Genomic DNA, 53651 nt, shown 5'->3' on the forward strand with positions numbered 1-53651 from the left:
CGGGCGTGGTTCCTGGCGTCCAGGTGGAGCGCGCCACTGTACGAACGACCTGGACGCCAGGGGCCGCGTCTGCTCGGCTCTGCCTGGGTCGACGGCAGACGGGATGGGAGCTCCCCCGCGCACACCACAAACGGCCGGCACTCGCGAACGGCGCCCCCGCCATCTCGGAGCCTGAGCGCCCCCGCCGGAGGCGTGTCCTTGACCCGCGGGTGACTTCCTCGCATCTGCCCGCATGCACGTAGCGCGCCGCCGGGCGCGGCCAGCCGGGGCGGAGACAGGAGGCAGGCCGCGCCGCAGAGGCGGCGCGCGCCCGCGCCGTGCGCGGGCCTTGATGATGTAGAGAAAGTCTTACCGCGCTAGTGACCTGGCATTGAGGAATCGATCATGCAGCCCGGCTCTTCGGCTGCTCGCCATGTTCCAGGTACACCGGAGTAGAGCTGGCCCTGGCCTCGACAGCCGCCCGGATGCGTCGGGCCAGTCGTGGGATCGTCCGCTCGGCCAGCTGGTCCGCAGAAACGAAGGCAAAGCTCTTAAGCTCGTCCGGCTGGAGCTTGATGCTTGCCAACCGGTCCTGGCTGAGTTGGCCGCCGTCGAACAGGTACAGCACCTTGTCGCCCTCGGCCTCGTTGGGGGCCCAGTCGACCGCGAGTAGGCGTCCGATGGGCGGGGTGATGCCCAGCTCCTCCTGGACCTCACGGATGGCGGCGTGCAGCGGGGACTCGCCGATTTCGACGTACCCGCCGGGGATCTCCCAGTAGTCCTTGTAGGAGGGCTCCACCATGAGGACCCGTTCGGCGGCATCAAAGAAGAGCACACCCGCTGCCATGCGCGGGTGCGCCATCTTCGCTTCGTGTGCATTCGGCGCCATGCAGCCGAGGGTACCCAGGTCAGACCACACGCAGCCTGTCGGCCAGGTCCGCCAGGTTCCGGCTCGGCCGGCCGCGCTGCCCTCGCACCCAGGTGAGCACCAGCTCCCGTGCCAGGTAGTGGCTCCGCACCTGCTCCGGCGCCCAGCTCTCTGCTTCGAGGACCTTGGCGAGCGCGTCGTCCATTCGGTTGTGGGCGCTCAGGGCCCGGGCTACTTCGAGGTTGTGCCGTGTACGGCGTTCCGTCGGCAGTCCTGTCGTGTCGATCTGCGGGCCGAGGTCGACCGCGACCTGCATGTCGCCCAGCTCGGCCGCCGTGGCTACTCGGTGAATGGCGACGTTCGTCGGCCCGAAGGCGGTCCAGACGTGGTTGGCGTCGGTGCCGAGTCGGTCGGCTGCCCGTTTCGCCTCGTCCAGGAAAGTCCGCGTCGTGGCCCGGTCGTCCGCACGGGCTGAGGCCATGGACCCCGCCAGGAACAGGGTTCCGTAGATGGACAGGAACTCGGGCGTCGGCTCCTGGAGACCAGGCCGGAGGTACTCGCCCGCGTCCCCGACCAGCTGCACGGCTGCGTCGAACCGGCCGTTGGACAGCAGGCAGTGCGCGACGGACCGGAAGAGAGAACCGGTCACGACCGGGTTGCCGGACTGCTGCGCTGCTGCCAATCCGCGGTCGGCTGCGATCCATGCCAGGTCGGTCTCACCGAGCTTGGCGAGCACCATGGCCGCGCCCTGGTACGTCATGGCCGTCAGCTCGTGTGCCCGTTCTCGCTCCCGGCCCTGGTACGCCTGGGTGGCGATCAGTGCGTCGGCCAGCAGCAGCGGCAGGCGCCGGGTCGCGAAGCCGTAGCGCGATTCCTGGTAGGCGTCCCAGACCTCTGCGACATTGCGGCTCAGCTCGTCGAGCGACGTCGGTTCGCCTTCGGTGGCGATGCCCAGCAGGGGTGTCAGCTGGCGGTAGTTCATGAGGGCTGAGCGAAGTGCCGGCACCGTGCGGGTGCCGCTGTCGGGCGTCCATTCCAGGAGGGTGGGTTCGGCCAGCAGGTCGCCGAGCGTCACGTCCAGGGCGTCGGCCAGCGACTTGATGACCGAGAGCCGGTCCAGCTCGATCCGGTTGTTCTCCGCCTTGCTCAGCCAGTCGACCGTGCGGCCCACGAGTCCGGCCAGGACCTCTTGGGAGATCCCCCGCCTGCGGCGGTACCAAGCGACTCGTTCACCGATCGTCAGGTTCGTCGTCATTCCTCGCATGGCTAGAGCGTCTTCCCATCTCCCTATGGGACCCCGGAGGAATTTTCCGGGGTAGTGCGCCGCCTCGCCCCTAGCGTCGTAGCTACCCCGAGAGGTCGCTAGGCCGAACACGCGACGAAGGAGCCACGATGCCGCTGACGCCGGCCGAAGTGGTGGAGCTGACCCGAGAAGTGAAGGAGCTGGCCGAGGAGGTGAACGTCATCGCACGCCGTGCCGACGAGCTGGTCAGCCGTCTTGCGGCTGCTTACGCACCAGTTGCTCAAGCTGATCCATCCGCTCCGCGAGCCGACGTACCTCGCGCCGTACGTCGGACAGATAGCCGGCGATCTCCTCGAACTCCGGGCTGTGCTTCGTCTGGCGGGGCTCCTCGGGAAGGGTGACGAAGCTGCCCTTCCCCTGATGGGAGATCGCGTAGCCGTCTTCACGGAGCCGTGAGATCGCCTGGCGGGCCACGGTCCGCGAGACGTCATGCTCGATCATCAACTCGGTCTCGGACGGCAGCTTGGTGCCGGGTTCCAGCTCTCCCTGCCGGATGCGCCTCTTGAAGTCGTCGGCGATCTCCAGGTACTTCGCCCGCCCGGTGAACTCGGCCATAGCCCCTCTCAGTGCTTGAAGCACTAAGTGCAGCACATCCAACCGACACCCGTCGAGAAGCACTTGACGCACTAAGTGTGTCAGGTGCACTCTCGTGACAGGCCGACGTACTAAGTACGTCAAGTTCACCCCTTGAGGAGCGCGCTCATGCGTCAGATCCCCGTCGACACCTCCGCCGCGACCGTGATGGTTGCCAAGCCCCCGCAGCCCAAGGTGAAGGACCGCCGTACCGGCGAGATCGCCACCGACGTCGAGACCGGCGCGAAGCTGATGACCGTCGACGTGATGTTCGCGGCCAACGACGAGGTGGAGATCCTGTCCATCACCGTCCCCGAGCCGGGCATCTCCGGTGAGCTGACCATGGGCACCCCGGTCGCGCTCACGGGTCTGATCGCCCGGCCGTGGGAGAACGACTTCAACGGCCAGAAGCGGCACGGCATCGCCTTCCGCGCCGTCGCGGTCACGTCCCTGGTCGCCGCTGCCGCGAACTCCAAGGCGGCCTGATCATGACCGCGTTCACGGTCGCTCTGGTGCTGGTCGTCGCCGCTGCGGGTCTCCTGCGGTGGCGGCGCCCCGCCTGGTACTGGATGACCTTCGGCGTCACCCTGGCAAGCCTGCGGGTCCTGATCCGCTACGCCTCCGTCATGGACGCCTGCGGGCTCACCGTCCCGCCCTCACGCTGGCGACTGGCCTTAGCCCGGATGACCAACCGGCCGGTCCCCGAGTCCCGCCCACCACGCATCATGCGATTCCGCCCAACCCGTACCGGCCTGGTCCTGCGGCTGGGCCTGCGCCCCGGCCAGGACGCCTTCGACGTCGCCGCCGCCTCGGACCGGCTCCGGCACTCCTTCTCGATGTACGGCGTCACCTCGCGTGAGCTGCGCTCGGGTGTCGTGGAAGTGCGGATGACCGGCTACGACGTCCTCAAGCGGGTGCAGATGCCCGCCAAGGTCGACAGGCGGCCGATGCGGGTCCCGGTGGCCCTGCGCGAGGACGGCTCGGTGCACTACCGCGACTACCGTGCCGTCCCGCACGCCCTCACCCTCGGCGCCACCGAGTCGGGTAAGTCCGTCTACCTGCGCAACTTGGTTGCCGGGCTCGCTCCGATGGACGTAGCCCTGGTCGGCATCGACTGCAAACAGGGTGTTGAGCTGTTCCCGCTGGCCCGCCGGTTCTCCGCCCTCGCCGACAACCCCGACACCGCCGCCGAGCTGCTTGACGCGCTCGTGTCCCGCATGGAAGGGATCTACCAACTCATCCGGGCTGAGCAGCGCATCACCGCCGCGGTCCCGGACGCCGAGATAGCCGCCGACATCTGGGACCTGCCCGACCATCTGCGACCGGTGCCGGTCGTGGTCCTGGTCGATGAGGTCGCCGAGCTGGCCCTGTTCGCCAGCAAGGAGGAGGAGAAGCGGCGCGACCGCATCATCACCGCGCTGGCGCGCCTCGCACAGCTCGGCCGCGCGGCCGGCATCTACCTGGAGATCTGCGGGCAGCGCTTCGGCTCCGAACTCGGCAAGGGCATCACCATGCTTCGCGCCCAGCTCACCGGCCGCACCGCGCACCGCGTCAACGACGAGACCAGCGCGAACATGGCCTTCGGTGACATCTCCCCGGACGCCGTCCTCGCCGCCATTCAGATCCCCGCAGAACTGCGCGGCCTTGCCATCGCCGGGGACTCCACCGGCGGCTGGCACCGCATCCGTGCCCCGCATACCTCCCTCCGCCAGGCCGTCAACACCTGCAACCGGCATGCCGACCGCACTCCGGACTTGCCCGAGCTGGCCCCCTTCCGGCCCGAGTCGACCGCCACCGCTGCCACTGCAGTGCCGCTGTCCAAGACGGCTCCTGCCACGGCGTAACCACTCCACTCCCCGGTCGGCGCGACCGCCTTCGTGCCAGGTCCCTATCCCTGCCATGCCTGTTGAAGGGAGAACCCCCGTCATGTGCCCCGACTGCGAGGACTTCGCCCGCACCGTCCTGCTCCTGGGCCAGCTCGCCCTCTACGCCGACACCACCGGTGCCGACCTCGACTTCGTGGACGCCGTCAGCCCTTCCCTGGCCGCCTCGCTCCCGCAGCCGCCGACCGGTGAGGAGTCCTGATGGCCACCCGTCACGCCCTGCGCGTGGATGCCGTCCTCGTCCAGGCCGTCATCGCCGGAGCCTTGTCCTTCGCCCACCTGCACGACCTGGCCGCCGCTGCCGGACAGGACGGCTGGAAGGCCTGGGCCTACCCCGTCTCCGTCGACCTGCTCCTGGTCGCCGCCTGGCGACGGCTCCGCAGCGAAGGCCCCTCCCGCCTGGCCTGGTGCTGGTTCCTCATCGCCCTGTTCGCCTCGCTGGGCGCCAACGTCGCCACCGCCGGATTCCTCGACCTGACCGACCCGCCCGCCCTGCTCCGCCTCGGCATCGCCGGATGGCCCGCCCTGGCCTTCCTCGGCGGCACCCTTCTCGCCCACTCCGCCAAGCAACCGACGACCGAACCGCCGGCACCCGCCCCGGCCCCGGACCCCGAGATCGCGGACGGCCGCAAACCGGCCCCCGAACCCGCCCCGGACCCGGAGTCCGCCCCGGCCCCGGTGGAGGAACCGGCGGCCCTTCCGCCCGCCGACCCGGCGCCCGCGGTTCCCGCCGTTCTCATCGACCACGCCCGCAAGGTCGCCGCCGACTACCGCGACCGCACCGGCGCCCCCATCGACACCGACACCCTGCGCGCTCGCCTCGGCGTGCCGCCCCACCTCGCCGACGCCATCGCCGCCCAGCTCGCCTGACCCGGAAGGAGAACCAGCCGCCATGCCCGCCCGCGACAACTTCCACTCCGTGATGCGGATCGGCCCCGTGCAGATCGGCACCCACCGCGACCGCAACGGCCGGACCAAGTACGCCGCCGTGTGCACCGCCGACCGCTGCGGCTGGTCCGCCGACTACTCCAGCCAGACCGCCGCCCAGCTCGCCGCCCGCACCCACCGCTGCCGCGTCCGCTAGGAGACACCGTCATGCAGGTCCCGCTCTGGTTCGCCCTGGCCGTCGTCGGCTACCTCGGCGTCAAGTTCCTCCGCCCGCCCTGGTGGCTCGTCGCCGTCCTCCTCCTCGGCGGCTACCTCCTCGCCGACAGCGTCCTCGCCCCCGCCATCGACACCGCCCTCACCAAGTAGCGAAGGGAGAACCGCCATGCTCCGCCCGAAGGTCCCGACCATGCCCGCCCCGACCGGACTCGTTTCCCCGCCCGCCGTCATCGAGCCGACCACTGTGGTCCAGCACCACCCGGCGCCCGCCCCGGTCCCGGCCGTCCAGGTCCCCTCCCGGCCCACCGTCCAGCTCACCCCGGGCGCCGTCCTCGCCCTCGTCGGCGGCGGTACGGCCGTGGTCCTGGTCGTCGGCGCCGTCCTGGTCTCGATGCTCCTGGCCGTCGCCGTCACCGGCGCGTCCGTCGCCGTCTGCGCCGTGGTCATCCGCTCGCTCATCACCTCGCAGCACCGCCGCTGAACGGCCCCAGGGGCGACGCACAAGCCGCCAAGCACGCCGCCGCTCCTGGGACCGGGTTCCGCCAAGCCAACCGCCATCGCCAAGGGACACAGACATGGACCTGCAGATAGCCGCGAGCATCGTGCCGTTACTCGGCTGGGCCGTGCACGGCGGCATCCTCACCCGCCGCCTCGTCTCCGCCCGCCGCGACCCGCTCACCGGCCTCCTCACCCGCGCCGGATGGACCGCCCGCGCCGAACACTGCATCCGCCGGCACCCGAGTGGAGCCGTCCTCCTGGTCGACCTCGACCACTTCAAGACCCTCAACGACACCCACGGCCACGCCGCCGGGGACGCTGCCCTGGTGGAGATCGCCGCCCGGCTGCGCGCCTGGTGCGGACGCAACGGCACCGCCGGCCGTCTGGGCGGGGACGAGTTCGTCGCCGTGATCCGGGACCTGGCCGCCGCCGACCTCGACGCGCTGACCAGCGCACTTAACCGGCCGCTGCCCTACGCCGGGACGCTCCTCCCGCTGGCCGCTTCGGTCGGCGTCTGCCCCGTCGCCGAGCTGGCCGTGCCGCTCCTCACGGACGCGCTCGCCGCCGCCGACGCGGCTATGTACGCGACCAAGGGCCGCACCCGCCGGGGCTCCCGCACCACTCGCTGAAAGGCCACCGGGTGGCGCACAAGCCGCCAAGCACGCCGCCACCCGGGGCCGTTCCTTCCAACCGCAATCGAAAGGAACCACCATCATGGCCCACCACACCCCGCCGCGGGCGAGGATCTGCCCGGCCTGCGACGGCTTCGCCTCCGTCGCCGTCACCCTCGGCGGCCGCGACCACCGTGGCCACCTGCGCACCGTCACCGCCCACTGCCCGGCCTGCCACGGCACCGGCACCGCCCGCCCCGCCCACCGGCAGGGGGTGAACGCCTGATGCCCCGCCGCTGGAGCCTCGGAGTCGACCGCATCCTGTCCGACGGACTGGACGGCGACTACGACCGCCTGAAGAAGACCGCCAAAGCCCACCAGTTGCACGACACCGACCGGGCCGCCAAGCCCGAGCGCCACGGCCGCTCCTCCAACGCCGCCGCGAGCGAAGACGCCAACACCCCGCAGAAGCGAGGTTGGCGCCGTTGACCCCGAAAGCCCTGCTCGACCCGACCACCCTCGGCGACCTGCTGAGGGTGGCTTCGGCCCCCGAGTACCCCCGCTGGGAAGACCAGATCCGCCGCACCGGCGGCTGCGCCGACCCCATCCACCTGACCGGCTGGGTCCTGCACAAGGACAAGACCACCGGCGAGCCCCTGCACCACTACTCCACCGAGACCGAGCCGGGCGGACGCCTCCGCCTCGCCTGCGGAAACCGCCGCGCCTCCCGCTGCCCCGCCTGCGCCTGGACCTACGCGGGCGACACCTATCACCTGATCCGTGCGGGCCTGGCCGGAGACGACCGCCGCGACATCCCCGCCACCGTCCGCGACCACCCGCGCGTCTTCGCCACCCTCACCGCCCCGTCCTTCGGCCCGGTCCACAACCGTCCAGACCGGGGCGTCTGCCGTTGCGGCACCCGCCACGGCGCCGACGATCCCGCCCTTGGCACCGCCCTCGACCCGGCGACCTACGACTACGCGGGCGCCGTCCTGTTCAACAACCACGCCGGACAGCTCTGGCAGCGCTTCACCAACCGGCTCCGCCGCGAGATCGCCGCCCGTGCGGGCATCACCCAGCGGGAGCTGAAGGAGTGCGCCCGGCTCTCTTACGGCAAGGTCGCCGAGTTCCAGAAACGCGGCGCCGTGCACTTCCACGCCGTCATCCGCCTCGACGGTCCCGACGGGCCGGACACCCCTCCCCCGGCCTGGGCCACAGTCGGCCTCCTCACCGACGCGATCCGTGCCGCCGCCACGCACTCCTACACCTCGGTCTCCGTCCCGGCCGCCGAGGACCAACCCGCCCGGACCTTCCGCTGGGGCACCCAGCTCGACGTCCGGCCAGTGAAGGCCTTCGGAGACGGCTCCGACATCACCGAACAGGCCGTCGCCTCCTACGTCGCCAAGTACGCCACCAAAGCCGCCGAGAACACCGGCACCCTCGACCGCCGCATCGGCGAACTCTCCGAACTCGACCGACACCAGGTCCCCGACCACACCCGCCGCCTCATCACGGCCTGCAAGCAACTCGACCCGCTCTACCCCGACCGCCGCCTCTGGGCCTGGGCGCACATGCTCGGCTTCCGCGGTCACTTCAGCTCCAAGTCGCGCTGCTACTCGACCACCCTCGGCGCCCTCCGCCAGGAACGCGCCGACTACCGCGCCGCCCAGGAGCGCGAAGTCCTCGGGCTGGACGACGCCGAGCCGGACACCGTCCTGGTCCTGGCCGACTGGCAGTACGCCGGCCACGGCCACACCCCCGGCGAATCAGTCCTCGCCGCCACCATCGCCCGCGACCTCCAGCTCAACCGCGAGACCGCCCGCGAAGCCCTACGCGACCAACTGGCCCTGGAAGGAGCCGCCGCATGACGACCGCAACCGCCCAGTTGTTGACCGTGCCGGAAGTCATGGCCCGGCTCAAGATCGGCCGCTCGAAGGTGTATGACCTGATCCGTTCGCGCCGCCTGGCCTCGATCAAAATCGATGGCGCTCGCCGCATTCCCGCCGACGCCGTCCGGGACTTCATCCTCGGCCAGATCGAGGAGACCGCCTGATGGCCGGCGAGCGCAAGCGCAACCCGAACGGCGCCGGCACCATCACCAAGCGCAAGGACGGCCGCTACCAGTGCGCGGTGTACGTGCTCCAGCCGGACGGCACCCGCGCCCGCAAGTTCGCCTACGGCAAGACCTGGGCCGAGTGCGACACCAAGCGCCGGGAACTGCTCGCCAAGGTCGACCAGGGCGTGCCCGTCCCCACCCGGTCGGCCAAGCTCGCCGAGTGGCTGCCGTACTGGTTGGAGCACTTCATCAAGCCCAACCGGAAGCGGACGACGTACAGCAAGTACGCGATGCACGTGCGCCTCTACCTCGTACCGCTGCTCGGCTCCAAGAGCCTGGAGGCACTGGGGCCCCGCCACGTGCGCACGTTCGTCGCCGACGTGTCGCGTCGAGCCTCCCCGGCCACAGCCAAGGAGGCACACCGCGTCCTGAGGACCGCCCTCACCGCGGCCTGCCGTGAGGAGCTGGTGACGCGGAACGCCGCCTCACTCGTGGAGGCCCCGAAGGTGCCGCGCCGGGAGCTGAGTCCGTGGACGCTGGACGAGACGCTGACGTTCCTGGAGCACGCCCGCCGCGATCCGCTGTACGCCGCCTTCGTCCTGGCGGTCTCCATGGGCCTGCGGCGCGGCGAGATCCTTGGGCTCCGCTGGTCGGACGTCGATCTCGAACATCGCGTCTTGCGGGTCAGCAAGCAGGTGCAGCGCGTCGGCGGGGAGCTTTACGAGGACACCACCAAGGGCGGCCGGGCGCGTCCCGTACCCCTGCCCCTGATCTGCCTGGCAGCGCTTCGCTGGCACCGGATGCGGCAGACCGAGGCTGCGCGGCTCAAGGGCGTCGAGCTGTCCCCGTCCTCGTACGTGTTCACCACCCGCAGCGGCCGCCCGATCGACCCGCAGAACGTCAACCGGTCGTTCTTCCGCATCACCGCCGCCGCCGGCCTTCGGCGCATCCGTCTGCATGACGCCCGGCACGGCTGCGCCACGCTCCTCACCGCCGCCGGTGTCGCGCCCCGCGTCGTGATGGAGATCCTTGGGCACAGCCAGATCAGCATCACGATGGACGTCTACACGCACGTGACGTCGGACACCCAACGGGAGGCCATCAGCCACATGGATCGCCTGCTCAGGCGCCGTGTCGACCGTGAGTGACCGCCCCCGTTGATGTCACCCGTGGATGTCGAACGCCCCGGACCGATCATCGGCCGGGGCGTTCGTGCTGCTCGGAATGAGAGCCCCCTGTCGGATTCGAACCGACGACCTTCGCTTTACAAGAGCGGCGCTCTGACCAGCTGAGCTAAGGAGGCGTGCACCTGGGTGCTCGTGCAGTGTACCTAGCTCCGGCGGGAGGCCCGCCGGTGATTTCCGTCGAAGTTCACAACGGCCCGGGTACTGACAGAGCGCGTGGACGCCAGGTACCGTCTCGACCCAGTTCACTCCGGTGGACCACACCGACCACCTTCCTACAACGGATCGTCCGGCACGTTCCTGCCGGTAGAAGGGGGCCCATCACCATGGCCACTGTCACGTTCGACAAGGCGACCCGGATCTACCCGGGTTCCACCAAGCCCGCCGTCGACCAGCTCGACATCGCGATCGAGGACGGCGAGTTCCTCGTCCTGGTCGGCCCGTCCGGCTGCGGCAAGTCCACCTCGCTGCGGATGCTCGCCGGCCTGGAGGACGTCAACGGCGGCGCCATCCGCATCGGCGACCGCGACGTCACGCACCTGCCGCCCAAGGACCGGGACATCGCCATGGTGTTCCAGAACTACGCCCTCTATCCGCACATGACGGTCGCGGACAACATGGGCTTCGCGCTGAAGATCGCCGGCGTCAACAAGGCGGAGATCCGGCAGAAGGTCGAGGAGGCCGCGAAGATCCTCGACCTCACGGAGTACCTGGACCGCAAGCCGAAGGCGCTCTCCGGCGGTCAGCGCCAGCGGGTCGCGATGGGCCGCGCGATCGTCCGGGAGCCGCAGGTCTTCCTCATGGACGAGCCGCTGTCCAACCTGGACGCCAAGCTCCGCGTCTCCACCCGTACGCAGATCGCGTCGCTGCAGCGCCGCCTGGGCATCACCACCGTCTACGTCACCCACGACCAGGTCGAGGCCATGACGATGGGCGACCGGGTGGCGGTCCTCAAGGACGGTCTGCTCCAGCAGGTCGACTCGCCGCGCAACATGTACGACAAGCCCGCGAACCTCTTCGTCGCCGGGTTCATCGGCTCCCCGGCCATGAACCTGGTCGAGGTGCCGATCACCGACGGCGGTGTGAAGTTCGGCAACAGCGTGGTGCCGGTCAACCGGGACGCGCTGAAGGCCGCCGCCGACAAGGGCGACCGCACGGTGACCGTCGGCGTCCGCCCCGAGCACTTCGACGTGGTCGAGCTGGGCGGCGCCGTCGCCGCGTCGCTGTCCAAGGACGCCGCGGACGCGCCGGCGGGCCTCGCCGTCTCCGTGAACGTCGTCGAGGAACTGGGCGCCGACGGCTACGTGTACGGCACCGCCGAGGTCGGCGGCCAGGCGCAGGACCTGGTGGTCCGGGTCAACGGGCGCCAGGTGCCGGAGAAGGGCTCCACGCTGCACGTGGTGCCGCGGCCGGGCGAGACCCACGTGTTCTCCACCTCCACCGGCGAGCGGCTGTCCGACTGACGCCCCCGGCCGGCGACCCACGGCCCACGGCCCGGCGAAGGGCCCCGCGCGCGGCGTGCGGGGCCCTTCGCCGTGCGGGCGGGCGTCCGGGCCCTTCGCCGGGGGGCGGAGCGCCGGGGCGGCGGGCGGGTCGGGGCGGCGGGCGGGTCGGGGCGGCGGGCGGGCCGGGGCGGCGGGCGGGCCGGGGCGGCGGGCGTCAACCCCTTACCCAGAAAGAAGCGGGTTCTCATCCCCCGTAAGGGTGACTCAACGTCTCCGTGTCATCACCGCGCGCTACCCTCACACGCGTGAAGCACTCCACCACCCCACAGACGCGACGCGGCCACCGGGGCGGTCCTGCCCGCCGGATCGGCCGCACCCTCGCCCTCGTCCTGCCCGTCGTCCTGGTGCTCTCCGGGACCCTCGCGGTCACCCGGGTCAACTGGACGGGAAGCCCCTCCGGCTCGGTGCTGGCCGCCTCCGACGTCTCCGCGGCGGGGCTCCCCGCCGAAAAGGCCGCCCGGGCCCCGCAGGACGTGCTCCGCGACCGGCTGATGACCGAACTGCGGGAGGAGAACCCGGGGGTGGTCCTGACCCACCTCCAGCAGGCCGTCAACGGACACCCCAGGCTGGCCCGGCACTGCTCCTCGATCGCCCGCGCCCTCGGCCGGGCCGCGGTGCGCATCTACGGCGCCCCCCGCGCCCAGTCGTACGCCCGCCCGGTGTGCGACACGGCCTTCGCCTCGGGCGTCCTGGCCGCGCGCGGCTGACGCCCGCGGGGAGCCGGACGACGGCTCCCGAAGGAGCGTGCCCGCGTCGGCACGCAGCGGTGGGGCGCCGCGTACAGTGCGGTCATGACCCATCCGAACGCCGCGACGCGCCCCACGCAAGCCGTGGTCCTGGCCGGTGGCCAGGGCTCACGGCTGCGTCCGTACACCGACGACCGGCCCAAGCCGATGGTCGAGATCCCCGGCACGGGCACTCCGATCATCGGCCACCAGCTCGCCTGGCTCGCCGAGGAAGGTGTGACGGACGTGGTGGTCTCCTGCGGCCACCTCGCCGAGGTCCTGCAGAAGTGGCTGGACTCGGCCGATCTGCCGGTCGACGTCACCACCGTCGTGGAGACGGAGCCGCTCGGCCGGGGCGGCGGCCTCAAGTACGCCGCCGCGCGTCTCCCCCACCCCGAGCGGCCCTGGTACGCCACGAACGGGGACATCTGGACGCGGTTCTCCCTGCGGGACATGGCCGACTTCCACACCGAGCGGGACGCGGTGGCCACGCTGGCCCTGGCGCGTCCGCGGATCCCGTGGGGCGCGGTGAAGACCGACGGGTTCGGGCACATCACCGACTTCATCGAGGCACCGCCGTCCACGTTCGAGATCAACGCGGGTGTGTACGTGTTCTCGCCCGAGTTCACCGAGCTGCTCCCGGAGCGGGGGGACCACGAGCGGACCACGTTCCCCCGGCTGGCGAGGGAGAAGAAGCTCGCCGGTTTCCCCCTTCCGCAGGGCGCGTACTGGCGGGCCATCGACACGGCCAAGGACCTGACCGAGGCGGCCAAGGAACTGGCCGCCCTGGGGCGGTAGCCGCCCGTCGCGGGAGCCGCCCGCTCGCGGGAGCGTCCGCGGTACGGGGAAGGGCCCCCTCGCCCGCGTGGGCGAAGGGGCCCTTCCCCGTACCGTGCCGTCTTGCGCCGGCCCGTCTCCGTCAGCCCAGCAGGCCGCCCACCAGGCCCGGCCGGCCGGAGGTGGAGCTGCCGCCGGAGGTGCCGGTGCCGCCCGTCGCCGTGCCGCCGCCGGTCGTGGAGCCGCCGGTGCCGGTGCCGCCGATGCTGGTCGGGCCCGCCGTGGTGCTGGGGACTTCGCCGCCCGTCGGAGGGGTCCGGCGGGGCGGGACCTGACCGGTGGTGCCCCGGGTCCGGCTGGGGGCCGCGGTCGCCCCGCCGGTGACGCGGCTGGTGCCCGGGGTCGTCGCCGCGCCGGAGGGGCTGGTGCCGGCCGTGGCGCCGCTGGTGGGGGAGGTGGAGGCCGCCGGGGCCTTCCTGTGCCGCTTGCCGGGCTTCTCCGGGAGCGGGGAGCCGGGCAGGTGGTTGCGGGGCGCCTCGCCGGGGCCGGGGACGACCACGCGGCCGGCGTCGCGGACCGCGCCGCCCAGCAGGGAGCCGCCGAGGAGGGTCAGGCCGACGGTGACGGCCGTGATCAGCGCGCCGCGGCGCAGGACGTAGCGGCGCAGGTTCCAGATGTCGGCGCGGGGGCCGAGCCGCCGCCAGGCGCCGCCGGCGAGGCGGCCGTCGATGGAGTAGACCGGGGCGCCGGCGATGACCAGCGGGGACCAGGCGGCGAGGTAGATGATGTCCGGGGCGTCGTAGGCCGGGACGGTCTTCCAGCTGACGGTGACGATCAGGGCGGCGGAGAGCAGCGCGCCGACGACCGCGGCCACGCGCTGCCAGCAGCCCAGGATGGTCAGGACGCCGACGACGACCTGGAGGAAGGCGATGACCAGGCCCGAGCCGACCGGGTGGTGGAGGGCGAACTGGCGCAGCGGCTCGGCGACGTCCCACGGGTGCAGGGTGTTGAGCCACTTGACCATGGAGCCGCGTTTGCCGCCGTCGAAGTAGACGGGGTCGCACAGCTTGCCCATGCCGGCGTAGACGGAGATGAACCCGAGGAAGACGCGCAGCGGGAGGATGACGACGCCGAGGTTCAGCCGGCGGCCGGGGTAGTAGGCGTGCCGGGCCGGGTCGTCGCCCTGGCGCCTGCCGGAGCGCGCGGCGCCGTCCGGACCGTCGGTGTCGTCGTCCGGGTGGGTGTCGTACGGCTCGTGGCCGGCGTCCGGGTCGTCCGGGCCGGCCGGGTCGTCGTAGGCGCCGGTCACCGGGCGCATGTGCGGCAGGAGCCGGGTGCCGGCGGCGTCGGGGGCGCTCCGCTGGCGGCCGACGACGGGCGTCTCGACGGTCCGGTCGAGCGTGTCGCGGGCGTCGCCGTAGCCGGTGCGGACGCGCGGCAGGAGCCGGGTGGCGCCGGCCTCCGGCTCGTCGCTGTGGCGGACGCTGCTGCCCCGCACGGCCTGGAGGAGCCGGTGGGCGCCGGTGTCGTCGGGCGCGGACCTGCCGCTCCACACGACGGGGCGGCGGCGGCCGGCGGCGTCCGCCCGGCCCGCCGTGCCGACGACGGGCATCCGGGCGGGGTCCTGGCCGGCGCTCAGGTGCCGGGCGATCCGCGGGGACCGGGTGCGCGCCGACGCCCCCAGCTGCACGCGGAAGCTGGCGTGATTGACGATGACCTGCGCCGGATCGCTCGGCACCTTCACCATGCTCAGCGCGGGAGCGTCGTCGAATCCCGACGAGCGGTCCCCCGTGGGTGTGCGGGGTGTTCTGGTGTCCACACGCATCTAACCGAGTGACGTGGCGTTAGGACACTGCCGTGACGGGCCGGATGTGTCCGGACCCCGTCAAAGCAGCGCCCGACGCCGCGTGGACGCCGTAATCCGCCCGTCCCGGTGACGGTTCGGACGGGTGTTCAGCCGCGCCTGCGGGCCGCCTCGTACAGCACGATGCCCGCGGCGACACCGGCGTTGAGCGACTCGGCGCCGCCCGGCATCGGGATGCGGACCCGGGCGTCGCAGGTCTCGCCGACCAGCCGGGACAGGCCCTTGCCCTCGCTGCCGACCACGATGACGACCGGGCCGTCCAGGGCCTGGAGGTCGCCGAGCTCCAGCTCGCCGTCCGCCGCGAGGCCGACCACGGTGACGCCGGCCTTCTTGTACGCCTCCAGCGTCCGGGTGAGGTTGGTGGCGCGGGCGACCGGCGTGCGGGCGGCCGTGCCCGCGGAGGTCTTCCAGGCGCCGGCCGTCATGCCGGCCGAGCGGCGCTCGGGGACGACCACGCCGTGCCCGCCGAAGGCGGAGACGGAGCGGACGACCGCGCCGAGGTTGCGCGGGTCGGTGACGCCGTCCAGGGCGACGATCAGCGGGTCCTCGCCGTCGTCGGCGGCGGCCTCGAGCAGGTCCTCCGGGTGCGCGTACTCGTACGGCGGGACCTGCAGGACCAGGCCCTGGTGGTTGAGGCCGTTCGTCATGCGGTCCAGCTCGGGGCGCGGGGCCTCCATGAGGTTGATGCCGCCGCGCTCGGCGGCGAGCTGGAGGGCCTCGCGGACGCGCTCGTCGTTGTCGATGAACTGCTGGACGTACAGCGTCGTGGCGGGGACGCCCTCGCGGAGCGCCTCGACCACCGGGTTGCGGCCGACGACCAGTTCGGAGGCCGACCTGCCGCCCCGGCCCCGGGCCGCGGGGCGGCGCGCGGCCTGCTTGGCCCTGGCGGTGGCGATGCGGTTCTTCTTGTGGCCCTTGCGCATCTCGGCCGGCGGGGTCGGCCCCCGGCCCTCCAGGCCCTTGCGCCGCTGGCCGCCACTGCCGACCTGCGCGCCCTTCTTGCCGGACATGCGACGGTTGTTCGCGGCCATGACCTACCTGTCTTCGTGATGCGTTCGGATACGTACGTGTGTGCAGTGTGCCGCCCGGACGGCCGGACGGCACAATCGATCACCGGCCGGGCGGCCGGTGACCACCGGCTGGTGCTCAGCGCGGACCGAGGCTCCAGCGCGGCCCCTGGGGGCCGTCCTCGATGACGAGCCCGGACTGGCCCAGCCGGTCGCGGATGGCGTCGGCGGTGGCCCAGTCCTTGCGGGCACGGGCGGACTCGCGCTGGTCGAGGACGAGCCGGACGAGGCTGTCGACCACGCCGTGCAGGTCCTCGCCCCGGTCGCCGGTGCCGCCGGCCCAGTGCGGGTCCAGCGGGTCGAGACCGAGGACGCCGAGCATGGCCCTCACCTCGGCGAGCCGGGCGACGGCGGCCTCCTTGTCGTCGGCGGCCAGCGCGCTGTTGCCCTGCCGGACGGTGGTGTGCACGACGGCGAGGGCCTGCGGGACGCCCAGGTCGTCGTCCATCGCCTCGGCGAAGGCGGGCGGCACGTCGGCGGCGGGCTCGACGGTCTTGCCGGCCAGCTCGGTGACCCGCTGCACGAATCCCTCGATCCGCGCGAACGCGGACTCGGCCTCGCGCAGCGACTCCTCGCTGTACTCGATCATCGAGCGGTAGTGCGGGGTGCCCAGGTAGTAGCGCAGGACGATGGGCCGCCACCGCTTGACCATCTCCGACACCAGGACGGAGTTCCCCAGCGACTTGGACATCTTGTCCCCGGCCATGGTGACCCAGGCGTTGTGCACCCAGAACCGGGCGAAGTCGTCGCCGTAGGCCTTGGCCTGGGCGATCTCGTTCTCGTGGTGCGGGAAGATCAGGTCCAGGCCGCCGCCGTGGATGTCGAAGGCGGAGCCCAGGTACTTGTGGGCCATCGCCGAGCACTCCAGGTGCCAGCCGGGGCGGCCGGGGCCCCACGGGGTCGGCCAGGTCGGCTCGCCCGGCTTGGCCGCCTTCCACAGGGCGAAGTCGCGCGGGTCCCGCTTGCCGGTCTCGCCCTCGCCGGACGGCTGGAGCAGGTTGTCCAGGTCCTGCCGGGACAGCTCCAGGTAGGCCGGGAAGGACCGCACGTCGAAGTAGACGTTGCCGTCGGCCGCGTAGGCGTGCCCGCGCTCGATGAGGCCCCGCATCATCTCGATCATCTCGGGCACGTGGCCGGTGGCGCGCGGCTCGTAGGTCGGCGGGAGGCACCCGAGCGCGGTGTACCCGTCGTTGAAGGCGCGCTCGTTCTCGTACCCGATCGACCACCAGGGCCGGTTCTGCTCGTGGCTCTTGGCGATGATCTTGTCGTCGATGTCGGTGACGTTGCGGACGAACGTCACCTCGTAGCCGCGGTACGCGAACCAGCGGCGCATGATGTCGAAGTTGAGGCCCGAGCGGATGTGCCCGATGTGGGGTGCCGCCTGCACGGTGGCGCCACACAGGTAGATCGAGACACAACCCGGCTTGAGCGGGGTGAAGTCACGGATCTGCCGGGCGCTGGTGTCGTACAGGCGAATAGTCACCACTCCAGGGTAGTGGGCGCCGGACAGTGCCATGCGCCCCCTGTGGAAACGCCGCGTCTCAGTGCATCCCGACGACCTTGCGCGCCGTGATCCGCACGACGACCCGCTCGGCGTCCCGGACCGAGGCCGGGTTGAAGTCCGCGTAGTCCTTGCCGGTGTACTTCCGGCTCAGTTCGTCGATGAGCTCCCGGCCGCCCTCCGTGGTCATCTCGGCGGTGCCGCGGATCTCGGCGTACTCGTACGGCTGCTCGGGGTTCATGACGACGACCGTCACCCGGGGGTCGCGCCGCAGGTTCTCGTACTTGCGGCGGTCGACCGTCGTGGAGAAGAGGATGGCGTCGCCGTCGCGCTTCACCCAGACCGGTGACATCTGCGGGCTGCCGTCGGGCTGGACGGTGCCGACGACGATGAACACCTTGTCGTCGAGCAGGGACTTGACGCGGTCGGACAGTACGGCGGACATGGCCACCCTCCGGAGTCCAGGGATCACTGGTCGCCGTGAGAGTACCCCTCGTACGCGCTCAGCTCACCCGCACCACGAGAGCGGTCGCCACCGCCATGAGGCCCTCCCCGCGGCCGGGGAAGCCGAGCCCGTCGGTCGTCGCGCCGGAGACGGAGACGGGAGCGCCGGCCGCCTCCGAGAGGATCCTCTGGGCCTCCTCCCGCCGCTTGCCGATCTTCGGGCGGGGGCCGACCACCTGGACGGCGACGTTGCCGACGGCGAAGCCCGCCTCGCGCACGATCCGCGCGGCCTCGGCCAGCAGGGTGACCCCGGAGGCGCCGGACCACTCGGGGCGGCCGGTGCCGAAGTGCTGCCCCAGGTCGCCGAGCCCGGCCGCGGAGAAGAGGGCGTTGCACGCGGCGTGCGCGACGACGTCGGCGTCGGAGTGCCCGGCCAGGCCCGGCCCCTCGCCCTCCCACTTCAGGCCGGCGCACCACAGCTCGCGGCCCTCCTCGAAGGCGTGGATGTCGGTGCCGATGCCGACCTGCGGCAGGAGCGGAAGCTGTTCAGAAGCCATCGTTGAGCCTCCTGCGGGCCAGGACCGCCTCGGCGAGGACCAGGTCGAGGGGCCGGGTGACCTTGAAGGCCTCCTCGTGACCGGGGACGGTCACGACCGTCAGGCCCAGCCGCTCGACCATGCTCGCGTCGTCGGTGACGTCACCGGTGACGGTCTCGTGGGCGCGGACCAGGGTGGCGCGGTCGAAGCCCTGCGGCGTCTGGACGGCGCGCAGCCGGGCGCGGTCCGGGGTGGCGAGGACCGGTTCGGGGTCGCCGGGGGCGGCCGCGGGCTCGACCTCCTTCACGGTGTCGGCCAGCGGGAGGGCGGGCACGACGGCGGGGGCGCCGTCGCGCACGGCCTCGACGACCGCGTCGACCGTGTCGACGGGGACGAGCGGGCGGGCCGCGTCGTGGACGAGGACGACGCCGTACTCCGGCGGCAGCGCCGCCAGGCCGAGCCGGACCGATTCCTGCCGCGTCTCACCGCCGGGCACGACGAGGAAGTCGGTGCTCCCCCGGCCGCCTCCGGGGGCGCCTCCGGGCAGCGCGTACGCGTCGAGCAGCGACTTCACCTCGGCGACGCCCTCCGGCGGGGCCACGACGATCACCAGGCCGACGTGACGCGACACGGCGAGGGCGCGGATCGCGTGGATGAGCATGGGCGTGCCGTTCAGCGCGCGGAGTGCCTTGGGGGCGCCCGGACCGAGGCGCACGCCCCGGCCGGCGGCCGGAATCACGGCGGCGACGGGGGTCTGCGCGGGCGTGGGACGCGATTCGTCAGACATCGGATCCTGTCAGGTTTGTGTGCTCGACCTACGTGGGTATGGCCTGGAGGAGTGCCGGGCGCGACGCCTTGACCGGACCCTTTCCGTGACCCTGGTCGAGCCGTCCGCCGGGCCCGGCACGACAAGTATCGGGGGATCTTCCTCGGGGGTGTGCGGCAGGCGATCACGGCGTCCGGTCGGGCTGCCGCTGTGCGGGGACGAACATGCCGCAGCGCCCGGCGACAGGATCAGTGTCATCGGGCACCGCGGCATTTACTGTGCTGAGCGTGCCGGAAGCGAGGGTTCGCTGCCGCTGCGCGTCAGGAGGCGAGCACCTCGTCGAGCAGGGCCTCGGCCTTGTCCTCGTTCGTGTTCTCCGCGAGAGCCAGCTCGCTCACCAGGATCTGGCGGGCCTTGGCGAGCATGCGCTTCTCACCGGCTGACAGTCCGCGCTCGCGCTCGCGGCGCCACAGGTCGCGCACGACCTCCGCGACCTTGATGACATCGCCGGAGGCGAGCTTCTCCAGGTTTGCCTTGTAGCGACGGGACCAGTTCGTGGGCTCCTCGGCGTACGGCGCGCGCAGCACCTCGAAGACCCGGTCCAGCCCGTCCTGACCGACCACATCACGCACGCCGACGAACTCCGCATTGTCCGCTGGCACACGCACCGTCAGGTCACCCTGGGCGACCTTCAGCACCAAGTAGGTCTTGTCCACGCCTTTGATCTGGCGAGTTTCGATGGCCTCGATCAGCGCGGCCCCGTGATGGGGATAGACCACGGTGTCGCCAACCTTGAACGTCATGTGACAGGTACCCCTTCCGTGGCTATCCAGGGTAACACGGATACGGCGTCTTCTGAATGGCGTTTTCGCAGGTCAGGGCATATCTCGGGGCTTGACAACAGCAACCGGAACGTGCTGCGAGGAGTCTGCGGAAGCAGGTATTCGCAGGTCGGAGGCGCTCTCCGGGGGGAGCGAAACACGTACGTCACACACCCCGGGGGGCCACCTCAAGTGGCCGAAAGTCCCGTTTTGTCCGGTTCCAAGCGTACGACTTCCGCTACTCCGTTCGGTGACCAGGGGTGGATGTGAGACGAATCCGGAATTGATCAACGACTCCCGGAGGGGTCCTCCGTGATCAATTCCGGGGCGGTGGCGCATTCCTCCGCGGAAATTTCCCGGGCCGTGTCGCCGGGTGTTGCGCGCGTTGCCGGGAGGGCTTGCCGCCGCGTTATGCGAATGACCGGCGAGCGCCCCCGCAAAGTCACCCGGGGGCCGCTCGCGGTCACCCGGGAGCCGCTCGCGCCGGCGCGCCGCCCCCGCCCGGACGGAAGGACCGCGCCCGCGGGGAGGGTCGGGTGCGGCCGCCCGGGGGCGGCTCGGTAACCTAAGGCCGCTGACAAGCCCCTTAGGGCGGCTTTACAAGGAGGCCGCCCGCGCGTTCAAGGAGTTGCCGCCGCCGTGAGCAGCAGCCTTCGACGCGGCGCCCTCGCCGCCTCCGCCATCGTCGTCTCGATCGCCTCGCTCGCCGCCTGCGGCGCCGGAAACAACGCCCAGACCCTGGAGATCAAGCCGGACAACGCCGCGATCAGCGTCGGCGACATCAAGATCCAGAACGCTGTGGTCATCACCCAGCCCGACCTGAAGGCCACGGGCCCGGCGGTGATCTCCGCGACCCTCTTCAACGGCGGGAACACCGACCAGACCCTCGAGTCGGTGACGCTGGAGGGCAGCGGCACGTCCGCCGAGCTGAAGCCCGCCAAGGGGCAGCGCCTGACCGTGCCGGCCGGCGGCTCGCTGATCCTCGGCGGCAAGGACAACGCCTCCGCGGTGCTGCCCAGCGGCCGCGAGGCCGTCCAGGACGGCAACGCCCAGAAGGTCACCTTCACCTTCAGCAGGACCGGCAAGGTGACCCTGCGCGCCCTGGTGGTCCCGGCCACCGGCTACTTCGAGAAGTGGGGCCCGTCCCAGCTCCCGTCCGCCTCGGCCGCCGCCTCCGGCGCCCCCGGCGCCACGGCCTCCGGCAGCGCCGGCGCCTCCAGCAGCGGCAAGCCGGAGAAGGGCGACAAGGAGACCCCGTCGTCCGGCGCCGGCGAGACGAGCGCCGTCCCGAGCGACTCCGCCTCCCAGTCGGCCGCGGGTCACTGAGCCACCGCCCGGCGTGGCGCCGGGGGCGCCGGCCGGGCGCGCTGCGGAACAGGTCGGCGCGCATCGCGGGGAACGGGGTCTGCGGGCACCGCTGCGGAACGGCTCACCGGGCGCGGCCCGAGCGGTTGCGCCTCGCCGGTCCGGGCCGGCCGCCGAGGAGCGCGGCCGGACGACCGCGCCTCGTCCGCCCGCAGCACCGTGGCCCGTCCGGAGCGGACGCGGCTCCCCCGTCCACGCCCTGCGGTCGCACGGCAGCGGCTTGCCGGTCCGGGGGCCGAGTCCGGGCGGCCGGGCGGTCGCGCCGCGCCCGGCCGCGCCGTCCGCGCCGGCCGCCGAGAGGCACGCGCACGCACGGGCCGAGAGGCACGCGCACGCACAGGCCGAGAGGCACGCGCACGCACAGGCCGGGAAGCACGCGCACGCACAGGCCGAGAGGCACGCGCACGCACAGGCCGGGAAGCACGCGCACGCACAGGCCGGGAAGCACGCGCACGCACAGGCCGGGAAGCACGCGCACGCACGAGGGCGGCGCCCCGCACGGGGCGCCGCCCTTCGCCGTCGTACGGGCGCCGGGCCGTCTACGGCTCGAACTTGTAGCCCAGGCCGCGCACCGTCACCAGGTACCGCGGCGCGCCCGGGTCCGGCTCGATCTTGGCGCGCAGCCGCTTGACGTGGACGTCCAGCGTCTTGGTGTCGCCCACGTAGTCGGCGCCCCAGACCCGGTCGATGAGCTGCATGCGGGTCAGCACGCGGCCCGCGTTGCGCAGCAGCATCTCCAGCAGGTCGAACTCCTTCAGCGGCAGGTCGACCTTGGAGCCGGCGACGGTCACCACGTGCCGGTCCACGTCCATGCGGACCGGGCCCGCCTCCAGCGCGGCCGGGGCGACCTCCTCCGGCTCGCCGCGGCGGCGCAGCACCGCGCGGATGCGGGCGACGAGCTCCCGCGAGGAGAACGGCTTGGTGACGTAGTCGTCGGCTCCTATCTCCAGACCGACGACCTTGTCGATCTCGCTGTCCTTCGCGGTCACCATGATCACCGGAACGTTGGAGCGGCCGCGCAGCTGACGGCACACCTCCGTGCCGGGCAGTCCCGGCAGCATCAGGTCGAGGAGGACCAGGTCGGCGCCGTTGCGCTCGAACTCGTCCAGCCCGTCGGGACCGGTGGCCGCGACGGCGACCTCGAAGCCCTCCTTGCGGAGCATGTACGACAGGGCGTCGGAGAAGGACTCCTCGTCCTCAACGACGAGCACTCGGGTCACGGAAGGACCTCCGGGGCGGGAAGCGGTTCGTACGGGGGTGTGTCTGCGGCGCCGGCCTCGCCGTCGAGGCCGGGGTGCTGCTGTGCGCGGTCGCGGGCCGCGCCCGCCTCCGGCAGCCTGAGGGTGAAGGTGGAGCCCTGGCCTTCGGCGCTCCAGACCGTGACCTCCCCGCCGTGCGAGGCGGCCACGTGCTTGACGATGGCGAGCCCCAGACCGGTGCCGCCGGTGGCCCGGGAGCGGGCCGGGTCGACGCGGTAGAAGCGCTCGAAGATGCGCTCCTTGTCCTTGTCGGAGATGCCGATGCCCTGGTCGGTCACGGCGATCTCGATCAGGTCGCCGCCGGCCGCGGCCACCCGGCGCGCGGCGATGCCGACGCGGGTGCGGGCCGGGGAGTAGTTGACGGCGTTCTCGACCAGGTTGCCGAGGGCGGCGGCGAGCTGGCCGCGGTTGCCCCAGACGTGCAGGTCGGCGGTGCCGCCGGCGGCAATGGTGATCTGCTTCGTACCGGCCTGGTGGCGGCAGCGGTCGATGGCCTCGGCGACCAGCTCCTCCACGCGGACCGGCTCGGCGTCCTCCAGCGGGTCGTCGTTCTGCACCCGGGAGAGGTCGATCAGCTCCTGCACCAGATTGGTCAGCCGGGTCGCCTCGATCTGCATGCGGCCCGCGAACCGCTGCACGGCCTCGGGATCGTCGGAGGCGTCCATCACGGCCTCGGACAGCAGGGAGAGCGCGCCGACGGGCGTCTTCAGCTCGTGGCTGACGTTGGCCACGAAGTCACGCCGCACCGCCTCGATCCTGCGGGCCTCGGTCAGGTCCTCGACCAGCAGCAGCACCAGACGGGAGCCCAGCGGGGCCACGCGCGCGGAGACGGCGAGTGCCTCGCCGCGGCCGGTGCCGCGCCGCGGCAGGTCCAGCTCGACCTGGCGTATCTCCCCGTCTCTGCGCGTGTCCCGGGCCATCTGGAGCATCGGCTCCACGGCCAGCTTGCCGCCGCGGACCAGCCCGAGGGCGTAGGCGGCGGAGCTGGCCTTGACCACGGCGTCGGCCTCGTCGAGGACGACGGCGGAGGAGCGCAGCACCGACAGCACGGTGTCCACGCCGGGCGGGAGTACGGCATCGGTGTGCAAGGAAGTCCTGGTGGGTCGCTTCTGGTCGCGTTCACTCCAACGGAACGCCAGCATGGCGATGACACCGGTGAGCGCCCCGGCGATCGCTGCCGCTGCGGCGACCGCCGCGTTCACGTCCATGCCCCCAGGTTAGGCATGGGGTACGACGAGACCCCAGCCGTCGGGGTGGGACCTCGGACACTCGTCGCCCAGAGTTCACCTGGGGGCCGGGGTTGGTTCATTTGGGGTGGCGGAAACAGACGCGTACGGGGCGGAACGTGGGAGCGTGGGGTTCGGCGCCGCCGTTCTCCGCCGCCGCCGTTCTCCGCCGCGGGGCGCGCGCCGGCGGCCACGACCCGGAACCCCGGCATCCGAAGCCGGGTTCTCGAACCCCCGGACCCCCGACGACACGCACGAGAGGGAAGCCTGATGCGGGACGCGTACCACGAGGAACTGGACTCGATCGGCGACGGACTGGTGGAGATGGCCCGGCTGGTCGGGTCGGCGATCGGGCGCGCCACGACCGCCATCCTGGACGCCGACCTGAAGCTGGCCGAGAGCGTCATCGAGGCCGACCAGAAGGTCGACGAACTCCAGCACGACCTGGAGGCCCGGGCCATAGCACTGCTGGCCCGGCAGCAGCCGGTGGCGACGGACCTGCGGATCGTCGTCACGTCCCTGCGCATGTCCGCCGATCTGGAGCGCTCCGGTGACCTCGCCCAGCACGTGGCGAAGCTGGCCCGCCTGCGCTTCCCGCAGCGGGCGGTTCCGCACGACCTGCACGCCACGATCCTGGAGATGGGCCAGCTCGCGCAGCGGCTGATGGCGAAGGCCGCCGAGGTGATCGTCACGAAGGACGTCGACCTGGCGCTGCAGCTGGAGCAGGACGACGACGAGATGGACCTGCTGCACCGGACGCTGTTCCAGCACCTGATCGACGAGCGGTGGAAGCACGGCATCGAGACGGCGGTGGACGTGACCCTGCTGGGCCGCTACTACGAGCGGTACGCCGACCACGCCGTGGCCGTCGCCAAGCGCGTCGTCTACCTCGTCACCGGCGAGCACGCGGACGAGCTGCAGGCGGACATCCAGCCGGTCGCGGGGGTCGAGGGGGCGTGACCCATCCGGGGAACCGGGCCCCGCGCCCCGGCCGGCCGGGGCGGGCACGGCTGGGGGGTGGGTCCCCTGTGGCTCGGGGTCCCGTCTGGCTCGGGGGTTCCGTGCGGCTCGGGGTCCCGTGCGGCTCGGGGGGCCCGGGTGGCTCGGGGACCGGTGCCCGTAGGACTCGGGTGCGGGGGCGCTCGCGGCCGATGTCTGTGCGGCGCGGGGTGCGGCTCGGGGGCGGGGGGCTCGCGGTTGCCGGGGCGGGCGCGCGGACGCCTCAGTGCGCCGTTGATGCGCCCAGAGCGGCGGGCGTCCAATGGGCGAGGGCATGCCTGCCCCAGCGTCTAGGAGGGACCCATGGCCGAATCCGCCAGCACCACCCCCGACCCCACGCAGGAGCGCGAGACCGAGCAGCCCGCCGAGATCAGGAGCCTGCCGCTGTTCGGCGCGTGCGGCTGCGGCTCGGGATGCGGCTGCGGGTGCCAGTCGGGCAACCCCTGCCAGTGCGGCTGAACGACGTCCGGGGCCGGTGCGAGCACGCCTCGCACCGGCCCTTCGCCGTACCGGGTGCCCGTACCGGCACGCGGCCCGCGCCCTGCGTGAGCGGGTGGGAAGGGGGAAGAGGCCGTGCCCGTCGAGTGCGCCTGGGCCGCCCTGAACTCCGGCGTCGTCCACTGCCTCCCTGAGGCCCCCTCGGCCGAAACGCCGAGGCCGTCCAGCGCATCCACGAACGCGCCGGCCACCGCGCCGACGAGGTGCCGTCCTTGGGTTGAGAACGGCGCCCCGTGCACTGCTCGCGTCAGGCCGCCCCTCCTTGCGAACCACGGGCGCTACGGTCGCTGAGGGCATGTGGGCTGGTAGCGGGGTCGTTCGCGGTTTACGTCGGTCGCCTGCGGTTGATGCGGTAGCTGTGCCCCACTGCTGTGCAGCAACCGGTTTGGCCGGGCCTCATCCGCTACTGGAACGGCGGACCAGCAACCTAGCTGGCGCGGCGGAGCGGCTCACTTGCCGAGTAGCAGGCATCAAGCCACTTCGCTTCCGTGCTGTCGAGGATGACACCACCGCACATGGGCGTGTTGAACAATCCCCCGCCGGGGTTGACCTTGGCCAACGCCTCCTTCTGCTCCGGAGTCGCCACATCAGCCATCGTCTTCGTGGGACCGTCCACGGGCTTCGGTTCCCAGTCCATGTCCGAATGGAGCAGCGTTCCAGACTTCTCGCCTCGCTTCTGGACGAAGATCACCCGCTCCCCACTGTCGTTGATGAAGTAAGACACGTAGTCCTTGTCGCCAATCGGGAAGCCACTCATCTGAGCGAGCAGCGCTTTCAGTTCGATACCGGGATCAGATGCCATGCCGGGAAGCTATCAATGATCATGGAGACGGGTACAAGCTTTCTTCGCTTCTGGTGCACGCGGCGGTAGCGGTGCCAGCCAAGGTCGGCGGAACGACTTTGGCCACGAGCTGCTTCGGCGCGAGTGATCATGGCCCCGTACGCTTCCGGCGCGTCGGGCAGTCTGTGGACCTGCCCGGTAAAGCGCGACGTTGGGGCCATGGTCTTCGAGGCTCGCCCCAAAGTGGCTGGCTGAAGTCGTGGAGCCGACCGCCCTAGCCAGGACGTGTTCTGACCTCATGCCCGTGTGCCTGCCTCTTGGGCGGGAGCGGGCGGCCGGCGGTGCCGAGCGAGGCGGATACATGAGCGCGGGCGCCGCCGGTCGCCCGCGCCCGCCCGGAGGAGCGGAGCGACGACGGGTACTTGAACCAGTAGAGGAAGTTGTAACTCCGTCTGTGGCGTGGGGCTTGAAGGTGTAGGCGCAGGCTGGGAGTTGGCTGCCCTGTCGGTGTGCGAGCGGCAGAAAGAGGACGGTACGGACCGTCCAGGTCACGCGCATGCCGGCCTGGGTGATGGTCACCGTGCAAGGCTCGGCTCGCAGCAGGGCTCGCCGGGTGTCGATCCGGCCGTCGTACAGGCACGTCCATGCCTCGTCGGAGGCGTCGGAGTCGAGTGCGGGGGACAGCGTGCGCGGAGCCACTGCGATCCACCGATCGGCTTGGGCCGCCGAGTAGGCGTCGAAGGATGCCCACAGCATCCCCATCCGTCCACCGGTGAGGTCTTCGGCCCGGCACTCGCACCAGTAGCCGCGCGCGGGTTCCTTCACGGGGCGGCTCCCGGCGGGTAGGCGACGAGGACGTAGTGGGTGTCCTCGTCGTGGAGGGTGAGCTGGTAGGCCGTGCCCGTGACCAGGTAGGCGAAAACGCGTTCGTGCTCCTGGTCGTCGGTGAGCCAGTGGCGGCCCGGCCCGGCGTGGGCGGGGTCGAGCTGGTCGGTGATGTGGCTGGTGCCCAGGGGGTATGCGGCGGCCAGGCAGCCGTAGGTCGCGCACCGTGCGCCGATCCCTGAAACGTGCAGGGCTCGTGTCGCCAGCATGGATGGCCTCCCGGCCGGCTGCCCGCGAGGAGTTCCGCGGTGATGGTGTAGCCACCGTGGGTGCCGTGGATGACGACCCGGTGGGCGAGGGCGCTGACCATGCCCAGTCCGCGGCTGTGCACCGCGTCCGCGGCCGGCTGCTCGATCCTCGGGGCCGTGCCCGCTCCGCCCTCGTCGGTGACCGACGCAGCGACCACCCGCGGGGAGACGGCCAGGATCGGATGGAAGCTGCCTGCCTTGTGGCCGCTGGCGGTGTGCAGGACGGCGTTCGCGCTCAGCTCGCTCACGATCAGCACGGCGTCGTCGGCCGGAGGCGAGCCGCGCAGGGCGGCAAGCTCCGGGACGTGCCGCTCCCTGGGCCGGTCGCCGATGCGCTCCGGGCCCGCATGAAGCGGTTCCCGCCGGTCGAGATCACCTTGCCGTGGAAGGTGGCGGACGGGCCTCCGGTGACCAAGCGGCTCATCTTCTCCGGGCCGCGCGGCGGGCACGTCTGGCGTACGTCGCTCAATGAGGAGGCGTGGGAACCGGCGCTCGCCGCGGCCGGCGTCATTCCCGTGCCTGAGCGGGGACGGCCGTACGCGGACACCGTGAACGGCATGCACGCACTGCGGCACTTCTACTCGTCGGTGCTTCTTGACGCTGGAGAGAACATCAAGGCTCGCGCCGAATATCTGGGGCACTCGGATCCGGGACTGACGCTTCGCGTATACGCGCATCCCATGCCGTCCAGCCAGGAGCGTACGCGGAAGGCGATCGCAAGTACTCACGAGAATCGTATTCCGATCGCGGAACAAACAAGAAGGGGGGAACGCGTAATTCGGAAAACGTAATCTCTGACCGAATCCCCTTCCCTTATAGGGGATAAGATATTTCGCTGGCTAGCGACAACGGTGACGCCTCGGAGGGCAGGGCGGCGCGAGGTGGCAAGAACGTCACCTGACAGCATGAGGCGCCGCGTGAGGTGACACCGGGCGGCACAGGGTGACACGAGGTGACTTCTGGAAAGATTGGAAGAACTTAGATACCTTCCAGAGAAGTGGGAAGGCTTTGACTGTCCACGATCGTGGACAATCCGTCTACGCGAACGCACAGGGCGGCATTTAGCTGCACGCTTGCCTGGTGCGTGATGACTATGGGAAAGTTCCTGCGGTATGCGAATGCCGCCCGGCCAGGGGCGGCATTCGCTTCCGTTGCCACGCCCAAGAATTCACGATGCCAAGTGAACCGAGCACAGCTGGAGGACCCTATGGTCCCACGCGTCGGCGTGACCGTCGACATTCACCCCCGCGATCTGCCGACCGCACTCATCGGCATGGCCGGCGGTGCACTTGCCCTCTGGGCCGACGCCCCCGCCGAGGTCGTCATCCCCACGGCCCTGCTGATCGTCCTCGACATCCGCATCCGCCGCTGGTCTCGTCGCATCTGACGGCTCAGAGACGGCCCCAGGGCAGCAAAAGCCCCCTACCCGCAGGCAAACCACAGGTAGGGGGCTTACTTGTGCGGGCTTACTTCTTCTTGCCCTGGTTCTTCACTGCTTCGATCGCTGCCGCCGCGGCCTCCGGGTCGAGGTACTTGCCGCCGGGGGTGGTCGGCTTGAAGTCGGCGTCGAGCTCGTAGTACAGCGGGATGCCCGTGGGGATGTTCAGGCCCGCGATGTCGGTGTCGGAGATGCCGTCCAGGTGCTTGACCAGGGCGCGGAGCGAGTTGCCGTGGGCGGCGACGAGGACCGTGCGGCCGGTCAGCAGGTCGGGGACGATCGCGTCGTACCAGTACGGGAGCATCCGGAAGACGACGTCCTTCAGGCACTCCGTGCGCGGGCGCAGCTCCGGCGGGATCGTCGCGTAGCGCGGGTCGTGGGCCTGGGAGAACTCGGAGTCGTCCGACAGCGGCGGGGGCGGGGTGTCGTACGAGCGGCGCCAGAGCATGAACTGCTCCTCGCCGAACTCGGCCAGCGTGGCCGCCTTGTCCTTGCCCTGGAGGGCGCCGTAGTGGCGCTCGTTCAGGCGCCAGGAGCGGTGGACCGGGATCCAGTGGCGGTCGGCGGCCTCCAGCGCGAGCTGGGCCGTGCGGATGGCGCGCTTCTGGAGGGACGTGTGGACCACGTCGGGCAGCAGGCCGGCGTCCTTGAGCAGCTCACCGCCGCGGACTGCCTCCTTCTCGCCCTTCTCGTTCAGGTTGACGTCCACCCAGCCGGTGAACAGGTTCTTCGCGTTCCACTCGCTCTCGCCGTGGCGGAGGAGGATCAGCTTGTACGGTGCGTCGGCCATGGCCCTGAGCCTACCCAAGGGGGCCGGGGGCCGTGCCGGGCGCTCAGGTGGTGGGACGCGGGGCGGGGCAGGGCGCCCAGGGCACGCGGCGCGGGCCGGGGGTCCCGGGGCCGCGGGGGTTCGGCGGGGGTCGGGCACCGGTGCGCGGCGGTAAATGAGTGGCGGCGGCGAAGCGGGGCTTTGTAAGGTGTGGCCGCCGCTTGAGACGCTTACCAACGTGGGGGATGCTCGATGTCGTCAGCCGGTGTGAGGCGTGCCGTCCGGGAGTCCGTCTCCGGGCTCCCCCGGGCGTTCTGGTGGCTGTGGACCAGCACGCTCGTCAACCGGCTCGGCGCCTTCGTGGCCACGTTCATGGCGCTCTACCTCACCCTCGACCGCGGCTACTCCGCCTCGTACGCCGGTCTCGTCGCCTCCCTGCACGGGCTCGGCGGGGTGGTCTCCTCGCTGGCCGGCGGGGTGATGGCCGACCGGCTCGGCAGGCGGCCCACCCTGCTCCTCGCCCAGACCGCGACCGCCGCCTCCGTCGCCCTGCTCGGCTTCGTGACCGACCCGGTCGCCATCGCCGCCGTCGCCTTCCTCGTCGGCATGGCCTCCAACGCCTCCCGGCCGGCGGTGCAGGCGATGATGGCCGACATCGTCCGTCCCGAGGACCGGGTGCGGGCCTTCTCCCTCAACTACTGGGCCATCAACCTCGGCTTCGCCGTCTCCTCCATGGCCGCCGGGTTCATCGCCGAGGTCAGCTATCGCGCCGGGTTCCTGATCGAGGCCGGGATGACGCTGGCCTGCGCGGTCGTGGTCTTCGCCAAGCTGCCCGAGTCCCGGCCCACCCCCGCGGCCCGGCGGGCGGAGGCGCACGTCGGCCTCGGCACGGTGCTGCGGGACGGGCGGTACATGGCGGTCGTGGGGCTGTCCTTCCTCGTCGCCCTGGTCTTCCAGCAGGGCTCGGCCGGGCTGCCCGTGGCCATGGGGCGGGCCGGGTTCTCCCCCGCCGACTACGGCCTGGCCGTCGCCGTCAACGGCGTCCTGATCGTCGCCCTGCAGATCCCCGTCACCCGGTTCATCGAGCACCGCGACCCGCGCACCCTCCTGGTCGCCTCCTCCCTCCTCGCCGGGTACGGCTTCGGGCTCACCGCCTTCGCCGGGTCGGTCGGCGCCTTCATGCTCACCGTCTGCGTGTGGACCCTGGCCGAGATCGTCAGCGCCCCCACGCAGACCGGCCTCGTCGTCCGCCTCTCCCCCGTCCACGGGCGCGGCCGCTACCAGGGCGTGTACACCCTCTCCTGGTCCGTCGCCGCCCTGGTCGCCCCGCTGATGTCCGGTGTGGTCATCGACCGCCTCGGCGCGGGGTGGCTGTGGGGGATGTGCGCGGTGGTGGGTACGGCGGCCGGGCTCGGGTACGGCGCGCTCATGCGCCGGCTCCCGGCGGAGCGGCCGGCGCCCGCCCCGGCCCGGGCGGACACCGACGCGGCGGTGGATCCCGGGGAGGGAAGGGAGAAGGGGCCGCGGACGCGTACGGCCTGAGGGCGCGGCCGGGCGGGCGGCGCAGCCCGGTGACGCAGGTCACATGCACGCATGTCACATCCCGGCGGCCGCTCCCGTCAACGAGGTGGAAGCAGCGACAACCACCCAGGAGCACACCATGGACGCTCGGCTCAACCTCTTCGCCGACCCGCTCGCCGCCAAGCTCATCAAGCACTTCAACGCGGCGGGCAAGGCGATCGCGGACTCGGCGCTGCCGGCCGCCACCCAGGAGCTGGTGAAGATCCGCGCCAGCCAGATCAACGGGTGCGGGTTCTGCACCGACATGCACACCAAGGACGCCACCGCGGCCGGCGAGAGCGCCGTCCGGCTCCACCTGGTCGCCGCCTGGCGCGAGGCCACGGTGTTCACCGAGGCCGAGCGGGCCGCCCTGGAGCTGGCCGAGCAGGGCACCCGGATCGCCGACGCGGCCGGCGGGGTCACGGACGAGGCGTGGGCGAACGCGGCCGAGCACTACGACGAGGAGCAGCTCGCCGCCCTGGTCGGCCTCATCGCCCTGATCAACGCGTACAACCGCGTCAACGTCGCCGTCCGGCAGCCCGCCGGCGACTACGTGCCCGGCATGTTCGGATGACCGGGCGCGCCCGGCAGGTCCGGACGACCGGGCGCGCGGCCGGCAGGTCCGGACGACCGGGCGCGTTGCGGGTCACGGGTCACGGGTGCATCCGCGATCCCTTCAGCACCTTGTCGACCCCGTTCCGCGGGCCGTACACCGCGAGTCCCACCACGTCCAGCTCGGCCGTCGGGACGGCGCGGACCGCGGCGCGGTTGTCGCGGTCGTTGCCCGTGGAGAACAGGTCGGCCGTGAACACCGCACGCGGCAGGGCCCGGGTCAGCGCCCTGCCGTGGGCGGCCTTCAGGGTCTCCTTCGAGCCCTCGAAGACCAGTACCGGCTGCCGGAACATCGGCAGGTAGGGCACGCCGTCGGCGTCCTCGTACGGCTCCCCGATCACCTCGGGGACCGCGGTGCCCAGGCCGCTGACCAGGAAGGCGGTGACGTTCAGGCGCTGCCACGGCTCCAGGTCCTCGCGCAGCAGCAGGGCGATCTTCGTGTCGAAACGGATGGGTGCGTCGTTCATGGCACGAGACTGCCGATCGGCGTGCGCCGCCGTCTTGTACGTTGTTTGCATGGCCGCCCGGCAGACAGTCACCGCGTGGCGTCCGCAGGTCCCGGGCGTGATGGAGGTCTTCCACGCCCACTTCACCGAGTACGCCTATCCGATGCACGTCCATGACGCGTGGACGCTGCTCATCGTGGACGACGGGGCCGTGCGGTACGACCTCGACCGGCACGAGCACGGCACCCCGCACGACACCGTCTCGCTGCTGCCCCCGCACGTCCCGCACAACGGTTCCCCGGCCACCCCGGACGGCTTCCGCAAGCGGGTGGTGTACCTCGACGGCAGCCACCTGGGCGAGGAGCTGATCGGGGCGGCCGTGGACGGGCCGGATCTGCGGGACCCGGTGCTGCGGTCGCGCGTCGGGCAGCTGCACTCCGCGCTGGCCCGGCCCGGCGACGAACTGGAGGCGGAGAGCAGGCTGACCCTCGTCGGGGAGCGGCTGCGCGACCACCTGCGGCGCCGGGTGCGGCCGCCGGCGGTGCGCCGGGACCCGGTGCTCGCCCGCCGGTTGCGGGAGCTGCTGGACGCCCGGCTGGTCGAGGGGGTGTCGCTGAAGCAGGCCGCACGGCTGCTGCAGGCGCACCCCGCCCATCTGGTACGGGCGTTCAGCGGCGCGTACGGCATCGCCCCGCACCAGTACCTGATGTCGCGCCGGGTCGGCCGGGCCCGGCGGCTGCTGCTGGACGGGGTGGCGCCGGGCGAGGTGGCGCCGGTGGCCGGCTTCTACGACCAGGCCCATCTCACCCGGCACTTCCGGAAGCTGGTCGGGGTGACGCCGGGGCGCTACCGCGGGAGCGCGCGCTGAGCCTCGCGGACGTGCCGGAGGTCAGTCGGCCGCCGGGCGCTCGATCAGGTGCTTGAACGCCTCCAGGTTCCGGGTGGACTCGCCGCGGGACACCCGCCAGGCGTACTCCTTGCGGATCGAGGAGGCGAAGCCCAGCTCCAGCAGGGTGTCGAAGGCGCCGTCGGCCGCTTCCAGGACCTGGCCGAGGAGGCGGTCGATCTCGTCGGGGGTGACGCAGGCGAGGGGGAGGCGGGCGGTGACGTAGACGTCGCCGAGGCGGTCCACGGCGTAACTCACGCCGTACAGCTTGAGGTTGCGCTCCAGGAGCCAGCGGTGGACGCCGCCCTCGTTCTCGTCGGGGTGGCGGACGACGAAGGCGTTGAGGGAGAGGGAGTGCCGGCCCACGAGGAAGGAGACCGTCGTGGAGAGCTTGTGGGCGCCGGGGAGCGTGACGACCCAGTTCCCGGGCTCGGGGCTCTCCCACTCCAGGTCCGCGTCCGTGAAGACGGCTTCCAGGACCTGCCCGGCCTTCTCGACGTCACCCATGGTGGGAGCGTACGCGACGGCGGTGCGACTGGGTGGCGGCGGTGTAGACGTCGGCCGTGGCGGCGGCCGCCGTGTCCCAGCCGAAGGACTGGGCGTGCCGGGCGGCGGCCTCGCCCAGGCGGGCGGAGAGGGCCGGTTCGTCAGCGAAGCGGCGCAGCACCCGCGCGTAGTCGGCCGGGTTGTGGCCCTTGACCAGGAAGCCGGTCTCCCCGTCGCGCACCGCCACCGGCAGACCGCCGACCGCGGCCGCGAGCACCGGGGTCCCGGCCGCCTGCGCCTCTATCGCGACCAGTCCGAAGGACTCGCTGTAGGAGGGCATGACGAGGACGGACGCGGCCCGGAACCAGTCCGCCAGCTCCTCCTGGCCGACCGGCGGGCGGAACCGTACGACGTCCGCGATGCCCAGCCGGGCGGCGAGCTTCTGCAGGCCCTCCGGTTTGGCGAGACCGCTGCCGCTGGGTCCGCCGACGACCGGGACGAGGATGCGGGAGCGCAGCTCGGGCCGCTCCTCCAGCAGGACGGCCACGGCGCGCAGCAGCACGTCCGGGGCCTTCAGGGGTTGTATGCGGCCGGCGAAGACCGGGATCAGGGCGTCCTGGGGCAGGCCGAGGCGGGCGCGGGCGGCGGCGCGGCCGTCGGCGGGGCGGAACCGCTGCAGGTTCACGCCGGGGTGGACCACGGCGACCTTGGCGGGGTCGGCCCCGTAGTGCCTGCGCAGCTCGCCGGCCTCCTCGGCGGTGTTGGCGATCAGCCGGTCGGCGGCGGAGACGATCTGGGTCTCGCCGATGACCCGGGCGGCGGGCTCGGGGGTGTCGCCGGCGGCCAGGTTGGCGTTCTTGACCTTGGCCATGGTGTGCATGGCGTGCACCAGGGGGACGCCCCAGCGCTGGGCGGCGAGCCAGCCGACGTGGCCGGAGAGCCAGTAGTGGGAGTGGACCAGGTCGTAGTGGCCGGGGCGGTGGCCGGCCCACGCCTGCATCACCCCGTGCGTGAAGGCGCAGAGCTGGGCCGGCAGGTCCTCCTTGGCGAGGCCCTCGTAGGGGCCGGCGTCCACGTGCCGGACGAGGACGCCCGGGGCCAGCTCGACGACGGGGGGCAGTCCGCCGGCCGTGGCCCGGGTGAAGATCTCGACCTCGATGCTGATCGCGGCGAGCCGCTGGGCCAGCTCCACGATGTAGACGTTCATGCCGCCGGCGTCGCCGGTGCCGGGCTGGTGGAGCGGGGACGTGTGCACGGAGAGCATGGCGACCCGGCGGGGGCGGCGGTGCAGCCGCAGCCGGGGGGCGGCCGGCGGAGTGCGTCGCCCGAGCCTGCTGACGTAGTGGCTCACGTGGCGTCTCCTCCTAGCTGCGGGCATGCCTGCCGGGGGCCCACCGAGCCCTCCACGGGAGGACAACAGCGACAAGGGCGACCCTCATTCCCATGCGATGCCTTTTGCCGAATCGTTACCCATCTTCGCTCAACCGTTCGCACCGCCGTGCGCGTACGCCGCCCGGGCGGCGCCGGGGGCGATGCCGCGTCGGCGGCGGCCGGGTGCGGCTGCGCGCCGACCACGGCGGCGCCGATGCCGTGCCGACGGCGGTGGCGGTGCGGATACCGGTGCCGACGGCGGGCCGTTGCCGGCGTCGGTGGCGCCACTGCCGACACCGACCAGGCGGCGACCCGCTGCCGGTGCCGGCGGCCATGGCGCAGGTGTCGGTGCCCACGACCGTGGCGCCCCGCCGGGGCCGGCGGTGGTGGTCGAGGCGCAGGCACTGATGCCGATGCCGGTGGCCGTAGCCCCCCACCGTGCCGGCGGCCGTGGCGCGGCTGCCGGTGCCGACGACGGCGGCAACCGCTGCCCGTGCCGACGCCGACCACGGCGGCGCCGCTGCCGTGCCGACGGCGGTGGCGGTGCGGATACCGGTGCCGACGGCGGGCCGGCCGCGGGGCGGATGCCGTGCAAGCGGCCGCGGGGCGGATGCCAGTGCTGACGACGGCGGCGACCGCTACCGGTGCCGGTGGCCGTAGCCCCCCCACCGTGCCGGCGGCCGTGGCGCGGATGCCGGTGCCGACGACGGCGGCAACCGCTGCCCGTGCCGACGCCGACCACGGCGGCGCCGATGCCGTGCCGGAACGCGGGGACCGCTACCGGTGCCGACCACGGCGGCGCGGCTGGTGGCCCGGCGCCGCCCGCGCGGGCCAACCGTCGCGGTCCCGCCCCGGACCACCGTCGCCCCGCACATCCACGCGGCGGGGTGCCTGCGCCGGGGCCGGGCGTCGGGGGAGGGCGGCAGGGGGCGTGGTGTCGGGGGGCGCCTAGCCTTGGGGGTATGACAGCCCGCGTGACGACCCGCCCCGTGGGAACGGTGACGCGCGGGACGACCAACCCGAACCGGCTGCGCCGCATGGACCGCTGGATCGCCGCGGTGCACGGCGCCGAGCTGCGGCGCGCCGCGGATCCGGTGGCGGTGGACCTCGGTTACGGCGCGGCGCCCTGGACCGCCGTCGAACTGCTGGGGCGGCTGCGCGCCGTCGCGCCCCGGGCACGCGTGGTCGGCGTCGAGATCGAACCGGAGCGGGTGGCGGCGGCCCGGCCGTACGAGCGGGAGGGGCTGGCCTTCCGGCACGGCGGCTTCGAGATCCCGGTACCGGGGCGCCCCCTGCTGATCCGGGCCGCCAACGTGCTGCGGCAGTACGACGAGGGCGAGGTCGCCGGGGTGTGGGAGCGGCTGTGCGGGCGGCTCGCCCCGGCGGGCGGCGGCTCGCGCGGCGGGCTGCTGGTCGAGGGGACGTGCGACGAGATCGGCCGGCGGCACGTGTGGGTGGCGCTCGGCCCGGAGGGTCCCCGCACGGTCACCTTCGCCACCCGGCTCGGGTCCCTGGAGCGCCCCTCCGACCTGGCCGAGCGCCTGCCGAAGGCGCTGATCCACCGCAACGTCCCCGGTGAACCGGTGCACGCCTTCCTGCGCGACTTCGACCGCGCCTGGGCCGCCGCCGCCCCCTACGCCTCCTACGGCGCCCGCCAGCGCTGGCTGCGCACGGTACGGGACCTGGCGGCGGACTGGCCGGTCATGGACCGGCCGGCGCGCTGGCGGCAGGGCGAAGTGACGGTGGCGTGGGAGGCGTTGGCGCCGGTCCGCTGAGCTCGGGAGGGCGGGGGAACGATCTCGGCGCGGCGTTCGTCACATCGGCGCGGGGACCGCCGTACCGGGGCGGGGCCGGGGGAAGTCACGGGGTGCACCGGGGGGACCGGGCCTGCGGCGGCCTCTGTCGCTTTCCGCGCGGGCGTGGCACGATCGCCCGGACGACCCTATGTTACTGACGGTAAATCAGCTGGGGAGAACAGGTATGGGTACGGGCAAGCGCGGCCTGCTCACCGCCGCCCTGACCGTGGTCTGCGCGGTGACCGTCCTCGGGGCGCCGGGCACGGCGTTCGCGGCCCCCACCCCCACGTCCGCCTCCGCACCCACTCCCGCTCCGGCGGCCGGCGGAGCACCGACTCCCGCGCCCGGCCGGGACCTTCAGGAGGTCCGCGAGCAGCTCGACGGGCTCTACCACGACGCGGCCGTCGCCACCGACGCCTACAACGCGGCCCGGGAGAAGGCGGAGCGGCAGTCCGCCGAGCTCGCGGAGCTGAGCGGGAAGATCGCGCGGGGGCAGCGGAAGCTGGAGAGGCTGAAGGACCGGGCCGGCGCGGCGGCCCGGGACCAGTACCGCACCGGCGGCCTGTCCGCCACCGCCCAGTTCCTGCTCGGCGACGATCCGGGCCGGTTCCTGGACGGCACCGGCCGGGTGCTCCAGGGCCAGCGGGCGGTGAAGGCGCTGCTGGAGGAACTCCAGCGCACGCAGGAGGAGTTGCGGGCGTACGCCGACGACGCCTCCGCGCGGTGGAAGAAGCTGGAGGCGCACCGCAAGGCCGAGGCGGCCGCCAGGACGAGGATCCGGCAGCGGATCGACGCGGCCGAGCGGCTGGAGTCACGGCTGGAGAAGAAGGAGAAGGAACGGCTCGCCCGGCTGGAGCGGGAGGCCGCCGCCCGGGCGCAGACCGCCTGGCTGGACACCGGCGTCCTCGACGGCGCCGGCGCCGAGGCCTCCGCCCGGGGCGGGAAGGCCGTGCGGTACGCCACCGCCCAGCTCGGCAAGCCGTACGTGTGGGGCGCCGCGGGACCGGACGCCTTCGACTGCTCGGGGCTGACCTCGCGGGCCTGGGCGGCGGCCGGGCACCCCGTCCCGCGGACCTCGCAGGAGCAGTGGAGGCGGTTGCGGCACGTCGCCGTCGAGGACATGCGCCCCGGCGACCTCGTCGTCTACTTCGGCGACGCCAGCCACGTCGGGATGTACATCGGCGACGGCAGGATCATCCACGCCCCGCGCCCCGGGCGGACGGTGACGGTCGCGGGCGCCGGCTCGATGCCCGTCCTGGGCGTCGTACGGCCGGACGCCTGAGGCTCCCGCGGCGGCGGGCGGCGCTCGCGCGCACCGGGGAGCGCCCCGCGGTCATCTCGCCGGTGACGTACGTCATGTGACCCATCGCACGCCCAACCTCCGCCCACGCCCCCGCCGGACGTGAGCTTCGTCATCCCCAGGGGCCCGCCGCCGTGTCCAACTGCGCTACGGAACGCGGCATATGACAGCGTCCGTCACATGAGCGACGCGGCTCACACCATTCCGTCGGGGCGGGCGTAGCCGCTATGGTCCCCGTCGGTGGGTCGAGGCCCCTCGATGCCGCCGTGCCCTCGGGGGGAGGGAAGGAACCCAGGACAATGCCCGCACCCGTACCGCGGCAGAGAGCGATCCCGGCCGTGGAGAGTGGTCAGGCGCAGGCCGCCCCGGCAGTCGGCGGCCCCCTCAAGGAAGAGGCCCACCGCGACGCCGCGACCGGCACCGGCGCCACTCTCACGCTCCTGCTGATCGAGGACGATCCGGCCGGCTCGCCGATCGTGCCCGACCTGCTGGACTCGGCCGGCAAGCCGATCCGCGTGCGCACCGCCCGCAACCTCACCGAGGCCGAGCGGCTGCTCACGGACGACGTCCACTGCATCCTGCTGGACCTGGCGCTCCCGGCGCCGGGCGGCGGCGCCGGCGACGACGAGCTGGCCGTGCTCCGGCACGTCCTCCAGCTCGCGCCCCGGCACGCCGTGCTCGCGCTGACCGCCTCCGGCGACGCCGAGCGCGGCGCCGAGGCCGTGCGCGTGGGCGCGCAGGACTACCTCTTCCGGGACGAGCTGGACGGCCGGCTGCTCAGCCGCGCCATCCGGTACGCGGTGGAGCGCAAGCGGTCGGAGACCGCCGAGCGGCGGCTGGCCGAGGGCAGGCTGCGGGCGCAGGAGAACCGCCGTCTGGAGCGCGGTCTGCTGCCCACCCCGCTGCTGGAGGGCTCCTCGCTGCGGTTCGCCGCCCGCTACCGCCCCGGCCGCTCCCGGGCGCTGCTCGGCGGCGACTTCTACGACGCCGTCCGCACCCCCGACGGCACCGTGCACGCCATGATCGGCGATGTCTGCGGGCACGGCCCGGACGAGGCCGCGCTCGGCGTGGAACTGCGCATCGCCTGGCGCGCGCTGACCCTGGCCGGGCTGTGCGGGGACGAGCTGCTGAACACGCTGCAGCAGGTGCTGGAGCACGAGCGCGCGGACGAGGAGATCTTCGCCACGCTGTGCACCGTGGACATCGCGCCCGACGGCCGCCGCGCGGGCCTGTGCCTGGCCGGGCACCCGGCCCCGCTGATCGCCCGCCCGGGCCGGCCCGCGCGCCTCCTGCCGTACGAGAACAACGGGCCCGCGCTCGGTCTGCTGCCGGGGGCCCGGTGGCCGCGGATGCAGGTGGAGCTGGGCGCCGAGTGGAGCCTGATGCTCTACACCGACGGACTGATCGAGGGCCGGGTCGGCGCGGACGGGGAGCGGCTCGGCCAGGAGGGCATGGTGGAGATGATCCGCCGGCAGCTCGATCAGGGGCTGCGCGGGGAGGAGCTGCTGCGGGCCGCGGTGAACGAGGTCCGGGACCTCAACGGGGGCGAGCTCACGGACGACGTGGCGGTCGTGCTGCTCGACCGGACGGCGTGAACCGGGTCCGCGGTAGGGCCCCGACGTCGCCGGGCGGCCGGCCCTCCAGCGCCCGGCGGTCCCCCGGATTCGGCTAGCGGCCGCCGTTGTACGGCCCGTACGGACCGTCGCTGCTGCTGCCGCCGCGGCGGCGGCCCCAGCCGCGCCCGCCGCCGATCTGCCGCAGGGCGGGGCGCACGTCCACCAGGTACACGATGCTGGCGACCGCGCCGGCGATCGGCAGGATGGACAGGATCGAGAACAGATAGCTGACCACCAGCGCGATGCCGAGGATGATCAGCCAGAAGACCTTGTTCTGCTTGTCGGCGGCGCGGAAGGCGTCCTCGCGCCGGAACGCGGCGTCGAACAGCCCGAACCCGGCCAGGACCATCAGAACGATCTTCAGGATCCCCATGAACCCCACGAAGCCCGACATCAGCATGCTGCCCACCGCCCGTTGATCGCCGATCCTGCCCGACGCCGCCACCGTACCCATAGAACGGGCCGGACACCCCGAAGGTGCCCGGCCCGAGACACATCCCGCCGGTCATGGTCACTGCGCCGGCGGGGTCGCCTTCTTGGCGGCGGGGGTCCTGCGGGCGGCCGAAGCCTTCTTCTCCGCGGGCTTGCCCGCGGCGGGCGCGGCCGCCGGCTCGGCGGGGGCGGCCGCCGCCCCGGCCGGCTTCGGCTCGTCCTTGACGACCTCGACCGGCTCGGCCTTGCCCTCGACGGCGATCGCCAGCTCCTCGATCTCCTCGGCGGCCTCGCCGCGCCAGGTCTTCACGGCCTGCTCGCCGTGCTCGGCGACCTTCTCGTAGGTCTCGCGGGCCTTGACGGCGTACTCAGCGGCGACGCCCACCCCGCGCAGGGCGAAGTCCTGGGCGGTCTCGCCGAGCTTCTTCAGGTCCACGTCGATCGAGCCGAGGAACTCGGTGACCTTGGCCTGCAGGGTCTCCTGCGCCTCCTTGGCGCGGGCGGCGGCCTTCTCCTGCACGGCCTTGGGGTCGGTGCTGCGCACCGCCTCGATACGGGCCGGGGCCTCGGACCGCAGCTGCTCGACCAGGGCCGGCACCTTCTTGGCCTGCTGAAGCGCCAGGTCGGCGGTGCCGGCGGCGAAGTAGAGCGGAGTCGGGTCGCTGAGGGTCTTGCGCAGGTCGTCGGTGATGGCCATGGTGAAGGGTCCTCCCGGATCGGATTCGCGTTCGGCTGGGTCGATGTGGTCCTCGGCGGGCGTCCGGAGCCCTGGTCCGGCTTATCCGGCCGTCCGCCGCGGACCGGCGTCTGTGTCGTTTCCGGCGGCATCGCCTGCACCGGCCGTACGGCCGCCGCCGGGCCCCTCCTCCGTACCGGTGGCCGGGGCGACCGTCTCGCCCCCGGCGGACTCGCCGCCCCCGAATCCGTTCTCCTTGCGGAAGGATTCGTAGATCTGCAGCAGCACCTGCTTCTGCCGCTCGTTGAGCGAGGGATCGGCGAGGATCACGGCACGCGTGGCCCCCTCCCGGAGGCGTTCCTCCCCGTCCCGCTCGGCGTCGAGGATGCCGGCGCGGACGTACAGCGTCTCCGCGGAGATGCGCAGGGCCTTGGCGACCTGCTGCAGCACCTCCGCGCTCGGCTTGCGCAGCCCGCGTTCGATCTGGCTCAGGTACGGATTGGACACCCCGGCGGCGTCGGCGAGCTGCCGCAGCGACAGCTGGGCGTTCCGCCGCTGTTCGCGCAGGTACTCACCGAGGTTGCCGACGTTCAGCGATGCCATGCCTCCACCTTGCCCCACCCCCGCTAACTTTTGCAAGCATCTGCTTGCAAAAGTGTGCCGGGCGTGTCGGCGGGCCGGCCGCGTCCGGGTACCCGGACGCCTGCGGACAAGTCCCGCCGCCCCGGCAACCGCCGGACGGTCGGACGGTCGGACGGTCGGACGGTCAGAAACGGAGAAGCGGCGGGCGGAGGGTCGCCGTTAGCGTGTCGGAGGCGGACCGACGGACGGAGAGACGATGAGCGGGACCACGGGGACGGACACCCGGACGAGCACGCGTACGAGCACACGGACGAGCACACCCCACGTCGCCGACAGCCACGAGCTGATCCGCGTGCACGGCGCGCGCGAGAACAACCTGCGCAACGTCAGCATCGAGATCCCCAAGCGCCGGCTCACGGTGTTCACGGGCGTGTCCGGCTCGGGCAAGAGCTCCCTGGTCTTCGACACCATCGCCGCGGAGTCGCAGCGGCTGATCAACGAGACGTACAGCGCGTTCGTGCAGGGCTTCATGCCCACCCTGGCCCGGCCCGACGTGGACGTGCTGGACGGGCTGACCACGGCGATCATCGTCGACCAGCAGCGGATGGGCGCCGACCCGCGCTCCACGGTCGGCACCGCCACCGACGCGCACGCGATGCTGCGCATCCTCTACAGCCGGCTCGGCACCCCGCACATCGGCTCGCCCAAGGCGTTCTCCTTCAACGTCGCGTCGGTCAGCGGGGCAGGCGCGGTGACCCTGCAGCGCGGCGGGCAGACGGTGAAGGAGCGGCGCGAGTTCAGCGTCACCGGCGGCATGTGCCCGCGCTGCGAGGGCCGCGGCTCGGTCACCGACATCGACCTGACCCGGCTGTACGACGAGGACAAGTCCCTGAACGAGGGCGCGCTCACCGTCCCCGGCTACAAGCCCGGCGGCTGGAACCACCGCCTCTACGCCGAATCCGGCCTCTTCGACCCGGACAAGCCGATCCGCACCTTCACCAAGCGGCAGCTCCACGACTTCCTGTACCGCGAGCCGACCCGGATGAAGATCGCGGGCATCAACATGACCTACGAGGGTCTCGTCCCGCGGATCCGGAAGTCGATGCTCGCCAAGGACCGCGAGGCGATGCAGCCGCACATCCGGGAGTTCGTGGACCGGGCGGTCACCTTCACCACCTGCCCCGACTGCGACGGCACCCGGCTCAGCGAGACCGCCCGGTCCTCCAAGATCCGCGGCATCAGCATCGCCGACGCCTGCGCCATGCAGATCAGCGACCTGGCCGAGTGGGTGCGCGCCCTGGACGAGCCGTCGGTGGCGCCGCTGCTCGCGTCGCTGGGCTCGACGCTGGACTCGTTCGTGGAGATCGGCCTCGGCTACCTCTCCCTCGACCGGCCCGCGGGCACGCTCTCCGGCGGCGAGGCGCAGCGCACGAAGATGATCCGCCACCTCGGCTCCTCGCTCACCGACGTCACGTACGTCTTCGACGAGCCGACCGCGGGCCTGCACCCGCACGACGTCCGGCGGATGAACGACCTGCTGCTGCGCCTGCGCGACAAGGGCAACACGGTGCTGGTCGTGGAGCACAAGCCGGAGGTCATCGCGATCGCCGACCACGTGGTGGACCTCGGTCCGGGCGCCGGCACGGCCGGCGGCACCGTCTGCTTCGAGGGCACCGTCGCGGGGCTGCGGGCCAGCGGCACGCTCACCGGCCGGCATCTGGACGACCGGGCTTCGCTGAAGCCGACGGTGCGCAAGCCCACCGGGGCCCTGGAGATCCGCGGCGCGACGACGCACAACCTCCAGGGCGTCGACGTCGACATCCCGCTCGGGGTGCTGGTGGTCGTCACCGGGGTCGCCGGCTCCGGCAAGAGTTCCCTCGTGCACGGGTCGATCCCGGCGGAGCAGGGCGTGGTCTTCGTGGACCAGACGCCGATCCGCGGTTCGCGGCGGAGCAACCCGGCGACGTACACCGGGCTGCTCGACCCGATCCGCAAGGCGTTCGCCAAGGCCAACGGCGTGAAGCCGGCGCTGTTCAGCGCCAACTCCGAGGGCGCCTGCCCCGCCTGCAACGGCGCCGGCGTCGTCTACACCGACCTGGGGATGATGGCCGGGGTCGCCACCACCTGCGAGGAGTGCGAGGGCAGGCGGTTCGACGCCTCGGTGCTGGAGTACCGCCTCGGCGGCCGGGACATCAGCGAGGTCCTGGAGATGCCGGTGACCCAGGCCGAGGAGTTCTTCGGCGACGGTGAGGCCCGCACCCCGGCCGCCCACCGCATCCTGCGGAACCTGGCCGACGTGGGCCTCGGCTACCTCACCCTCGGCCAGCCGCTCACCACCCTCTCCGGCGGCGAGCGGCAGCGGCTGAAGCTGGCCACGCACATGGCCGAGAAGGGCGGCGTCTACGTCCTGGACGAGCCGACCACGGGCCTCCACCTCGCCGACGTCGAGCACCTGCTCGGCCTGCTCGACCGGCTGGTGGACGCCGGCAAGTCGGTGATCGTCATCGAGCACCACCAGGCGGTCATGGCCCACGCGGACTGGATCGTCGACCTCGGCCCCGGCGCGGGCCACGACGGCGGCCGGATCGTCTTCGAGGGCACCCCCGCGGAACTGGTCGCCTCCCGCGCCACCCTCACCGGACGGCATCTGGCGGAATACGTCGTCCCGGACCCCCGGGGATAGCCCCGCCCCGCCCCTTCACCGGCCGGTCCGGCCCGCGCAGCGGCACGGGACGCAGCGGCCAGACGCCTGCCGCGCGTCCGGCCGTCCGGTCACGCGCACACCGCGGGCACGGGCAGGGGGGGCGCGGCCCCCCGCCCTCCCTGCGGATCGACGGCCGCCGCGCACCCGGCCACCACCGCGCCGACGCACACGCCGCCGGCACGCACAGAACACGCACCCCACCCCGCCCAGCGGATCGACGGCCGCCGCACCGCTGCGCCGACGCACACGCCGCGGGCACGGAAGACGCACCCCCACCCGCCCGGCGGGTCGACGGCCGCCGCGCACCCCGCCACCACCGCGCCGACGCACACGCCGCCGGCACGCGCACAAGACGCACCCCCACCCGCCCAGCGGATCGACGGCCGCCGCACCGCTGCGCCGACGCGCACGCCGCGGGCACGGAAGACGCACCCCCACCCGCCCGGCGGATCGACGGCCGCCGCACCACCCCGCCGACGCACACGCCGCCGGCACGCACAGAACACGCACCCCCACCCCGCCCGGCAGGTCGACGGCCGTCGCACTGCTGCGCCCGCCGGGCAGCCGACCGGCCTCCGGGCGGTCATCCGCACGCGGAGCGCGGCGGACGGGACGACCTCCGGCCCGGCAAGGCCGGCGGGCTTTCGGCCGGGCGCGCGATCCGCCGCCACCGGGCCGGCGCGTCCTCGGCGGCGCCGCGGCCGGCCGGCAGCCCCTTCGCCGCCGCGGGCACGGGAGACAGACCGGGCTCCGGTGCCGCTCCACCGCCACGGCGTCGGTCGGCTGCCGGCCGGGGCGGGCGGACGTCGTGCGGCCGGGCGGCGTCAGAAGGGGAGGGGGCGGGTGTGGATCACGTCCAGGCGGGAGACCGCGCGGGTCAGGACGACGTACAGCCGGTGGGCGCCCCGTTCCTCCGCCTCCGCCACGGCGGCCGGTTCGACGGCGACGACGTGGTCGTACTCCAGGCCCTTGACCATGCTCGCGGGGACGAGGGTCACCCGGGCGCCGAGGGTGTCGGGGTCGGCCGGTTCGATGCCGGCCGCGGTGAGCGCCGCCCGGACCCGGTCCGTGTCCGCGTCCGCCGTGATCACTCCGACCGACCCCTCCCGGCCGAGGGCCTCGCGCACGGCGGTCACGGTGGCGCCGAGCAGGTCCGCGGTGGGCCGCACGGTCAGCTCACCGTCCGCGCGCAGGGAGGTGGCGGCGGGCACGGCGACGTCGAGGCGGGCGAGCAGCCGGTTGGCGAGCTCCACGACGGCCGCGGGCACCCGGAAGCCGGTGGTCAGCGGCACCACCGCCGCGTCCGGCCGGCCCAGGTGGCGCAGTTGGACGGACCAGTCGCGGGCGGCCCACGGGGTGGTGCCCTGGGCGAGGTCGCCGAGGACGGTGAGCGAGCCGAACGCGGCGCGGCGGGCGATGGCGCGGCACTCCATCGGCGAGAGGTCCTGGGCCTCGTCCACGACGATGTGGCCGTACCCCTCGGGGTGTTCGATCAGCCCGGACAGCTCGTCCAGGAGGACCAGGTCGGCGGCCGACCAGCGGGCCGACTTCCAGGAGCGCGGCGGGCGGGACCACAGCAGCGCCGCCTGCTCGCCGGGGTCCAGCAGCCCGCCGGCCGCGCGGGCCAGCGCCGCGGGGTCGGTGAGGAGTTCGGCGAGGACCTCCTCGGGGCGGGCCTTGGGCCACACCGCGTCGAGCTGCGCGGTCAGCGGCCGGCACCGCTCGATGCGGCGCATCCAGGCGGCCGGCAGGGTTCCGGAGCGCCGCTCGGCCCGGTCCCGCAGGCGCCGTGCCAGCCGGGTCCGCACGCGTTCGCGGCCGACGGCGTACGGCGGTTCCTCGGCGCGCACCTCCGCGACGACGGCGGCCACCTCGTGTGCGGGCACCCGCCAGCGGTAGGAGCCGTCGGGCACGGCGAGGTCGGACACGCCGGTGGTGGCGACGCGCGCGTACAGCGCCCGGCGCAGCACCTCGGCCATGCGCGGGTCGTGCTTGACGGCGGCCGCGGGCAGCGGGTCGGCGCCGGTGGCCGGGTGGCGGGCGATCTCCTCCAGCAGGGTGGACTGGCGGACGCCGGTCTCGCCGAGGGAGGGCAGCACCTCGGCGATGTACGCCAGGAAGGTGCGGTTGGGGCCGAGGATGAGCAGGCCGGAGCGCTGGAGCCGCTGGGGGTGGGTGTACAGCAGGTACGCGGCCCGGTGCAGGCCGACGGCGGTCTTGCCGGTGCCGGGGGCGCCCTGCACGCAGACGGAGCCGGCGAGGGGGGCGCGCACGAGGTCGTCCTGCTCGGGCTGGATGGTGGCGGCGATGTCCCGCATGGGGCCGACGCGGGGCCGTTCGATCTCGCGGGCGACGATGTCGCTGGTCCGGGACTCGCCCCGGCCGAGGTGCTCGTCCTCCAGGCCGGTGAGGCCGGCGGAGTCGCCGCGGCTGCCGGGCGCCCAGCCGAACCGGCGCCGCACGGCCACGCCCTGCGGGTCGCGGGCGCTCGCCTGGTAGAAGGCGCGAGAGACGGGGGCCCGCCAGTCGACGACGAGCGGCGGGGCGGCGGGGTCCTCGGTGATCCGCAGCCGTCCGACGTGGTAGCTCTGCCCGCCGTGTCCGGGGGCGTCCTCGGCGAAGTCCAGGCGGCCGAAGAACAGCGGGCCCGGCGGGAGTTCGCGCAGGGCCTTGGCCTGGCTGCGCAGCCGGCGGCCGAGGACTTCGGCGTCGGCGCCGGAGGCGGAGACGTCCTCGCCGACGACGACCTGCTCGGCGGCGCCTTCGACCATGGCGGCGAGGGCGGCGCGGCAGGTGTCGTGGTAGGCGCGCTCGGCGTGCAGGGCGTCCTCGAGGGCGGTGTGCGGTGACGTCATGGCACCAGCGTACGCAAAAGATGTAACCGAGTTAAGTTTTTAACCGGGTCATATATCCTTGGCCGGCCGTCCGCGACTCATCCGGCGGGCTTGCGCACCGGCCCCCGCAGCCCCGCCGCCAGCCGCCCGAACGCCCGCTCGGCCGCCTCCACCGCGTCCGGCGCCACCTGCTCGGCGGTCTCCCCCGCCGCGATCCGCCGGTAGTTCTCCAGCGCGAGGATCCGCTGCACGGCGGTGATCTGACCGGCCGCCAGCCGCGCGTCCAGCCCGCCCCCGAGCGCCTCGGCGAGCGCCGCCTCCGCCCGCTCCTGATGGGCGTACGCCCGCACCACCAGGGACGGGGTGCCGTACAGCAGGCGGTGGAAGGCGAGCACCTCGGGACGGTCGTTCAGGCCGGTGACCGGGTCGCGCCGCGCCAGGCCGGCGAGGAAGTGCCGGCGCAGCGCGTCCACCGGGTCCGCCGCCCCGGCGGCCACCCCGGCGGCCTCCGTCTCGTGGTCCGCGATCCGGTACAGGACCAGGTCCTCCTTGGCCGGGAAGTACCGGAACAGGGTCGGCTTGGAGATCCCGGCCGCGGCGGCGACCTCCGCCACGGAGACCGCCTCGAAGCCGCGCTCCAGGAACAGCCGCACGGCGACGTCCGACACGTCCTGGTACATCCGGCGCTTCTTGCGCTCGCGCAGGCCCATCTCTTCCATGGGGGGAGCCTACGCAGCGTCACCCGAGCCGATCAGCCGGCCCAGCGCCGCCGCCAGGCACAGGTTCGGCGCCGCCAGCCCCAGGGACCCGGTGGCCGCCGCCAAGGTCATCGCGTACGAGTCCAGGGCCCGGCGCACGTTGGGCGCGTCCAGGCTGTCCCCGGTGACCAGCCGGTCGAGGTCCACGTACGCGGACCGCACGATCTCGATGCACCGGTACACCCGCCAGTCCTGCCGCCAGTGGCGGGTGCGGTCCGGCGTCAGGCGCTGCTCCCAGCGGCGGAACATCCGCTCCCGGATCCCCGGCCTGGTCGGGGTGAGGTGCATGTGCCGGACCAGGTCGTACAGCGGGTCGCCGACCAGGGCCAGCTCCCAGTCGATGAGGGTCAGCGCCAGGGCGTCGTCGCGGCGCACCAGATTCCAGGGGTTGAGGTCGCCGTGCAGCAGGGACGGGGTGCGGTGGGTGACCCGGTGCCGGGCGAGGATCTCGCGCAGCCGGGCGGGATCGGGCAGGCCGAGGAAGCGGGCCAGTTGCCGTGACTCCGCGGGCAGCCCGTCGACCAGCGCGACCAGCTGTTCGCTGAGCCAGCCGTGGAAGCCGGGCCGGCCCGCGAGCGGATCGACCTCGGCGTAGTCGACCTCGGTCAGCGCGGCCAGCTGGTCCACCAGCGCGTCCGCCTCGTGCGGCAGGAGGCCGTCGAGCGGGTGGTCGGGCGTGCGGCCGACGTCGCGCGGGCCCTCGTAGGTGTGGACGACGAAACCGTCCCGGCACCCGGTGCGGGCGCCGCCCGGACGGCTCGCCCCGAGCGCCAGGACCCGGGGCGCGGCGACGGCCGCGCCGGACCGCTCGATCGCCCGGAGCACCGCGTGCTCGCTCAGGAAGCTGCGTTCGCGCCGGCGCTCGTCGCGCACCTTGCGCCGGACCACGACGGGGAACGGGACGCCGGGGACGCAGACCACCGAGTTGAGGTGCGCGGTGCCCTTGAACACCCGGTCGGCGGGGGCCGCGCCCTCCAGGAGCAGGGCGTCGCGGACGGCGGTGTGCGGGAAGTCCGGGCGCTCCGGGACACGCCGGTCCGGCTCCCAGTCGATCGTCTGCGCGCTCCCCCCGCCGGCCGGCCCCGGCACCCCGCCGGGTGGGGGTGGTTCGCCGGCGACACGGGGCCGATCACGGCCGGCGCGTCCCCCGCTCGTGTCGTGGGGGACGGATGGTGCGCCCACAGGCCGCTCCGGGGTTCGCTCGCGCTGGGATCGCACGGAAGGTGACGGGGGGACGAGAAGGAGGAGTGGACGAGGTCGGGCGAGGACGGGTCGGTGAAAAGCTATGCCCTGACGGAGGCCGACGCGACCGGAAGCCCGGCCGGGCAGCCAGGCGGGTGATCCGCCGCTCAGCTGTGCGGGGCCGGGCGGGGCCGGCGCGTTCGCCGCGTCCCGCGCGCGGTGATCCGGGCGGCGCCCTGATCGCCGCCCGGATGCTGTCGCTTCCCCGGGCCTCGTCGGTCCGCGACTCCCGCGCCGCCTCCGACCAGTCGGCCGTGCTGTCCACGAAGGCGGACCCCGGGGAGCCGGGGTCGCCGTCGCGGACACGGTGGGTGAGTGTGGCGCCGGGGCCGTGGACGCCGTCCGCGCTCCGCACCCGCAGTTCCTCCGCGACCCGGCGGAACGCGCTGCCGCCCGCCTGGTCCTCGCTCGCGCGGACGTGCGGATGGCGCGGGCTACGGCCGCCGGAGCCGCAGCGCCAGCAGCAGGGGCTCCAGGGAGTGGACGACGTGTTCGGCTCCGGCCTCCAGCAAGGGCCTCGCCTTCTCCGCGTCACGTGCGTAGCCGAGGAACGGCACGCCGGCGCGCCGTGCGGCGTGGAGGTCGGAGGGCGAGTCGCCGATCATCAGGGCGCTCGGCGCGGCGGCGCCCATCGCGTCGAGGGCCCGGGTGAGGCAGTACGGGTCGGGTTTGAGGCGGCGCACCTCCGCGGTGCGGCCGTATATGTGGGGGGCGAAGCAGGCGGTGAGTCCGCGGCTGTCGAGGTAGGCGCGGACCGCGCGGGGCGAGTTGTTGGTGGTGACGGCCAGGCGGGAGCCGACCGCGGTCCAGGTGCGGATCAGCGGGTCGGCGAAGGCGGTCGGCAGCGCCGAGGCCGCGGCGCGCAGCTCCTCCTCGGTGAGGCGTTCCTCCAGTTCGGTGACGAGGTCGCTGCCGCGGCGCCGGCGGTCCACGGCGCGCAGCACCAGGTGCGGGTCCGCCGCGGAGCGCTCGGTGTCGTCCAGCAGGCCGTGCAGCCCGCGCCGGGCCAGCCACTGCACCAGGCCGGCCGCCACCCGTTCCGCCCGGTGCTGGGCGAAGAGGCGGCAGATCGGCCCGTCGAAGTCCCAGAGGACCACCCGGGCGCGCCGCAGCACCGCCTGCAACCGCTCGTCCGTCCCCGTCGCGGGAGCGGTCGCCGTCCCCGCCGCGGGAGCGGTCGCCGTTCCGGTCGTCGTGTCGGTCGTCGTCTTCGAGGTCACTAGGAGAGTGTCAGGTCCGTGGTGATGGTTTCCCAGAGGGCGTCGAACCACTTCTGCGACTGGTCCACGAACGCGGCCTCCCGCTGACCGGCCCCGCTCTGGAAGGAGAACAGCAGGGACTCGAAGCCGAGGGTGTCGTACATCTCCAGCGTGCCGGCCTCCGTGAGCTCCTCGCGGCGCGTGACCATGTAGTACGCGAAGAGCGCCTCCGACCCGTTGAGCAGGTACAGCTTCACGGGCGGGGTGAACGGCAGGGCCCGGAAGGTCACCGCCACGTCGATGTCGTGGGTGCCGCGCAACGCCCGGAGGTTGTACTGGAGCACCTGGCCCTGGGCGTTGCGCATCGCCAGCCAGCGCTGGTGGACCGTGTCGTCGCCGCCGGCGGCGTCGACGGACACCGGGAAGGCGAGGTTGATGTCCCGGGACGGCAGCAGGATGCGCACGTCGATCCGCTCGGGCCGCAGCCGGCCGTCGTGGATCAGCCGGAGCGGCTCGCCGAGGGCGGGGATGAGGCTCTGCGCGGTCAGGCAGACGGCGTCGATGCGCACGTGCGGCGCGGCGAAGGCCGCGGTCAGCCGGGGGGCGAGGGCCACCATGGTCGGCTGGGGCTCCTCGTGCCGGGCAGCGGGTCCGGCGACCCGGGGCGGGCTGCCCTTGCTGACGTGGCTGAGCAGGCCGTCCTGCTGGAGCCGCCGCAGGGCCTGGCGCACGGCGCCCCGCTCGACGCCGAACTCCTCGGCCAGCTCGGCCTGGGTGGGCAGCCGTTCACCGGCCCGGAGGACGCCGGTCCGGATGCGTTCGCGCAGGGTGTCGGCGATCTGCTGGGGCGTGAGTCTTCCGCTGCCGTTCACGGCCACATGCTCCTGGGTCACGACCAAACGGTACAACTGGCTTCCACTTGTCGGGAGTTGTCGGGAAGTTGTTTATGCGGCGCTGCCAAGTGGGGACAACTCAGATGAAGTTGGTTGCCAACTTGAGCGAGTTGGTGGAAGTTTCGCCTCCCCGCACCCCCGTGACCCGTCCGCCGGCAGCCCGAAGGGGGATGCACCGTGCCTGTCCTCGCCCTCCTCACCGCCCTGTTCGTCTTCGGTTTCGAGCAGCTCGTCCAGTGGAAGTACGGCGCCGCCGGGATCGTCGGCATGCTGCTGGTCACCGTGGGCGTCAAGGCCGGCAGCCCGGCGGTCAGCTCCGCCGGCGCGGTCCTGCTCGCGGTGCTCCTCGCGGGGCCCGCGCTATAGCGCCAGGACCAGGTCGGAGCTGATCGTCCCCCACAGCGCGTCGAACCACAGGCGCGACTGCTCCACGAACGCCGCGTCCCGCTGCCCGGCCCGCTCCTCGAAGGCGAACAGCATGGACCGGGTGCCGTCGGCGTCGTACATCTTCACGTGCTCGTGCTCGATCTCCCGCTCGCGGCGCCCCAGCGTGTAGTACGCGAACAGCGCCTCGGAACCGTTGAGCAGGTACAGCTTGACCGGCGGGGTGAACGGCAGCGCCCGGAAGGAGACGTGCACGTCGATGCCGTGGGTGGCGCGCAGGGCCAGCAGGTTCTGCCGCAGCACCAGGCCCTGGGCGTTGCGCTGGGTCAGCCAGCGCCGGTGCAGCAGGCCGTGGTCGTCGGAGTCCACCGGAGACGGGAAGGCGAGGTCGATGTTCCGGCTGGGCAGCAGCAGCCGGACGTCGATCGTGGCCGGTTCCAGCCGCCCCGCGTGGATCTGCCGCAGCGGCTCGCCGATCGCCAGGGTGAGCGAGACCGAGGTCAGGCAGAGGGCGTCGATCCGCACGTGCGGGGCGGCGAAGGCCGCCGCGATGCGCGGCGCGAGTCCCACCATGGTGGGCTGGGGCGGCGCCGCGGGGCCGGCCGGGTGACGGGCCGGCCCCGTCGCCGGCGCCACCCTGGCCGGGCTGCCCTTGGAAACGTCGGTGAGCAGTTGCTCCGACTGCAGGATGCGCAGGGCCTGCCGCACGGCGCCGCGTTCGACCCCGAACTCGTCGGCCAGCTCGGCCTGGGTGGGCATGCGCTCGCCCGGCCGCAGCACACCGGACCTGATCCGGCTGCGCAGTACGTCGGCGATCTCGCGGTGGGACTGGCGTGGCCGTTGTGACCTCGTCCGCCCACTGGCGGAGGCGTGCTCCGGGTCCACGGTCGAACACTACAACTTCCCGCCAAGTTACGGCAGTTCAGCGGCGGGTGGTTATGAGCCGCTTCCCGGCGGAGATAAGTACAGTGAAGTTGGCAGCCAACTTCTCCCGACCTGGTCGAGCTTCCCAGGGGTTGGCCGACCGGGTTCCCTTCCGGAGGGGAGCCGGGAGCCCGGACAGGGGACGGTCACCGGAGCGCACAGCCACAACTGAACATCCCGCACAGTCACAACCGAACACCGCATCGCACAGCCACAACTGAACAGCTCGCCACGGAAGAACACCCGGCGCCGCCGCATGAGGGGAGCCGCAGCGCAGGGCCGGGCAGCACAGTCCGCCCGGACGAGCACACCAGGGCGCCGGCCTCCGCGGACGGCGCCCTTCCGTGCGCCCGCGCCCGCCCCCGCGAGCCCGCCGGGCCGCCGGGCCGGGCCGCCGGGACGCCGGGCCGCCGGGACGCCCGGCCGCCGGGCACGCTCACGTCAGGCCAGCAGGTCGTCCACCTGCGCCTCGCCCACCCGGTACCGGCGCGCGATCTCCCCGCTGCAGTCGTCGACCGTGCGCTGCAGCCGCTGCCGGCGCCGGGACACCTCCTGCTCGTAACGGACCAGGCGGCCCATCGCGGCGGTCAGTTCGGGATCGGTGCGGGCCGTCAGGTCGGACAGCTCCACGTCGGCCAGCATCGCGGCGGCCAGCTCCCGGTACTCCTCGCTGTGCGGGGTGCCGAGCGTGACGTGGCGGGCCGAGGAGCGGTGCCGGGCCGGGGGGTCCGTGAGGATCTCCGGGAGCCGGTCCACCACCGAGCCGTCCACGGGCGCCGGGACGGCGGCCCGGCCGCGCCGGCCCAGTTCCGCGCGCAGGATGTCGATCCGGCCCTGCAGCAGCCGCCGCACATAGCTGAGGTCCGCCTCGTCGCACTGGGCGTCACGGCGCAGGGCGCGCAGTTCGGGCAGGCTCAGCCGGACCAGGTCGGGCCCGGGCGGCCCGGCGGGCGGCACGGGGCCCGCGGGGCCGTCGGCGCGCTGCGCGGGCGGCCGGCGGGTCTTGTGCGGTGCCAGCCGCCCGCTGGTACTCGGTGTGCTCATCTGCTGGTGACCGTCCCCTCGACCGGCGTGTGGACAGCATCGTGCCACCCCGACCGGCCGCTATGTGACCGAGTGCCCCCGAACGGCCCCAGATGGGCGGTAACGGAACCAATTGGGCCTCCTGCGGCCGGGCGCGGGGCACCGGGCATGATGGTCCGCATGCGTGCGGTGGTGCAGAGGGTGGACGGCGCGAGCGTCGTCGTGGACGGCGAGACGGTGGGCGCGATCGAGGGCGAGGGGCTGTGCGTCCTGGTCGGGGTGACCCACGAGGACACCGAGGAGGAGGCCGCCCGGCTGGCCCGCAAGCTGTGGACGCTGCGGATGCTGCACGACGAGAGGTCGTGCAGCGACACCGGGGCGCCGCTGCTGGTGA

Annotated in this window: 56 protein-coding genes, 1 tRNA gene and 5 pseudogenes (1 of these 62 running past the window's edge); 31 read left to right on the forward strand and 31 right to left on the reverse strand. The window is 73.0% G+C overall.

Translation table 11 applies throughout. From position 1 onward, the window contains the following. Positions 1-382: 382 nt before the first annotated feature. The 3 genes from ABZ261_RS20500 to ABZ261_RS20510 form a co-directional block, all read right to left on the reverse strand. Entirely contained in the window at positions 383-868 is a 486-nt protein-coding gene (locus ABZ261_RS20500; protein WP_356861103.1) for an NUDIX hydrolase, read from the reverse strand. A gap of 19 nt (positions 869-887) precedes the next feature. Further along, positions 888-2102 carry a helix-turn-helix transcriptional regulator gene (locus ABZ261_RS20505; RefSeq protein WP_356861105.1) on the reverse strand — a complete coding sequence of 405 codons (1215 nt, stop codon included), beginning with the start codon at positions 2100-2102 and terminating at the stop codon, positions 888-890. A gap of 234 nt (positions 2103-2336) precedes the next feature. Next, complete coding sequence (locus ABZ261_RS20510) at positions 2337-2705, reverse strand: winged helix-turn-helix domain-containing protein (RefSeq protein ID WP_356861107.1); 369 nt, start codon at positions 2703-2705, stop codon at positions 2337-2339. A 147-nt stretch (positions 2706-2852) separates the two neighbouring features. Here ABZ261_RS20510 and ABZ261_RS20515 point away from each other — a divergent pair, with 147 nt between their 5' ends. The 13 genes from ABZ261_RS20515 (at position 2853) to ABZ261_RS20575 (ending at position 10023) form a co-directional block, all read left to right on the forward strand. Continuing rightward, positions 2853-3209, forward strand: coding sequence for a hypothetical protein (locus tag ABZ261_RS20515; protein ID WP_356861109.1), 357 nt, complete (start codon positions 2853-2855; stop codon positions 3207-3209). Between the two features lie 2 nt (positions 3210-3211). Continuing rightward, the gene (locus tag ABZ261_RS20520) at positions 3212-4567 is read left to right on the forward strand and encodes an FtsK/SpoIIIE domain-containing protein (RefSeq protein WP_356861111.1); all 1356 of its coding nucleotides are present in this window, start codon (positions 3212-3214) and stop codon (positions 4565-4567) included. Positions 4568-4649: 82 nt separating this feature from the next. Beyond that, complete coding sequence (locus tag ABZ261_RS20525) at positions 4650-4808, forward strand: hypothetical protein (protein ID WP_199808486.1); 159 nt, start codon at positions 4650-4652, stop codon at positions 4806-4808. Further along, entirely contained in the window at positions 4808-5476 is a 669-nt protein-coding gene (locus tag ABZ261_RS20530; protein WP_356861114.1) for a DUF2637 domain-containing protein, read from the forward strand. The genes ABZ261_RS20525 and ABZ261_RS20530 overlap by 1 nt, the downstream gene beginning before the upstream one ends. 22 nt (positions 5477-5498) lie before the next feature. Then, on the forward strand, positions 5499-5690 hold the full coding sequence (locus tag ABZ261_RS20535) for a mobile element transfer protein (protein ID WP_356861116.1): 192 nt from the start codon (positions 5499-5501) through the stop codon (positions 5688-5690). A gap of 11 nt (positions 5691-5701) precedes the next feature. After that, a complete protein-coding gene (locus ABZ261_RS20540; RefSeq protein ID WP_107066016.1) occupies positions 5702-5860 on the forward strand; it encodes a hypothetical protein in 159 nt (52 codons plus the stop codon). Between the two features lie 16 nt (positions 5861-5876). Next, on the forward strand, positions 5877-6191 hold the full coding sequence (locus ABZ261_RS20545; protein ID WP_356861118.1) for a SpdD-like protein: 315 nt from the start codon (positions 5877-5879) through the stop codon (positions 6189-6191). Between the two features lie 94 nt (positions 6192-6285). Beyond that, positions 6286-6837, forward strand: a complete 552-nt coding sequence (locus ABZ261_RS20550) for a GGDEF domain-containing protein (RefSeq protein WP_356861120.1) — start codon at positions 6286-6288, stop codon at positions 6835-6837. An 85-nt stretch (positions 6838-6922) separates the two neighbouring features. Continuing rightward, positions 6923-7105: a hypothetical protein gene (locus ABZ261_RS20555; protein WP_208879662.1), complete on the forward strand. Its 183-nt coding sequence runs from the start codon at positions 6923-6925 to the stop codon at positions 7103-7105. Continuing rightward, positions 7105-7308, forward strand: a complete 204-nt coding sequence (locus ABZ261_RS20560; protein WP_356861122.1) for a hypothetical protein — start codon at positions 7105-7107, stop codon at positions 7306-7308. The genes ABZ261_RS20555 and ABZ261_RS20560 overlap by 1 nt, the downstream gene beginning before the upstream one ends. Continuing rightward, on the forward strand, positions 7305-8687 hold the full coding sequence (gene repSA / locus ABZ261_RS20565) for a replication initiator protein RepSA (protein WP_356861124.1): 1383 nt from the start codon (positions 7305-7307) through the stop codon (positions 8685-8687). The genes ABZ261_RS20560 and repSA overlap by 4 nt, the downstream gene beginning before the upstream one ends. Further along, positions 8684-8872 (forward strand): helix-turn-helix domain-containing protein, encoded by a 189-nt coding sequence (locus ABZ261_RS20570; protein ID WP_356861126.1) that lies wholly within the window; start codon positions 8684-8686, stop codon positions 8870-8872. Before repSA ends, ABZ261_RS20570 begins: the two co-directional genes overlap by 4 nt. Further along, the gene (locus ABZ261_RS20575) at positions 8872-10023 is read left to right on the forward strand and encodes a site-specific integrase (RefSeq protein WP_356861128.1); all 1152 of its coding nucleotides are present in this window, start codon (positions 8872-8874) and stop codon (positions 10021-10023) included. Before ABZ261_RS20570 ends, ABZ261_RS20575 begins: the two co-directional genes overlap by 1 nt. An 81-nt stretch (positions 10024-10104) precedes the next feature. On the opposite strand, the gene ABZ261_RS20580 is transcribed toward ABZ261_RS20575, so the two are convergent. Continuing rightward, a tRNA-Thr gene (locus ABZ261_RS20580) sits at positions 10105-10178 on the reverse strand. Between the two features lie 207 nt (positions 10179-10385). Here ABZ261_RS20580 and ugpC point away from each other — a divergent pair. The 3 genes from ugpC (at position 10386) to ABZ261_RS20595 (ending at position 13087) form a co-directional block, all read left to right on the forward strand. After that, positions 10386-11522 carry a sn-glycerol-3-phosphate ABC transporter ATP-binding protein UgpC gene (ugpC, locus tag ABZ261_RS20585; RefSeq protein WP_356861130.1) on the forward strand — a complete coding sequence of 379 codons (1137 nt, stop codon included), beginning with the start codon at positions 10386-10388 and terminating at the stop codon, positions 11520-11522. 287 nt (positions 11523-11809) lie between these two features. Beyond that, complete coding sequence (locus tag ABZ261_RS20590; protein ID WP_356861132.1) at positions 11810-12271, forward strand: hypothetical protein; 462 nt, start codon at positions 11810-11812, stop codon at positions 12269-12271. Between the two features lie 84 nt (positions 12272-12355). Further along, positions 12356-13087 carry a nucleotidyltransferase family protein gene (locus tag ABZ261_RS20595; protein ID WP_356861134.1) on the forward strand — a complete coding sequence of 244 codons (732 nt, stop codon included), beginning with the start codon at positions 12356-12358 and terminating at the stop codon, positions 13085-13087. A gap of 121 nt (positions 13088-13208) precedes the next feature. Here the strand turns inward: ABZ261_RS20595 and ABZ261_RS20600 are convergent, their stop codons facing one another. The 7 genes from ABZ261_RS20600 to ABZ261_RS20630 form a co-directional block, all read right to left on the reverse strand. Continuing rightward, complete coding sequence (locus ABZ261_RS20600; protein WP_356861136.1) at positions 13209-14891, reverse strand: DoxX family membrane protein; 1683 nt, start codon at positions 14889-14891, stop codon at positions 13209-13211. Positions 14892-15019: 128 nt separating this feature from the next. Beyond that, positions 15020-15961 (reverse strand): 23S rRNA (guanosine(2251)-2'-O)-methyltransferase RlmB, encoded by a 942-nt coding sequence (gene rlmB / locus ABZ261_RS20605; protein ID WP_356861138.1) that lies wholly within the window; start codon positions 15959-15961, stop codon positions 15020-15022. 115 nt (positions 15962-16076) lie between these two features. Then, complete coding sequence (cysS, locus tag ABZ261_RS20610) at positions 16077-17480, reverse strand: cysteine--tRNA ligase (RefSeq protein ID WP_356861140.1); 1404 nt, start codon at positions 17478-17480, stop codon at positions 16077-16079. A 58-nt stretch (positions 17481-17538) separates the two neighbouring features. Then, the gene (locus tag ABZ261_RS20615; RefSeq protein WP_356861142.1) at positions 17539-17943 is read right to left on the reverse strand and encodes a PPOX class F420-dependent oxidoreductase; all 405 of its coding nucleotides are present in this window, start codon (positions 17941-17943) and stop codon (positions 17539-17541) included. A gap of 58 nt (positions 17944-18001) precedes the next feature. After that, on the reverse strand, positions 18002-18499 hold the full coding sequence (gene ispF / locus ABZ261_RS20620) for a 2-C-methyl-D-erythritol 2,4-cyclodiphosphate synthase (protein WP_356861144.1): 498 nt from the start codon (positions 18497-18499) through the stop codon (positions 18002-18004). Further along, on the reverse strand, positions 18489-19265 hold the full coding sequence (gene ispD, locus ABZ261_RS20625) for a 2-C-methyl-D-erythritol 4-phosphate cytidylyltransferase (protein WP_356861146.1): 777 nt from the start codon (positions 19263-19265) through the stop codon (positions 18489-18491). Before ispD ends, ispF begins: the two co-directional genes overlap by 11 nt. Positions 19266-19564: 299 nt before the next feature. Beyond that, positions 19565-20047: a CarD family transcriptional regulator gene (locus ABZ261_RS20630; RefSeq protein ID WP_003953493.1), complete on the reverse strand. Its 483-nt coding sequence runs from the start codon at positions 20045-20047 to the stop codon at positions 19565-19567. Positions 20048-20704: 657 nt separating this feature from the next. On the opposite strand from ABZ261_RS20630, the gene ABZ261_RS20635 reads away from it, so the two are divergent. After that, complete coding sequence (locus ABZ261_RS20635; protein ID WP_356861148.1) at positions 20705-21391, forward strand: DUF461 domain-containing protein; 687 nt, start codon at positions 20705-20707, stop codon at positions 21389-21391. A 578-nt stretch (positions 21392-21969) separates the two neighbouring features. Here ABZ261_RS20635 and ABZ261_RS20640 read toward each other — a convergent pair. Then, on the reverse strand, positions 21970-22650 hold the full coding sequence (locus ABZ261_RS20640) for a response regulator transcription factor (protein ID WP_030612283.1): 681 nt from the start codon (positions 22648-22650) through the stop codon (positions 21970-21972). Further along, positions 22647-23897 (reverse strand): ATP-binding protein, encoded by a 1251-nt coding sequence (locus ABZ261_RS20645; protein ID WP_356861150.1) that lies wholly within the window; start codon positions 23895-23897, stop codon positions 22647-22649. The genes ABZ261_RS20640 and ABZ261_RS20645 overlap by 4 nt, the downstream gene beginning before the upstream one ends. Before the next feature lie 288 nt (positions 23898-24185). Between ABZ261_RS20645 and phoU the strand changes: the two genes are divergently transcribed. The 3 genes and pseudogenes from phoU to ABZ261_RS20660 all read left to right on the forward strand — a co-directional run. After that, the gene (gene phoU / locus ABZ261_RS20650) at positions 24186-24875 is read left to right on the forward strand and encodes a phosphate signaling complex protein PhoU (protein WP_356861152.1); all 690 of its coding nucleotides are present in this window, start codon (positions 24186-24188) and stop codon (positions 24873-24875) included. Between the two features lie 342 nt (positions 24876-25217). Then, on the forward strand, positions 25218-25373 hold the full coding sequence (locus ABZ261_RS20655) for a hypothetical protein (protein WP_356861154.1): 156 nt from the start codon (positions 25218-25220) through the stop codon (positions 25371-25373). 99 nt (positions 25374-25472) lie between these two features. Further along, a pseudogene (locus ABZ261_RS20660) lies at positions 25473-25633 on the forward strand (DUF4242 domain-containing protein); the annotation flags it as partial. Between the two features lie 206 nt (positions 25634-25839). Here ABZ261_RS20660 and ABZ261_RS20665 read toward each other — a convergent pair. The 4 genes and pseudogenes from ABZ261_RS20665 to ABZ261_RS20680 all read right to left on the reverse strand — a co-directional run. Further along, positions 25840-26214: a hypothetical protein gene (locus ABZ261_RS20665; protein ID WP_356861156.1), complete on the reverse strand. Its 375-nt coding sequence runs from the start codon at positions 26212-26214 to the stop codon at positions 25840-25842. A gap of 438 nt (positions 26215-26652) precedes the next feature. Then, positions 26653-27018 (reverse strand): annotated as a pseudogene (locus tag ABZ261_RS20670) (hypothetical protein); the annotation flags it as partial. Then, complete coding sequence (locus tag ABZ261_RS20675; RefSeq protein WP_356861158.1) at positions 27015-27287, reverse strand: hypothetical protein; 273 nt, start codon at positions 27285-27287, stop codon at positions 27015-27017. The pseudogene ABZ261_RS20670 and the gene ABZ261_RS20675, both read right to left, overlap by 4 nt. Continuing rightward, a pseudogene (locus ABZ261_RS20680) lies at positions 27284-27658 on the reverse strand (ATP-binding protein); the annotation flags it as partial. The pseudogene ABZ261_RS20680 and the gene ABZ261_RS20675, both read right to left, overlap by 4 nt. Between ABZ261_RS20680 and ABZ261_RS20685 the strand changes: the two are divergent. Continuing rightward, positions 27611-28117 (forward strand): annotated as a pseudogene (locus ABZ261_RS20685) (site-specific integrase); the annotation flags it as partial. The pseudogenes ABZ261_RS20680 and ABZ261_RS20685 sit on opposite strands and share 48 nt — an antisense overlap. 434 nt (positions 28118-28551) lie before the next feature. Further along, entirely contained in the window at positions 28552-28713 is a 162-nt protein-coding gene (locus tag ABZ261_RS20690) for a hypothetical protein (RefSeq protein WP_356861159.1), read from the forward strand. 79 nt (positions 28714-28792) lie between these two features. Here the strand turns inward: ABZ261_RS20690 and ABZ261_RS20695 are convergent, their stop codons facing one another. Next, complete coding sequence (locus tag ABZ261_RS20695; RefSeq protein ID WP_356861161.1) at positions 28793-29554, reverse strand: phosphoglyceromutase; 762 nt, start codon at positions 29552-29554, stop codon at positions 28793-28795. Between the two features lie 231 nt (positions 29555-29785). On the opposite strand from ABZ261_RS20695, the gene ABZ261_RS20700 reads away from it, so the two are divergent. Both ABZ261_RS20700 and ABZ261_RS20705 read left to right on the forward strand, forming a co-directional pair. Beyond that, positions 29786-31075 (forward strand): MFS transporter, encoded by a 1290-nt coding sequence (locus ABZ261_RS20700; RefSeq protein ID WP_356861163.1) that lies wholly within the window; start codon positions 29786-29788, stop codon positions 31073-31075. 118 nt (positions 31076-31193) lie between these two features. Next, positions 31194-31667, forward strand: coding sequence for a carboxymuconolactone decarboxylase family protein (locus ABZ261_RS20705; protein ID WP_356861165.1), 474 nt, complete (start codon positions 31194-31196; stop codon positions 31665-31667). Between the two features lie 79 nt (positions 31668-31746). Here ABZ261_RS20705 and ABZ261_RS20710 read toward each other — a convergent pair whose 3' ends face one another. Next, positions 31747-32223, reverse strand: a complete 477-nt coding sequence (locus tag ABZ261_RS20710) for a DUF2000 domain-containing protein (protein WP_356861167.1) — start codon at positions 32221-32223, stop codon at positions 31747-31749. Here ABZ261_RS20710 and ABZ261_RS20715 point away from each other — a divergent pair. Continuing rightward, positions 32222-33019, forward strand: a complete 798-nt coding sequence (locus tag ABZ261_RS20715; protein ID WP_356861168.1) for an AraC family transcriptional regulator — start codon at positions 32222-32224, stop codon at positions 33017-33019. The genes ABZ261_RS20710 and ABZ261_RS20715 overlap by 2 nt on opposite strands. Positions 33020-33040: 21 nt before the next feature. Here the strand turns inward: ABZ261_RS20715 and ABZ261_RS20720 are convergent, their stop codons facing one another. Beyond that, complete coding sequence (locus ABZ261_RS20720) at positions 33041-33544, reverse strand: YbjN domain-containing protein (protein ID WP_356861170.1); 504 nt, start codon at positions 33542-33544, stop codon at positions 33041-33043. Then, complete coding sequence (mshA, locus tag ABZ261_RS20725) at positions 33537-34874, reverse strand: D-inositol-3-phosphate glycosyltransferase (RefSeq protein ID WP_356861172.1); 1338 nt, start codon at positions 34872-34874, stop codon at positions 33537-33539. The genes ABZ261_RS20720 and mshA overlap by 8 nt, the downstream gene beginning before the upstream one ends. A 982-nt stretch (positions 34875-35856) precedes the next feature. On the opposite strand from mshA, the gene ABZ261_RS20730 reads away from it, so the two are divergent. The 3 genes from ABZ261_RS20730 to ABZ261_RS20740 all read left to right on the forward strand — a co-directional run bounded on the left by ABZ261_RS20730 (position 35857) and on the right by ABZ261_RS20740 (position 39585). Next, entirely contained in the window at positions 35857-36669 is an 813-nt protein-coding gene (locus ABZ261_RS20730; RefSeq protein ID WP_356861174.1) for a class I SAM-dependent methyltransferase, read from the forward strand. 205 nt (positions 36670-36874) lie between these two features. Beyond that, a complete protein-coding gene (locus tag ABZ261_RS20735; protein WP_356861176.1) occupies positions 36875-37972 on the forward strand; it encodes an NlpC/P60 family protein in 1098 nt (365 codons plus the stop codon). A 317-nt stretch (positions 37973-38289) separates the two neighbouring features. Continuing rightward, positions 38290-39585, forward strand: coding sequence for a fused response regulator/phosphatase (locus tag ABZ261_RS20740; RefSeq protein ID WP_356861178.1), 1296 nt, complete (start codon positions 38290-38292; stop codon positions 39583-39585). Positions 39586-39658: 73 nt separating this feature from the next. On the opposite strand, the gene ABZ261_RS20745 is transcribed toward ABZ261_RS20740, so the two are convergent. The 3 genes from ABZ261_RS20745 to ABZ261_RS20755 all read right to left on the reverse strand — a co-directional run bounded on the left by ABZ261_RS20745 (position 39659) and on the right by ABZ261_RS20755 (position 41317). Next, positions 39659-40015 (reverse strand): DUF2516 family protein, encoded by a 357-nt coding sequence (locus ABZ261_RS20745; protein WP_356861180.1) that lies wholly within the window; start codon positions 40013-40015, stop codon positions 39659-39661. Positions 40016-40117: 102 nt separating this feature from the next. Beyond that, a complete protein-coding gene (locus ABZ261_RS20750; RefSeq protein ID WP_356861182.1) occupies positions 40118-40735 on the reverse strand; it encodes a hypothetical protein in 618 nt (205 codons plus the stop codon). A gap of 81 nt (positions 40736-40816) precedes the next feature. Continuing rightward, a complete protein-coding gene (locus ABZ261_RS20755) occupies positions 40817-41317 on the reverse strand; it encodes a helix-turn-helix transcriptional regulator (protein ID WP_356861183.1) in 501 nt (166 codons plus the stop codon). Positions 41318-41552: 235 nt separating this feature from the next. Between ABZ261_RS20755 and ABZ261_RS20760 the strand changes: the two genes are divergently transcribed. After that, the gene (locus ABZ261_RS20760) at positions 41553-43979 is read left to right on the forward strand and encodes an excinuclease ABC subunit UvrA (RefSeq protein ID WP_356861185.1); all 2427 of its coding nucleotides are present in this window, start codon (positions 41553-41555) and stop codon (positions 43977-43979) included. Positions 43980-44824: 845 nt separating this feature from the next. On the opposite strand, the gene ABZ261_RS20765 is transcribed toward ABZ261_RS20760, so the two are convergent. The 5 genes and pseudogenes from ABZ261_RS20765 to ABZ261_RS20785 all read right to left on the reverse strand — a co-directional run bounded on the left by ABZ261_RS20765 (position 44825) and on the right by ABZ261_RS20785 (position 50932). Beyond that, a complete protein-coding gene (locus ABZ261_RS20765; protein ID WP_356861187.1) occupies positions 44825-46855 on the reverse strand; it encodes an AAA family ATPase in 2031 nt (676 codons plus the stop codon). Positions 46856-46932: 77 nt separating this feature from the next. Further along, entirely contained in the window at positions 46933-47553 is a 621-nt protein-coding gene (locus ABZ261_RS20770; protein WP_356861189.1) for a helix-turn-helix domain-containing protein, read from the reverse strand. A 9-nt stretch (positions 47554-47562) separates the two neighbouring features. Continuing rightward, a pseudogene (locus tag ABZ261_RS20775) lies at positions 47563-48651 on the reverse strand (aminoglycoside phosphotransferase family protein); the annotation flags it as partial. Between the two features lie 617 nt (positions 48652-49268). Beyond that, positions 49269-50105, reverse strand: coding sequence for an HAD family hydrolase (locus ABZ261_RS20780; RefSeq protein ID WP_356861191.1), 837 nt, complete (start codon positions 50103-50105; stop codon positions 49269-49271). Then, entirely contained in the window at positions 50054-50932 is an 879-nt protein-coding gene (locus ABZ261_RS20785; protein WP_356861305.1) for a winged helix-turn-helix domain-containing protein, read from the reverse strand. Before ABZ261_RS20785 ends, ABZ261_RS20780 begins: the two co-directional genes overlap by 52 nt. Positions 50933-51103: 171 nt before the next feature. On the opposite strand from ABZ261_RS20785, the gene ABZ261_RS20790 reads away from it, so the two are divergent. Further along, positions 51104-51292, forward strand: coding sequence for a hypothetical protein (locus tag ABZ261_RS20790; RefSeq protein ID WP_356861193.1), 189 nt, complete (start codon positions 51104-51106; stop codon positions 51290-51292). Here ABZ261_RS20790 and ABZ261_RS20795 read toward each other — a convergent pair. Together ABZ261_RS20795 and ABZ261_RS20800 are read right to left on the reverse strand one after the other, a co-directional pair. Beyond that, a complete protein-coding gene (locus tag ABZ261_RS20795) occupies positions 51287-52195 on the reverse strand; it encodes a winged helix-turn-helix domain-containing protein (RefSeq protein ID WP_356861195.1) in 909 nt (302 codons plus the stop codon). The genes ABZ261_RS20790 and ABZ261_RS20795 overlap by 6 nt on opposite strands. A 480-nt stretch (positions 52196-52675) precedes the next feature. After that, entirely contained in the window at positions 52676-53278 is a 603-nt protein-coding gene (locus ABZ261_RS20800; protein ID WP_356861197.1) for an aerial mycelium formation protein, read from the reverse strand. 159 nt (positions 53279-53437) lie between these two features. On the opposite strand from ABZ261_RS20800, the gene dtd reads away from it, so the two are divergent. Next, on the forward strand, positions 53438-53651 hold the 5' portion of the coding sequence (dtd, locus tag ABZ261_RS20805) for a D-aminoacyl-tRNA deacylase (protein WP_356861199.1). 212 nt of this gene lie beyond the right edge of the window; only the first 214 of its 426 coding nucleotides appear in the window; its start codon is at positions 53438-53440; its stop codon lies beyond the right edge, outside the window.

It is taken from the genome of Streptomyces sp. NPDC006193, from assembly GCF_040613915.1.
In the GTDB taxonomy this organism is placed as follows: Bacteria; Actinomycetota; Actinomycetes; order Streptomycetales; family Streptomycetaceae; genus Streptomyces.

Bases quoted from the DNA above. Each gene is read 5' to 3' on its own strand.
- ABZ261_RS20500 (WP_356861103.1), bottom strand. From the start codon at position 868: ATGGCGCCGAATGCACACGAAGCGAAGATGGCGCACCCGCGCATGGCA.
- ABZ261_RS20505 (WP_356861105.1), bottom strand. From the start codon at position 2,102: ATGACGACGAACCTGACGATCGGTGAACGAGTCGCTTGGTACCGCCGC.
- ABZ261_RS20510 (WP_356861107.1), bottom strand. From the start codon at position 2,705: ATGGCCGAGTTCACCGGGCGGGCGAAGTACCTGGAGATCGCCGACGAC.
- ABZ261_RS20515 (WP_356861109.1), top strand. From the start codon at position 2,853: ATGCGTCAGATCCCCGTCGACACCTCCGCCGCGACCGTGATGGTTGCC.
- ABZ261_RS20520 (WP_356861111.1), top strand. From the start codon at position 3,212: ATGACCGCGTTCACGGTCGCTCTGGTGCTGGTCGTCGCCGCTGCGGGT.
- ABZ261_RS20525 (WP_199808486.1), top strand. From the start codon at position 4,650: ATGTGCCCCGACTGCGAGGACTTCGCCCGCACCGTCCTGCTCCTGGGC.
- ABZ261_RS20530 (WP_356861114.1), top strand. From the start codon at position 4,808: ATGGCCACCCGTCACGCCCTGCGCGTGGATGCCGTCCTCGTCCAGGCC.
- ABZ261_RS20535 (WP_356861116.1), top strand. From the start codon at position 5,499: ATGCCCGCCCGCGACAACTTCCACTCCGTGATGCGGATCGGCCCCGTG.
- ABZ261_RS20540 (WP_107066016.1), top strand. From the start codon at position 5,702: ATGCAGGTCCCGCTCTGGTTCGCCCTGGCCGTCGTCGGCTACCTCGGC.
- ABZ261_RS20545 (WP_356861118.1), top strand. From the start codon at position 5,877: ATGCTCCGCCCGAAGGTCCCGACCATGCCCGCCCCGACCGGACTCGTT.
- ABZ261_RS20550 (WP_356861120.1), top strand. From the start codon at position 6,286: ATGGACCTGCAGATAGCCGCGAGCATCGTGCCGTTACTCGGCTGGGCC.
- ABZ261_RS20555 (WP_208879662.1), top strand. From the start codon at position 6,923: ATGGCCCACCACACCCCGCCGCGGGCGAGGATCTGCCCGGCCTGCGAC.
- ABZ261_RS20560 (WP_356861122.1), top strand. From the start codon at position 7,105: ATGCCCCGCCGCTGGAGCCTCGGAGTCGACCGCATCCTGTCCGACGGA.
- ABZ261_RS20570 (WP_356861126.1), top strand. From the start codon at position 8,684: ATGACGACCGCAACCGCCCAGTTGTTGACCGTGCCGGAAGTCATGGCC.
- ABZ261_RS20575 (WP_356861128.1), top strand. From the start codon at position 8,872: ATGGCCGGCGAGCGCAAGCGCAACCCGAACGGCGCCGGCACCATCACC.
- ugpC (WP_356861130.1), top strand. From the start codon at position 10,386: ATGGCCACTGTCACGTTCGACAAGGCGACCCGGATCTACCCGGGTTCC.
- ABZ261_RS20595 (WP_356861134.1), top strand. From the start codon at position 12,356: ATGACCCATCCGAACGCCGCGACGCGCCCCACGCAAGCCGTGGTCCTG.
- ABZ261_RS20600 (WP_356861136.1), bottom strand. From the start codon at position 14,891: ATGCGTGTGGACACCAGAACACCCCGCACACCCACGGGGGACCGCTCG.
- rlmB (WP_356861138.1), bottom strand. From the start codon at position 15,961: ATGGCCGCGAACAACCGTCGCATGTCCGGCAAGAAGGGCGCGCAGGTC.
- ABZ261_RS20615 (WP_356861142.1), bottom strand. From the start codon at position 17,943: ATGTCCGCCGTACTGTCCGACCGCGTCAAGTCCCTGCTCGACGACAAG.
- ispF (WP_356861144.1), bottom strand. From the start codon at position 18,499: ATGGCTTCTGAACAGCTTCCGCTCCTGCCGCAGGTCGGCATCGGCACC.
- ispD (WP_356861146.1), bottom strand. From the start codon at position 19,265: ATGTCTGACGAATCGCGTCCCACGCCCGCGCAGACCCCCGTCGCCGCC.
- ABZ261_RS20630 (WP_003953493.1), bottom strand. From the start codon at position 20,047: ATGACGTTCAAGGTTGGCGACACCGTGGTCTATCCCCATCACGGGGCC.
- ABZ261_RS20645 (WP_356861150.1), bottom strand. From the start codon at position 23,897: ATGGACGTGAACGCGGCGGTCGCCGCAGCGGCAGCGATCGCCGGGGCG.
- phoU (WP_356861152.1), top strand. From the start codon at position 24,186: ATGCGGGACGCGTACCACGAGGAACTGGACTCGATCGGCGACGGACTG.
- ABZ261_RS20655 (WP_356861154.1), top strand. From the start codon at position 25,218: ATGGCCGAATCCGCCAGCACCACCCCCGACCCCACGCAGGAGCGCGAG.
- ABZ261_RS20665 (WP_356861156.1), bottom strand. From the start codon at position 26,214: ATGGCATCTGATCCCGGTATCGAACTGAAAGCGCTGCTCGCTCAGATG.
- ABZ261_RS20675 (WP_356861158.1), bottom strand. From the start codon at position 27,287: ATGCTGGCGACACGAGCCCTGCACGTTTCAGGGATCGGCGCACGGTGC.
- ABZ261_RS20695 (WP_356861161.1), bottom strand. From the start codon at position 29,554: ATGGCCGACGCACCGTACAAGCTGATCCTCCTCCGCCACGGCGAGAGC.
- ABZ261_RS20700 (WP_356861163.1), top strand. From the start codon at position 29,786: ATGTCGTCAGCCGGTGTGAGGCGTGCCGTCCGGGAGTCCGTCTCCGGG.
- ABZ261_RS20705 (WP_356861165.1), top strand. From the start codon at position 31,194: ATGGACGCTCGGCTCAACCTCTTCGCCGACCCGCTCGCCGCCAAGCTC.
- ABZ261_RS20715 (WP_356861168.1), top strand. From the start codon at position 32,222: ATGGCCGCCCGGCAGACAGTCACCGCGTGGCGTCCGCAGGTCCCGGGC.
- ABZ261_RS20710 (WP_356861167.1), bottom strand. From the start codon at position 32,223: ATGCAAACAACGTACAAGACGGCGGCGCACGCCGATCGGCAGTCTCGT.
- ABZ261_RS20720 (WP_356861170.1), bottom strand. From the start codon at position 33,544: ATGGGTGACGTCGAGAAGGCCGGGCAGGTCCTGGAAGCCGTCTTCACG.
- ABZ261_RS20730 (WP_356861174.1), top strand. From the start codon at position 35,857: ATGACAGCCCGCGTGACGACCCGCCCCGTGGGAACGGTGACGCGCGGG.
- ABZ261_RS20735 (WP_356861176.1), top strand. From the start codon at position 36,875: ATGGGTACGGGCAAGCGCGGCCTGCTCACCGCCGCCCTGACCGTGGTC.
- ABZ261_RS20740 (WP_356861178.1), top strand. From the start codon at position 38,290: ATGCCCGCACCCGTACCGCGGCAGAGAGCGATCCCGGCCGTGGAGAGT.
- ABZ261_RS20750 (WP_356861182.1), bottom strand. From the start codon at position 40,735: ATGGCCATCACCGACGACCTGCGCAAGACCCTCAGCGACCCGACTCCG.
- ABZ261_RS20755 (WP_356861183.1), bottom strand. From the start codon at position 41,317: ATGGCATCGCTGAACGTCGGCAACCTCGGTGAGTACCTGCGCGAACAG.
- ABZ261_RS20760 (WP_356861185.1), top strand. From the start codon at position 41,553: ATGAGCGGGACCACGGGGACGGACACCCGGACGAGCACGCGTACGAGC.
- ABZ261_RS20765 (WP_356861187.1), bottom strand. From the start codon at position 46,855: ATGACGTCACCGCACACCGCCCTCGAGGACGCCCTGCACGCCGAGCGC.
- ABZ261_RS20770 (WP_356861189.1), bottom strand. From the start codon at position 47,553: ATGGAAGAGATGGGCCTGCGCGAGCGCAAGAAGCGCCGGATGTACCAG.
- ABZ261_RS20800 (WP_356861197.1), bottom strand. From the start codon at position 53,278: ATGAGCACACCGAGTACCAGCGGGCGGCTGGCACCGCACAAGACCCGC.